This window comes from Nonomuraea sp. NPDC048882 (assembly GCF_040649755.1).
Taxonomy (GTDB): Bacteria; Actinomycetota; Actinomycetes; order Streptosporangiales; family Streptosporangiaceae; genus Nonomuraea; species Nonomuraea maheshkhaliensis.
Genome location: NZ_JBEZGB010000012.1, coordinates 1 through 56,616, shown reverse-complemented (window position 1 = coordinate 56,616; position 56,616 = coordinate 1). Strand labels below are relative to the sequence as shown.

Annotated in this window: 51 protein-coding genes and 2 pseudogenes (1 of these 53 only partly in view); 41 read left to right on the top strand and 12 right to left on the bottom strand. The window is 71.5% G+C overall.

The features are described 5' to 3' along the window. Together AB0C27_RS36135 and AB0C27_RS36130 are read right to left on the bottom strand one after the other, a co-directional pair. Positions 1 to 762, bottom strand: partial view of an MFS transporter gene (locus AB0C27_RS36135; protein ID WP_357853651.1) — the 5' portion only. The gene continues 459 nt to the left of window position 1, outside the view; 762 of the gene's 1,221 nt are visible here — the first part of the coding sequence; the start codon lies at positions 760 to 762; its stop codon lies beyond the left edge, outside the window. 302 nt (positions 763 to 1,064) lie between these two features. Then, positions 1,065 to 2,042, bottom strand: coding sequence for a VOC family protein (locus AB0C27_RS36130; RefSeq protein ID WP_357853649.1), 978 nt, complete (start codon positions 2,040 to 2,042; stop codon positions 1,065 to 1,067). 187 nt (positions 2,043 to 2,229) lie between these two features. On the opposite strand from AB0C27_RS36130, the gene AB0C27_RS36125 reads away from it, so the two are divergent. Both AB0C27_RS36125 and AB0C27_RS36120 read left to right on the top strand, forming a co-directional pair. After that, positions 2,230 to 2,709 carry a hypothetical protein gene (locus tag AB0C27_RS36125; RefSeq protein ID WP_357853646.1) on the top strand — a complete coding sequence of 160 codons (480 nt, stop codon included), beginning with the start codon at positions 2,230 to 2,232 and terminating at the stop codon, positions 2,707 to 2,709. A gap of 97 nt (positions 2,710 to 2,806) precedes the next feature. After that, the gene (locus AB0C27_RS36120) at positions 2,807 to 3,364 is read left to right on the top strand and encodes a hypothetical protein (protein ID WP_357853643.1); all 558 of its coding nucleotides are present in this window, start codon (positions 2,807 to 2,809) and stop codon (positions 3,362 to 3,364) included. 57 nt (positions 3,365 to 3,421) lie between these two features. On the opposite strand, the gene AB0C27_RS36115 is transcribed toward AB0C27_RS36120, so the two are convergent. Then, entirely contained in the window at positions 3,422 to 3,760 is a 339-nt protein-coding gene (locus tag AB0C27_RS36115; RefSeq protein WP_357853640.1) for a metalloregulator ArsR/SmtB family transcription factor, read from the bottom strand. A 177-nt stretch (positions 3,761 to 3,937) separates the two neighbouring features. Between AB0C27_RS36115 and ilvA the strand changes: the two genes are divergently transcribed. Then, positions 3,938 to 5,218, top strand: a complete 1,281-nt coding sequence (gene ilvA, locus AB0C27_RS36110) for a threonine ammonia-lyase IlvA (RefSeq protein WP_357853638.1) — start codon at positions 3,938 to 3,940, stop codon at positions 5,216 to 5,218. A 110-nt stretch (positions 5,219 to 5,328) separates the two neighbouring features. Here ilvA and AB0C27_RS36105 read toward each other — a convergent pair whose 3' ends face one another. Beyond that, the gene (locus AB0C27_RS36105; RefSeq protein WP_357853635.1) at positions 5,329 to 6,720 is read right to left on the bottom strand and encodes an APC family permease; all 1,392 of its coding nucleotides are present in this window, start codon (positions 6,718 to 6,720) and stop codon (positions 5,329 to 5,331) included. Positions 6,721 to 6,973: 253 nt separating this feature from the next. On the opposite strand from AB0C27_RS36105, the gene AB0C27_RS36100 reads away from it, so the two are divergent. The 3 genes from AB0C27_RS36100 to AB0C27_RS36090 all read left to right on the top strand — a co-directional run bounded on the left by AB0C27_RS36100 (position 6,974) and on the right by AB0C27_RS36090 (position 9,320). Continuing rightward, positions 6,974 to 7,459 carry a MerR family transcriptional regulator gene (locus tag AB0C27_RS36100; protein WP_357853632.1) on the top strand — a complete coding sequence of 162 codons (486 nt, stop codon included), beginning with the start codon at positions 6,974 to 6,976 and terminating at the stop codon, positions 7,457 to 7,459. Between the two features lie 71 nt (positions 7,460 to 7,530). After that, positions 7,531 to 8,898 carry a pyridoxal-dependent decarboxylase gene (locus AB0C27_RS36095; protein ID WP_357853629.1) on the top strand — a complete coding sequence of 456 codons (1,368 nt, stop codon included), beginning with the start codon at positions 7,531 to 7,533 and terminating at the stop codon, positions 8,896 to 8,898. 101 nt (positions 8,899 to 8,999) lie between these two features. Next, positions 9,000 to 9,320: a plasmid stabilization protein gene (locus AB0C27_RS36090; protein ID WP_357853626.1), complete on the top strand. Its 321-nt coding sequence runs from the start codon at positions 9,000 to 9,002 to the stop codon at positions 9,318 to 9,320. Between the two features lie 242 nt (positions 9,321 to 9,562). Here AB0C27_RS36090 and AB0C27_RS36085 read toward each other — a convergent pair whose 3' ends face one another. Further along, positions 9,563 to 10,432, bottom strand: a complete 870-nt coding sequence (locus tag AB0C27_RS36085; protein ID WP_357853623.1) for a hypothetical protein — start codon at positions 10,430 to 10,432, stop codon at positions 9,563 to 9,565. Between the two features lie 246 nt (positions 10,433 to 10,678). On the opposite strand from AB0C27_RS36085, the gene AB0C27_RS36080 reads away from it, so the two are divergent. From AB0C27_RS36080 to AB0C27_RS36045, 8 genes and pseudogenes are all read left to right on the top strand, one after another. Then, positions 10,679 to 11,536, top strand: coding sequence for a siderophore-interacting protein (locus AB0C27_RS36080; protein WP_357853620.1), 858 nt, complete (start codon positions 10,679 to 10,681; stop codon positions 11,534 to 11,536). A gap of 222 nt (positions 11,537 to 11,758) precedes the next feature. Beyond that, a complete protein-coding gene (locus AB0C27_RS36075) occupies positions 11,759 to 13,081 on the top strand; it encodes a Dyp-type peroxidase (RefSeq protein ID WP_357853617.1) in 1,323 nt (440 codons plus the stop codon). An 18-nt stretch (positions 13,082 to 13,099) separates the two neighbouring features. Further along, positions 13,100 to 14,725 carry an FAD-binding protein gene (locus AB0C27_RS36070; protein ID WP_357853615.1) on the top strand — a complete coding sequence of 542 codons (1,626 nt, stop codon included), beginning with the start codon at positions 13,100 to 13,102 and terminating at the stop codon, positions 14,723 to 14,725. 14 nt (positions 14,726 to 14,739) lie between these two features. Beyond that, positions 14,740 to 15,432: an EthD domain-containing protein gene (locus AB0C27_RS36065; protein WP_357853612.1), complete on the top strand. Its 693-nt coding sequence runs from the start codon at positions 14,740 to 14,742 to the stop codon at positions 15,430 to 15,432. Next, positions 15,432 to 16,949 (top strand): GMC family oxidoreductase N-terminal domain-containing protein, encoded by a 1,518-nt coding sequence (locus AB0C27_RS36060; protein ID WP_357853609.1) that lies wholly within the window; start codon positions 15,432 to 15,434, stop codon positions 16,947 to 16,949. The genes AB0C27_RS36065 and AB0C27_RS36060 overlap by 1 nt, the downstream gene beginning before the upstream one ends. A 10-nt stretch (positions 16,950 to 16,959) precedes the next feature. After that, positions 16,960 to 18,540, top strand: a complete 1,581-nt coding sequence (locus tag AB0C27_RS36055; protein ID WP_357853606.1) for an FAD-dependent oxidoreductase — start codon at positions 16,960 to 16,962, stop codon at positions 18,538 to 18,540. A 118-nt stretch (positions 18,541 to 18,658) separates the two neighbouring features. Then, positions 18,659 to 19,507, top strand: a pseudogene (locus AB0C27_RS36050) (transposase); the annotation flags it as partial. 362 nt (positions 19,508 to 19,869) lie between these two features. Next, complete coding sequence (locus AB0C27_RS36045) at positions 19,870 to 21,294, top strand: ATP-binding protein (RefSeq protein ID WP_357853603.1); 1,425 nt, start codon at positions 19,870 to 19,872, stop codon at positions 21,292 to 21,294. Here the strand turns inward: AB0C27_RS36045 and AB0C27_RS36040 are convergent. Beyond that, positions 21,279 to 22,907, bottom strand: a complete 1,629-nt coding sequence (locus AB0C27_RS36040; RefSeq protein ID WP_357853600.1) for an FAD-dependent oxidoreductase — start codon at positions 22,905 to 22,907, stop codon at positions 21,279 to 21,281. The genes AB0C27_RS36045 and AB0C27_RS36040 overlap by 16 nt on opposite strands. Positions 22,908 to 23,060: 153 nt before the next feature. Here AB0C27_RS36040 and AB0C27_RS36035 point away from each other — a divergent pair, with 153 nt between their 5' ends. From AB0C27_RS36035 to AB0C27_RS35985, 11 genes are all read left to right on the top strand, one after another. Then, the gene (locus AB0C27_RS36035; RefSeq protein WP_357853597.1) at positions 23,061 to 23,885 is read left to right on the top strand and encodes a type 1 glutamine amidotransferase domain-containing protein; all 825 of its coding nucleotides are present in this window, start codon (positions 23,061 to 23,063) and stop codon (positions 23,883 to 23,885) included. A 4-nt stretch (positions 23,886 to 23,889) separates the two neighbouring features. Further along, complete coding sequence (locus AB0C27_RS36030; RefSeq protein WP_357853594.1) at positions 23,890 to 25,479, top strand: thiamine pyrophosphate-binding protein; 1,590 nt, start codon at positions 23,890 to 23,892, stop codon at positions 25,477 to 25,479. Between the two features lie 10 nt (positions 25,480 to 25,489). Further along, positions 25,490 to 27,883: an AGE family epimerase/isomerase gene (locus AB0C27_RS36025; protein WP_357853591.1), complete on the top strand. Its 2,394-nt coding sequence runs from the start codon at positions 25,490 to 25,492 to the stop codon at positions 27,881 to 27,883. Between the two features lies 1 nt (position 27,884). Then, positions 27,885 to 28,226: an STAS domain-containing protein gene (locus AB0C27_RS36020; RefSeq protein ID WP_346113939.1), complete on the top strand. Its 342-nt coding sequence runs from the start codon at positions 27,885 to 27,887 to the stop codon at positions 28,224 to 28,226. After that, positions 28,223 to 30,238 (top strand): alpha-amylase family glycosyl hydrolase, encoded by a 2,016-nt coding sequence (locus AB0C27_RS36015; RefSeq protein WP_357853588.1) that lies wholly within the window; start codon positions 28,223 to 28,225, stop codon positions 30,236 to 30,238. The genes AB0C27_RS36020 and AB0C27_RS36015 overlap by 4 nt, the downstream gene beginning before the upstream one ends. A 20-nt stretch (positions 30,239 to 30,258) precedes the next feature. Then, positions 30,259 to 30,564, top strand: coding sequence for an anti-sigma factor antagonist (locus AB0C27_RS36010; RefSeq protein ID WP_106249939.1), 306 nt, complete (start codon positions 30,259 to 30,261; stop codon positions 30,562 to 30,564). Next, the gene (locus AB0C27_RS36005) at positions 30,564 to 31,013 is read left to right on the top strand and encodes an ATP-binding protein (RefSeq protein ID WP_357854495.1); all 450 of its coding nucleotides are present in this window, start codon (positions 30,564 to 30,566) and stop codon (positions 31,011 to 31,013) included. The genes AB0C27_RS36010 and AB0C27_RS36005 overlap by 1 nt, the downstream gene beginning before the upstream one ends. After that, the gene (locus AB0C27_RS36000; RefSeq protein ID WP_357853584.1) at positions 30,988 to 32,217 is read left to right on the top strand and encodes a SpoIIE family protein phosphatase; all 1,230 of its coding nucleotides are present in this window, start codon (positions 30,988 to 30,990) and stop codon (positions 32,215 to 32,217) included. The genes AB0C27_RS36005 and AB0C27_RS36000 overlap by 26 nt, the downstream gene beginning before the upstream one ends. Positions 32,218 to 32,592: 375 nt before the next feature. After that, positions 32,593 to 33,390, top strand: coding sequence for a helix-turn-helix transcriptional regulator (locus tag AB0C27_RS35995; RefSeq protein WP_357853581.1), 798 nt, complete (start codon positions 32,593 to 32,595; stop codon positions 33,388 to 33,390). Between the two features lie 170 nt (positions 33,391 to 33,560). After that, on the top strand, positions 33,561 to 36,737 hold the full coding sequence (locus AB0C27_RS35990; RefSeq protein WP_357853578.1) for an acyltransferase domain-containing protein: 3,177 nt from the start codon (positions 33,561 to 33,563) through the stop codon (positions 36,735 to 36,737). Positions 36,738 to 36,886: 149 nt separating this feature from the next. Continuing rightward, positions 36,887 to 37,843, top strand: coding sequence for a hypothetical protein (locus tag AB0C27_RS35985; RefSeq protein ID WP_357853575.1), 957 nt, complete (start codon positions 36,887 to 36,889; stop codon positions 37,841 to 37,843). Here AB0C27_RS35985 and AB0C27_RS35980 read toward each other — a convergent pair. Next, positions 37,768 to 39,075, bottom strand: coding sequence for an NDP-sugar synthase (locus AB0C27_RS35980; RefSeq protein WP_357853573.1), 1,308 nt, complete (start codon positions 39,073 to 39,075; stop codon positions 37,768 to 37,770). The genes AB0C27_RS35985 and AB0C27_RS35980 overlap by 76 nt on opposite strands. 226 nt (positions 39,076 to 39,301) lie before the next feature. Between AB0C27_RS35980 and AB0C27_RS35975 the strand changes: the two genes are divergently transcribed. From AB0C27_RS35975 to AB0C27_RS35930, 10 genes are all read left to right on the top strand, one after another. Then, positions 39,302 to 40,300 carry an alcohol dehydrogenase catalytic domain-containing protein gene (locus tag AB0C27_RS35975; protein ID WP_357853570.1) on the top strand — a complete coding sequence of 333 codons (999 nt, stop codon included), beginning with the start codon at positions 39,302 to 39,304 and terminating at the stop codon, positions 40,298 to 40,300. A 13-nt stretch (positions 40,301 to 40,313) separates the two neighbouring features. Then, a complete protein-coding gene (locus AB0C27_RS35970; RefSeq protein WP_357853567.1) occupies positions 40,314 to 41,603 on the top strand; it encodes a ferritin-like protein in 1,290 nt (429 codons plus the stop codon). A 91-nt stretch (positions 41,604 to 41,694) separates the two neighbouring features. Next, positions 41,695 to 42,366, top strand: coding sequence for a hypothetical protein (locus AB0C27_RS35965; protein WP_357853566.1), 672 nt, complete (start codon positions 41,695 to 41,697; stop codon positions 42,364 to 42,366). A 102-nt stretch (positions 42,367 to 42,468) separates the two neighbouring features. Continuing rightward, a complete protein-coding gene (locus AB0C27_RS35960; protein ID WP_357853563.1) occupies positions 42,469 to 43,578 on the top strand; it encodes an NAD(P)-dependent alcohol dehydrogenase in 1,110 nt (369 codons plus the stop codon). Between the two features lie 20 nt (positions 43,579 to 43,598). Then, complete coding sequence (locus AB0C27_RS35955; protein WP_357853560.1) at positions 43,599 to 44,591, top strand: alpha/beta fold hydrolase; 993 nt, start codon at positions 43,599 to 43,601, stop codon at positions 44,589 to 44,591. A gap of 8 nt (positions 44,592 to 44,599) precedes the next feature. After that, positions 44,600 to 44,902, top strand: coding sequence for a hypothetical protein (locus AB0C27_RS35950; protein ID WP_346113923.1), 303 nt, complete (start codon positions 44,600 to 44,602; stop codon positions 44,900 to 44,902). Beyond that, on the top strand, positions 44,899 to 45,219 hold the full coding sequence (locus tag AB0C27_RS35945; RefSeq protein ID WP_357853557.1) for a Nif11-like leader peptide family natural product precursor: 321 nt from the start codon (positions 44,899 to 44,901) through the stop codon (positions 45,217 to 45,219). The genes AB0C27_RS35950 and AB0C27_RS35945 overlap by 4 nt, the downstream gene beginning before the upstream one ends. Beyond that, positions 45,216 to 46,106, top strand: coding sequence for an alpha/beta hydrolase (locus tag AB0C27_RS35940; protein WP_357853554.1), 891 nt, complete (start codon positions 45,216 to 45,218; stop codon positions 46,104 to 46,106). Before AB0C27_RS35945 ends, AB0C27_RS35940 begins: the two co-directional genes overlap by 4 nt. Before the next feature lie 268 nt (positions 46,107 to 46,374). After that, the gene (locus AB0C27_RS35935; protein ID WP_357853551.1) at positions 46,375 to 46,791 is read left to right on the top strand and encodes a MerR family transcriptional regulator; all 417 of its coding nucleotides are present in this window, start codon (positions 46,375 to 46,377) and stop codon (positions 46,789 to 46,791) included. Beyond that, positions 46,788 to 47,762: an aldo/keto reductase gene (locus tag AB0C27_RS35930; protein WP_357853548.1), complete on the top strand. Its 975-nt coding sequence runs from the start codon at positions 46,788 to 46,790 to the stop codon at positions 47,760 to 47,762. Before AB0C27_RS35935 ends, AB0C27_RS35930 begins: the two co-directional genes overlap by 4 nt. A 30-nt stretch (positions 47,763 to 47,792) precedes the next feature. Here AB0C27_RS35930 and AB0C27_RS35925 read toward each other — a convergent pair whose 3' ends face one another. Further along, the gene (locus AB0C27_RS35925) at positions 47,793 to 49,055 is read right to left on the bottom strand and encodes an extracellular solute-binding protein (RefSeq protein ID WP_357853545.1); all 1,263 of its coding nucleotides are present in this window, start codon (positions 49,053 to 49,055) and stop codon (positions 47,793 to 47,795) included. A 69-nt stretch (positions 49,056 to 49,124) separates the two neighbouring features. Beyond that, positions 49,125 to 49,994, bottom strand: a complete 870-nt coding sequence (locus tag AB0C27_RS35920; protein WP_357853542.1) for an AraC family transcriptional regulator — start codon at positions 49,992 to 49,994, stop codon at positions 49,125 to 49,127. 102 nt (positions 49,995 to 50,096) lie between these two features. Here AB0C27_RS35920 and AB0C27_RS35915 point away from each other — a divergent pair, with 102 nt between their 5' ends. Beyond that, positions 50,097 to 50,873 carry a phytanoyl-CoA dioxygenase family protein gene (locus AB0C27_RS35915; protein WP_357853539.1) on the top strand — a complete coding sequence of 259 codons (777 nt, stop codon included), beginning with the start codon at positions 50,097 to 50,099 and terminating at the stop codon, positions 50,871 to 50,873. A 195-nt stretch (positions 50,874 to 51,068) separates the two neighbouring features. Continuing rightward, positions 51,069 to 51,461, top strand: coding sequence for a hypothetical protein (locus tag AB0C27_RS35910; RefSeq protein ID WP_357853537.1), 393 nt, complete (start codon positions 51,069 to 51,071; stop codon positions 51,459 to 51,461). A gap of 58 nt (positions 51,462 to 51,519) precedes the next feature. Here AB0C27_RS35910 and AB0C27_RS35905 read toward each other — a convergent pair whose 3' ends face one another. Further along, positions 51,520 to 52,284, bottom strand: coding sequence for an NAD(P)H-dependent oxidoreductase (locus AB0C27_RS35905; RefSeq protein ID WP_357853534.1), 765 nt, complete (start codon positions 52,282 to 52,284; stop codon positions 51,520 to 51,522). 72 nt (positions 52,285 to 52,356) lie between these two features. Between AB0C27_RS35905 and AB0C27_RS35900 the strand changes: the two genes are divergently transcribed. From AB0C27_RS35900 to AB0C27_RS35890, 3 genes are all read left to right on the top strand, one after another. Beyond that, a complete protein-coding gene (locus tag AB0C27_RS35900; protein WP_357853531.1) occupies positions 52,357 to 53,337 on the top strand; it encodes a helix-turn-helix domain-containing protein in 981 nt (326 codons plus the stop codon). Positions 53,338 to 53,515: 178 nt separating this feature from the next. Next, positions 53,516 to 53,710 carry a hypothetical protein gene (locus tag AB0C27_RS35895; RefSeq protein ID WP_357853528.1) on the top strand — a complete coding sequence of 65 codons (195 nt, stop codon included), beginning with the start codon at positions 53,516 to 53,518 and terminating at the stop codon, positions 53,708 to 53,710. Between the two features lie 638 nt (positions 53,711 to 54,348). Then, positions 54,349 to 55,149: an NAD(P)/FAD-dependent oxidoreductase gene (locus tag AB0C27_RS35890; RefSeq protein ID WP_357853525.1), complete on the top strand. Its 801-nt coding sequence runs from the start codon at positions 54,349 to 54,351 to the stop codon at positions 55,147 to 55,149. A gap of 93 nt (positions 55,150 to 55,242) precedes the next feature. Here AB0C27_RS35890 and AB0C27_RS35885 read toward each other — a convergent pair. Together AB0C27_RS35885 and AB0C27_RS35880 are read right to left on the bottom strand one after the other, a co-directional pair. After that, a pseudogene (locus tag AB0C27_RS35885) lies at positions 55,243 to 55,401 on the bottom strand (cadmium transporter); the annotation flags it as partial. A gap of 81 nt (positions 55,402 to 55,482) precedes the next feature. Next, positions 55,483 to 56,121 (bottom strand): hypothetical protein, encoded by a 639-nt coding sequence (locus tag AB0C27_RS35880; RefSeq protein WP_357853522.1) that lies wholly within the window; start codon positions 56,119 to 56,121, stop codon positions 55,483 to 55,485. Positions 56,122 to 56,391: 270 nt separating this feature from the next. Between AB0C27_RS35880 and AB0C27_RS35875 the strand changes: the two genes are divergently transcribed. Next, a partial coding sequence (locus tag AB0C27_RS35875; RefSeq protein ID WP_357853519.1) for a discoidin domain-containing protein occupies positions 56,392 to 56,616 on the top strand: 225 nt, incomplete at its 3' end.

Sequence of the window (56,616 nt, the reverse complement as noted above, 5' to 3'; positions counted from 1 at the left end):
GGCGGCGGCGGGGAAGCCGTGCTCGACCGCGAAGGCCGCCACCGAGACCTGCATGGCGCCGAAGAACACGCCGATGGCCAGGTTGACTCCGGCCAGCACGGCGAAACCGGGCCGCAGCAGGGAACGTCCTGCCTGGCGGCGTTCCGTGGCCTCGGAGGCGGGTGGCGGCGCGGTACGGCGCTGGGCGGCGAGCGCCAGCCCGCCGCCCACCACCAGAGCCGCCGCCAGCGCCGAGCCGAAGGCCGGATGCCCGCTCGCCCCCGCCACGCTGACCAGCACGGGACCGGCCAGGTAGGCGAATCCGTTGCCGAGCGACTCCAGCGCGAAGGCGGTGGGCAGCTCGGCGGATCGGCCGCCACCGAGCAGGGCCGCCCAGCGAGCCCCGGACAGCGCGCCGAGCTGCGGGACGCTCGCACCGGCCGCGACCCCGGCCGCCGTCAGCAGCCAGGCGGGGCTGCCGGACGCGACCAGGGTGAGCAGGACGGCCACCGCCGTGGCGTGGGCGAGCAGGGCCGGCGGCAGCACCCGGGCCTGGCCGAAGCGGTCGATGAGTCGGCCGAGCTGCGGCCCGGCCAGCGCCTCCGCGACGGCGAAGCCGCCGGTCACCAGGCCGGCCACGGCGTAGGAGCCGGTCCGGGAGTGGATCAGCCAGACCAGGCCGAGGCTGGTCATCGCGATGCCGACCCGGCCGGCGACGGCGGTCAGGAAGAAGGCGGCGGCACCAGGGGTGCGCAGAAGATGGCGATAGGTGGCCGGAAGCACGGCGCGTCCCTTTCGCCGCACAGCGGGACGGACCACCTGGGGTCGTCGGCGTCCTGATGTGCCGACCCGTGGTCAACGCCGGGAACCGTCCAGTATCGGTGTGGAACGGGGACGCGCGCCCCACACCGGCTCCGTCACCGAGCGGAATTCTCACGTCGATTGCTTGCGCCCCGAGCGTAGAGGCCGCCACCGCGCCACGTCCACGGCTTTCTCCGGTACGGCTGCCCGCGCGGGCTCGCGTACCCCGGTGTGGTCGCCCGCCCCGGCTCGCCTGAGGCGAATCCAGTCGGTGATGTGACGGACTACGGGTGGTGCCGGGACGGCGGGTGGTCAAAGGGACCTTCCTGGCGGAAGATGATCGCCACGCCCAGTGCGGCGCCGGCCGGGACGAACACCTCCCCGCCGGCGGTCTTGGCGACCGGGACGCCGTTGTCGAGCAGCAGCCGCTCGGCCGCGGCCACGTCGCGCACGGTGACCGCATACGCGACGAACGCCGGCAGCGCGACCGGACGCTCGCCGGGCAACACCTCATCCAACGCCGACGCGGCGACGACCGTGACCCCCGCCGGCTCGACGTCGGCCCGTCCGGGGGCCGCCCGGCGCCCGAAGTACGTGGCGTAGCGTCGTTCCACCTCGGACAACGCGGCGTCGTCCACGCACAGCACGCACTCGGCCAGCCCGGTCGCCCCGTTGGGATGCTCCACGTGTGCCAGGGACGAGCCCTCAGGCAGGTTCTCGGCGAACCCGATCCGGCCCTCCGGCACCCGTCCCGGCCCCAGATCCGGATCGGAGATCTCCAGGTAGCGCGCCGCCTCCATCGTGACCCCGGCCCCCGTCTCCACAGGCCGCTGGACGGCGTGCACGCCGCCATGGACCACACCACCGGCCGCCAACCGGGAAGCCACGCCGTCGAGGTCGGCAGTGTCGGCGATCATGATGTGCACCCCCTCGAACCGCTCGGCGAAGGCGGCGATGTTCGCCACGGCGACGCGGATCGCGGCCGCCAGCCCCGCCCGCCTTTCCTCCGGCACCTCCAGCGGGATCGCACGGGCGCCCGCAGGCAGGTGCGAGCCGTCCCCGATGACGGTCACCAGCTCGATGAAGTCGCCGGGAAAGTGCACGTGCGCGTTGGCCACCCCGAACGCCTCGGCGGCGCCGGGCAGCACGGGATGGACGGGCGCCGACACGGAGAATCCCAGCCGGCGATACAGCTCCATGGCCTCGTTGATGCTCCGCACGATGTGCCCGACATGGTGCAGGCCGTTGACGTCACCGCTCATGCCCGTTCTCCTTTCATGGGAGTTGACTTTCTTATGAGAGTACACTCCTATTTTCTGAACGGATGACGAGCTGTTGTAACGGATGTCCCGTGCAAGAGGGCTGAAAGTGGACGCCGATCCCTGGTAAGCGCCATGAAATCGATCCGGCGCACAGTGTGGTCACACCTCCCGAAAGGACCTCCCGGCCATGTCGATCTCCCGCACCCTCGCCGGCCTGACCGCCGCCGCGACCGCCGCCATCGCCACGCTCGCCGCCGTCGCCCCCGCCGCCCAGGCCGCCCAGGCCGACGCGGGCTCCGCGTGGGGCCCGTACCACGCCCCCAGGCACACCGCGAAGACCTGGGGCACCCTGTCCGCCGTCGGCGAGGACCACGCCACCCTGCCGACCGCCCGCCAGATCAAGATCACCGGCAAGGTGTACGACAACACCCGCGGCAGCGCCTGCGGCTGGGCGGTCTTCCGCATCACCTACCGCAAGGGGAACAACCTGCCGTTCCGGCACCACAGTGTCATCGACTGCTCCTACCGCACGCCGAAGCACTTCTCCTTCAAGTACCGCAACGTGTACCAGGTCGAGCTCAAGGTCTGCTCCGAGTTCAAGACCGCCAAGCCGTCGCTGAACTGCCTGTACGCGGGCACCTGGAAGACCCTCTACCTGTCGAAGTGAGCCGCCGCCCGCCGGTGGTGGGGGAGCCGGCCGGGCGATGACCTGGCCGGCGTCCGTTCGATCCCCGCGGCCGAGCTCCGACCATAGACTGTCCGGTATGCGGCGATTGACCAGTACCGTAGTCGTGGTGGCGGGGGACGGAGCCGGGGACGTGGTCGCGGGCCTCGACGGACTGCACAACGTGCGGGCGATCCCGCGCGGCGAGCGCGGACCGGCCGAGGTGACGGAGCTCGCGGGACGGTCGGCGGCGACGTACGTGGTGCACGACGCCGACCCGCTGGCCGGAGTGGCCACGGCGTGGACGGGCTTCTTCGACGGCACCGAACCCGTCGGCGGGCTGGAAGTGGCCATCGAGGCCGCGCTGGCCGAACTGCGCGCCGACCGGCTGGTGCTGCCCGACTACTACCTCGTGCTCGATCCCGACGGCATGCCGGAGACGTGGCGGCACTGGTGGCTCGGGGTACTGGCGGGGGCCGCGCCCGTACGGGTGGTGCCGGTGCCCGCGTCGTCGTCGGCGGTGGCGCAGGAACTGGGCCGGCTGGTGGCCGGGCGGTGGTGGCCGGCGGACCTGGAGACGTGGCTACGCGGCCTGCCCCGGGTGCTGCCCGACCGCGCCGGCCTGCCGAGCGGAAGCGTCGGCACGGTGGTCGCGTAGACGTCCCGGTGCCGGGGCAGAGCGGGCGCGTAAAAAGACAGTCGCCGGTGCAGCGGATTACAGCGATTCACCCAGGACGGCGACGATCCTGGCGATGTTCTCCTCGTCGCGCCGGTAGTGCGTCCACTTGCCCACCCGGGTCGAGCGGACCAGGCCGGCCCGCTCCAGCACGGCCAGATAGGCGGACACGGTCGACTGCGCGAGCCCTAGCTTGCCCTGGATATGGCTGACGCAGACACCGACCTCGTACGGATCCGCGATACCCTGCTCAACCGGGAAGTGCTTCTCCGGATCGCGCAACCACCGCAGCACCTGGAGCCGCACGGGGTTGGCCAGCGCCTTGAACACCTCAAGCAGCTGAGCGGAGTCCGGCGGAAGTGCGGTGTCAGTGGTCATGCCCTTCCAGACGAGTTCGGTGACGATTAAGGACGATTAAGACGGTTCGAGGATCGTCGATATGATATCGCCTGGACGGGGGAGCGTTGGGGCTCGGCGGTGACGCGACGGTGGCGCGACGGGCACGAAGGCCGCACCGCGCGACGAGCGAGCGAAACGCTTGAAGAGGACGACGACATGGCTGATCGAGGTAGAAGTGACGACGCCGCGCGGGTGGACGCCGCGGCCGTCGATGCCGCGGCCCGGCGGCTGGCGGGCATCGTGGCGACGACCCCGCTGGAGCGCAGCGCCCGGCTCTCCGAGCTGATCGGCGCCGACATCTGGCTCAAGCGCGAAGACCTGCAGACCGTCCGCTCGTACAAGGTGCGCGGCGCCTTCAACCTGATCGCCCAGCTGGACGACGCCGCGAGGCGGGCCGGCGTGGTGGCCGCGAGCGCCGGCAACCACGCCCAGGGCGTGGCCTACGCCTGCTCGGCGCTGGGCGTACGCGGCCGGGTCTACCTGCCCAGGACGACGCCACGGCAGAAGCGCGACCGCATCCGCGCGCTCGGCGGCGACATGATCGAGATCGTGCTGGGCGGCGAGACGTACGACGAGGCTTCGGCGGCGGCGGTCGCCGACGCAGAGGCCACCGGGGCGACGCTGGTGCCCGCGTTCGACGACCCGAGGACGATCGCCGGACAGGGCACGGTGATCCGCGAGGCCGTCAGCCAGCTCGGATCCGCGCCCGACGTGGTCGTGCTCCCGGTCGGCGGGGGCGGGCTGCTGGCCGGCTCCGTGGCCTGGCTGGGCGAGTGGCACCCGGAGACGAGGGTGGTCGGGGTCGAGCCCGCCGGAGCCGCCTGCGTCGCCGCGGGCATCGCGGCCGGCGAGCCGGTCACCCTCGACTCCATCGACACCTTCGTCGACGGCGCCGCCGTCAGCCGCGCCGGCGCCCTCACCCTTCCGCTCATCGCTGCCTCGAAGGCCGAGCTCGTCGCCGTGCCGGAAGGCCGCGTCTGCAGCGAGATGCTGGCGCTGTACCAGGTCGACGGGATCATCGCCGAGCCGGCCGGCGCACTCGCGCCCGCCTCGCTCAGCGCCCCGTCCACGGCCGCCATCCCCGAGGGCGCCACCGTCATCTGCGTGCTGTCCGGCGGCAACAACGACGTCAGCCGGTACGCCGAGGTCGTCGAACGCGCCCTGGTCCACGAGGAGCGCAAGCACTACTTCCTGGTCGAGTTCCCGCAGGAGCCTGGCGCGCTGCGCCGCTTCCTCGACGAGGTGCTCGGCCCCAACGACGACATCACCCTGTTCGAGTACGTCAAGCGCAACAACCGCGAGACCGGCCCCGCGCTGGTCGGCATCGAGCTGTCGAGCCCCGCCGACCTGCCGGCCCTGCTGAAGCGGATGGAGGCCGCCCCTCCGCGCATCGAGCAGATCGACCCGTCGAGCCCGCTCTTCCGCTTTGTGATGTGACGGGCGCTTGGTGATGTGACAGGAACGAACCCCGCCCGCAGCGGCTGACGGGCGGGGCGCGTTCCGGCGCGGCTGATGACCCGGGGCCCGGCTCGCGGGCCCCGGACCGGTCAGACCTTGTTCCTGCGTGACAGCCAGGTGAGCAGCCAGAGCACCACGCCGATCGCCAGCAGCACGCCCGCGATCTGGTACTGCCCGACGGGACGCCCCGACGACCAGGGCAGCACCAGGTAGAGGCAGGTGATCGTGCCCAGCACGGGCAGGACGCGGCCGGCCTTGAAGTGTTCGGCCCCGGTGTCCTCCCTGCGCAGGACGAGCACCGACACGTTGACGAACGCGAACACCGCGAGCAGCAGCAGCGACGTCGTGCCGCCCAGCAGCGACACCACCGGGCTCTCCGGGTCGAGCGACAGGAACGTGATGAGGCCCATGGCGAGGAGCGTGGTGAACACGATCGCCGCGTGCGGCGTGCGGCGCACGGCGTTCACCTTCGCCAGGAACGGCGGCAGCACGCCCCGCTTGCCCATCCCGTACAGGAGCCGGCTGGCCATCAGCATGTTGATCAGCGCGGAGTTGGCGACGGCGAACATCGAGATGAACGGCAGCAGGTCGGCGATCGGCACGCCGGGGGTGGCCGTCTGCACCACCGTCACCAGCGGCGTCTCGCTCTCGGCGAGCACACCGACGGGGACGACCGCGACGGCGCAGATGGACACCAGCACGTAGATCACGCCGGTGATGCCGAGCCCGGTGAACATCATCCGCGGGAAGATCCGGGACGGCTCCTTGGTCTCCTCGGCCATGTTGACGGAGTCCTCGAACCCGACCATGGCGAAGAACGCCAGCGACGTCGCCGCACTGACGGCCAGGAACACGCTCTTGTCCGAGGGGGTCTCGAAGGCGACCACACGGGAGAAGTCGGCCTGCCCGCCGAGGATGAAGAACATGCTGAGCACGATGACCAGCAGCAGACCCGACAGCTCGATCGCGGTGAGCACCACGTTGACCTTGACGCTCTCGCCGACGCCGCGCAGGTTGACCGCCAGCACCAGCAGCATGAACGCCAGGGCGATCAGCAGGATGACCGTGTTGCCTACCTCCAGGCCGAAGCCGGTGACGAGGTTGGCGGCGAAGGCCCGCGAAGCGGCGGAGGCGGAGGTGATGCCCGAGCACATCACCGCGAAGCACACCAGGAACGTCAGCACGTGTTTGCCGAACGCCTTATGCACATACAGGGCCGCGCCGGCCGCCTCCGGATATTTCGTCACCAGTTCGAGGTAGGAGCACGCGGTGATCAGGGCGACGACGAAGGCGATGGCGAAGGGCAGCCAGGCGGCGCCGCCCACTTCGCCGGCCACCTGGCCGGTCAGGGCGTAGATGCCGGTGCCGAGAATGTCGCCGACGATGAACAGCAGCAGCAGGCCGGGGCCCATCACCCGCTTCAGCGCGGGCTGGCCGTCGTTTCCCGCCTCGGCGGGAGTGGGTGGACTGGTCTGAGCCATGGGGGGTTGTTCCTTGTCTGCGTCAGCCCGCAGGCTGAAGGGATAGGGGCCACGTCCCGCGCATCGGGCGCCGGTCAGGTGCGCAGCGGGCGCCAGACCGGCCGGATGATCTCGACCTTCACTCTGACACCTTACGATCCTGCGCAGTCATCTGTGAACAGGGCGTCACGCACCGCTGCGTGTCTCCAGGGACGAGTGGACGGGCGGCCCCCGAGGGGTTGACGCGAGGGCGGCTTCGCAAGTTAATGTCAACATGAAGTCAAGCGACTCGATGCGCATCGGAGAGCTCGCGGAACGGTTCGGCCTGGCGCCGCACGTGCTGCGCCACTGGGAGTCGATGGGTCTGCTGACCCCGGCCACCAGAGTGAACGGCCGCCGCCGCTACACCCGCGACCACGTCATCCGCGTCATGACGATCATCCGGGCCAAGGCGGGCGGCCTGAGCCTGGAGCAGATCCGCGGCGTGCTCGACGCCGCCGGCCGCGCCGAGCGCCGGGCGCTGCTGCGGCGCCAGCACGAGGAGCTGGGCCGGCGCCTGGAGGAGATCGCCGCGTCCAAGCGGCTGATCGAGCACCTCATGGAGTGCGGCGCCGACGACTTCACCCAGTGCCCCGACTACCGGCGCATGGTGGAGAGCGCGGCCTGGCCGCGGAATCTGCAGGACGAGGCGTGCGTGATCGACCCCGGTCAGGCCGGCGACCGTACGCCCGGGGCGCAGGAGGTGGCCGGGCAGCGCTGAGGTCCGTCCGCCGCAGGGGAGGCGGCCGGCCGGGTCTCGCTGCGGCTCATGTCCGGAGATATGGTGCGTCGATGGAGGAGTTGGAGCGTCTTTTCCGCACGGCCGCCGATCACGCGGCCGGATACCGGCGGTCGCTGGCGGAGCGGCCGGTCGGGGTGCCGGTCGACCAGGAGGCGCTGGCCAAGGCGTTCGCCGGTCCGCTGCCGTCCGGCCCCACGCCGCCGGAGCGGGTGCTGGCCGACCTGATCGCCGCCGCCGAGCCCGGCCTGGTCGCCGGCGCGGGGCCGCGGTACTTCGGGTTCGTGGTCGGCGGCGCGCTGCCGGCGGCGACCGGGGCCGACATCCTCGCCGCCGGCTGGGATCAGATCGCGACCAACGCCGTCACCTCCCCGGCGGCCATCGCCGCCGAGACCGCCGCGGGCGGCTGGCTGAAGGAGCTGCTGGGCATCCCGCGGGAGGCGTCGGCGGGATTCGTCACCGGCTGCCAGGCGGCCAACACGGTCGGGCTCGCCGCCGCCCGCCACCAGGTGCTGGCCGACGCGGGCTGGGACGTGGAACGGCGCGGGCTGGCCGGCGCGCCGCCCGTCCGGGTGATCGCCGGAGCGGAGCGGCACGCCACCATCGACAGGTCGCTGCGGCTGCTCGGCTTCGGCACGGACGTCGTGGAGCCGGTGCCGGCCGGGCCGGACGGCGCCATCGACGTCGGGGCGCTGCGCGAGGTGCTGCGCGCCGGAGCCGCAGGGCCGACCGTCGTCTGCCTCCAGGCGGGCAACGTCAACACCGGCGCCTGCGACCGGCTCCGCGAGGCGTGCGAGCTCGTGCACCGGCACGGCGGCTGGGCGCACGTGGACGGCGCGTTCGGCCTGTGGGCCGCGGCCAGCCCCGCGACCAGGCACCTGGTGGACGGGCTGGAACTGGCCGACTCCTGGGCCTGCGACGGGCACAAGTGGCTGAACCTGCCCTACGACTCGGCGTTCGCGTTCTGCGCCAGGCCCGGCGCGCACGCGGCGGCGATGTCCCTCACCGCCGCGTACCTGGTCGGCTCGGGTGGCGTCCCGGCGGGAGCGGATCTGACCGCCGAGTCCTCGCGCCGCGCCCGCGGGTTCGCGGTGTGGGCGGGGCTGCGGGAGCTGGGCCGCGACGGGGTCGCCGCGCTGGTCGACCGCTGCTGCGCGCTGGCTCGCAGGTTCGCCGGCGGGCTGTCCGCCGCGGGGTTCGAGGTGGCGAACGAGGTGGTGCTCAACCAGGTGCTGGTCCGCTTCGGCGATGACGCGCGCACCGACCGTACGGTGGCCGCCGTGCAGGCGGACGGCACCTGCTGGGCGGGCGGCACGACCTGGCGGGGGCGGCGGTACATGCGCGTCTCGGTCTCGAACGCGACCACGACCGAGGCGGACGTCGACCGCTCGATCGCCGCGATCACCCGCCTGGCCTCCTGACGCTGCCAGAGTTCCGGCTGTTTGATACGGGCCGTCCGTTTCGTGTTGCTCCGGTGGGTAGATGCCGTCCAAACGCGTCATCTCACGAAATGGGGGACACCATGGCTCGCGGTTCTAGCAAGAAGCGGGAACGCCAGTACGAGCACGTCAAGGACAGTGCCAAGAAACGCGGCGAGAGCGGCAAACGGGCCAAGGAGATCGCCGCCCGTACGGTGAACAAGGAACGAGCCAGGGCGGGCGAGTCGCGTACCGCCAGCAAGACCTCCACCGCGGACATGTCGTCGAGCCGCAGGGGCGGGCTGCGCTCGCACACCGGGGCGGCCGGCCGGACCAGGGACCAGCTCTACGCCGAGGCCAAGCGGCGCGACATCAAGGGCCGCTCGAAGATGAGCAAGTCGCAGCTGGAGAAAGCCCTCGGATGATCCGGGGCGCCCAACCCCCCACAACGCGGCCGGCGCCGCGACACCGGGTGTCACGGCGGCGGGCGTGCCGGACGACGTCGCGGCGCTCCTCGATGCTCCCCAATGCTCCCCGGTGCCGTGAGTCACCGGCGCACGTCCCTCCGTGACGGCTTTCGCGCGTGGCTCACCGCGGGACGAGACCGCGAAAACGGCGGAGGGGTGCTGTCCGGGCTCACGTCACCGGGAAGTCACCGGAAGAACATCTAGCCCTTGGTCCAGATCGACGCGATGACGCCGTCCTCGGCGCTCAGGATCTGCGGACTGTAGCCGAGCAGCTTCATCTGGGCCGACTTGATGGTGTAAGTCGTCTTCGACAGGTTCAGGTACTCCTTGATGCCGCTCACGCTGCCCTTGCCCCACACGGTGGTGTAGAGGTTGCCGGGCTCGACGGCCATGAGGACGGGGCGCAGACCCTGCCTCGTCTTGGTCAGCAGTTCCTTGCCGCGCTCCGTGACGGTCTGGCCGAGGGTCACCTGGAGGGTGCCCGTGGCGGCGCCGGCGATCCAGACGGCCGCGTAGAGGGGCCGCTCCACCGTGCCGTACACGTCCAGCGACGCCAGGCTGTAGCCGGCGGTGGCGAGCTCCTGGTTGACCTTGGTGAAGGTCTCCTTGGTCAGGCTCACCTGGGACTTGACAAGCTGCGTGGTCTTCTCGAAGACCCCGGCGAAGACCGCGCCGGCGCCGGTGCCCGTGCCGCTGATCAGCTTGGGCTGGTAGCCGGCCGCCAGTTGCTCCTGGATGCGCTTGGTCAGCTCGGTGCCCTTGATGCCCTGCAGCACGTTGACCTTGCGACCGGGGTCCTTGGTCCAGAGGGTCGTGTACAGCGGGTTGGCCGCGTTGGTCACGTTCAAGGACGTCGGGACGTAGCCCTTGCCCAGCAGGTCCTTGACCCGCTGCACCAGCTTGGAGCCGGTGAGCGCGTCGAGGGAGAGCCATTCCAGCGGCTGGGCCTGGACGGTCGTGGCGGTCGCGGCGGGCTGAGCGGCCATCGCCGGGGTGGCGAAGGCCAGCAAAGGCGCAGTGGCGGTCGCCACGGCCGCAGTGAGGACGGTTACCTTCTTCGCGTTCCGCATGTTCCTCCTAGGGAAGTAAAGGTTGCCCCAAATGGGGACAAGGAGGGACCATAACAGAGCATGAGGACATGGCAACCAATCGTTACCGCGATCGTGACATGTCTGTGTCAAAACTCCTGACATTTCGGGAAGTTTCGGAGATATGTGAGGGTATGTCGCGAGGGGTGCTCATGTTCCGGCGTCGGCCAAGTGGTTAAGTTAGGCTTACCTAATTACTGCGACATCACCGCGAGACGGGGAGTCCCCATGGCGAAGGAATCGGCACGGCGCACGCCCACCTGCACCACCTGCGTGGTCCGGCGGACCGAGCGGCTCAGCCCGCACCTGATCAGGGTGGTGCTCGGCGGCGACGGGCTCGCCGGGTTCACCGCGGGAGAGTTCACCGACCACTACGTCAAGCTGCTGTTCCCCGTGCCGGGGGTGACCTATCCGGAGCCGTTCGACCTGGGCGCGATCCGGGAGGAGCTGCCCCGCGAGCACTGGCCCGTCATGCGGACCTACACCGTGCGCGGCTGGGACCCCCTGACACGGGAGCTGACCATCGACTTCGTCTGCCACGGGGACAAGGGCCTGGCCGGACCCTGGGCGATGCGGGCGGCGCCCGGCGACGTGCTGCGCTTCCTCGGCCCCGGCGGGGCCTACGCGCCGAGCGCCGAGGCGGACTGGCACCTGCTCGCCGGCGACGAGAGCGCGTTGCCCGCCATCGGGGTCGCGCTGGAACGGCTGCCGGCCGGCGCGCCCGCCAAGGTCTTCATCGAGGTGGAGAACGCGGCCGAGGAGCAGGAGCTGCCGTCCGCCGGTGACACCGAGATCGTCTGGTTGCACCGTTCCGGCGGGCAGGTGGGCCGGGCCCTGGTGGACGCGGTACGCGCGGCGGAGTTCCCCGTTGGCACGGTGCACGCGTTCGTCCACGGCGAGGCGACCTTCGTCAAGGAGCTGCGCCGGTACCTGCGGGTGGAGCGGGGCGTGCCGCTGGAGCAGCTGTCGATCTCCGGCTACTGGCGGCTCGGCCGCGACGAGGACGGGTGGCAGTCCTCGAAGGGGGAGTGGAACCGGCAGGTCGAGGACGAGGAGGCACAGGCGATGAGCGGCTCGGCCGCCTGACGCGCCCGCACGACGCGCCCGCACGACGCGCGCCACGATCGGGCCGTGGCCGCCCGGCGATCTCTCATCGGCCGGACGGAAAGGCAACGCCGAGCGCGGTACTTCGTGAGGTCACCCGCCTGACCGGGCCGGAGATAACGGACTCCAACCCATTTCGGCGCTCTCCGCCGTGGCCCAGGACACCATGAGGGGGTTCTGACCACCACGTGGAGTCGATGCGACATGGCTGAGGAGAACGGAGAGCGGAGCCGGCCGTCGCGGCGCGCGTTCCTGGGCGCCGCCGCGACCGGCGGGGCGGGGCTGGCGGCCGGCGCGGCGGGCGCGACCCTGCTGACGGGCCCATGGACGGGCCCGCCGGCAGGCCCGGCGGCGGGCGGTCAGGCCGCCGCCGGTGCCTGGGGCGGGCGAGCACCCGCCGGGGGAGCGGGCAACGGGCGGGTCCCGAGAGGATCGTTCCGAGGGGAGCACCAGCCCGGCGTCCTCACCGGACCGGCGCTCGCCTGCCTGGTGGCCGCGTTCCACTGCCGCGACCGCGACCGGCAGGTGCTGGCGGGAACGTTACGAAGGCTGTCGGACGAGATGGACGCCCTCATGGCCGGGCGCGCCCCGGCCCCCAACGCCGCCACGCTGCCCCCGTCCGACAGTTCGCTCCTGCTCGGCCAGGGCGACCAGCCGGCGCTGGTGACGCTCAGCGTCGGCGCCTCGCTCTTCGACGGCAGGTACGGCCTGGCCGACCGCCGCCCCGCCGAGCTGCGACCGATGGGCGTGCTGGCCAACGACCGGCTCGACCCGGCGCGCACCCACGGCGACCTGCTGGTGCTGGTGCAGGGCGATCACCCCGACGTGTGCCTGCACGCATTGCGCCGCCTGACGATGGCGGCCGGCGACAGCCTCAGGCTCGCCTGGTCCCAGGACGGCTTCGCCCGCCCCGACCCGGTCGCCACGGCGGGCGCGACGGACAACCGCAACCTGCTCGGCTTCAAGGACGGCACCGGCAACCCCGACGCCGGGAACGCGGCGCTGATGGACCGGGCGGTCTGGGTCGGGGCCGGCGACGGCGAGCCCGCCTGGGCCCTCGGCGGCACGTACGTGGCCGTCCGCCTGATCAGGATGTTCGTCGAACGCTGGGACCGCACCTCGCTGGCCGCGCAGGAACGCGTGATGGGCCGCCGCAAGGACTCGGGCGCGCCCCTGGACGGTTCCAAGGAGACGGACCTGCCGCGCTACGCCGACGACCCCCGGGGCGAGCGCATTCCGCTGAACGCGCACATCAGGCTGGCCAACCCGCGCACGGCGGGCCCGGAGAAGGCGATGCTGCGCAGGGGCTTCAACTACTCGCGCGGGCTCGACGCCGACGGCCTGCTCGACCAGGGCCTGGTCTTCGTCAGCTACCAGCGCAGGCTGGTCAACTTCCTTCAGGCCCAGGAACGGCTGCGGGGCGAGCCGATGGAGGCGTTCACCCGGCCGGAGGGCGGGGGCTTCTTCTACGCGCTGCCCGGCGCCCGTGACGGCTACCTGGGCCAAGGGCTCGTGGACGACCAATAGGGCGAGGAGGAACGATCCATGAAAGGCCTGTCGAGGCGTGGATTATTGGGCGGCGCCGCGGCCGCCGCAGGCGCGGCGGCGGTGGACAAAGCCGCAGAAACCAGAGCTTCCGTACGGGACAGAGGCCCGGTGGCCGCCCCCGCGACGGTGTACCCGAACGACCCTCGCTACCAGGAACTGACCGTCGGCTACAACCAGCGCTGGGTCGGCCGGCCCGACTACGTCCGCGTGGTCAGCTCCACCGAGCAGGTGGTGGCGGCGGTCCAGGAGGCGGTGGACACGGGCCGGCGCGTCTCGGTGGTCTCCGGCGGCCACTGCCTGGCTCCGTTCGTCTTCAACGACGAGGTCAAGGTGGTCATCGACCTCGCCGGGCTGAACGACGTCTACTTCGACACCCGGCGCGGCGCGTTCGCCGTCGAGGGCGGCGCCCGGCTGTCGAACGTCTACGAGACCCTCTACAAGAAGTGGGGCGTGACCATACCCGGCGGCATGTGCCCGACGGTTGGCATCGGCGGGCACGCCACCGGCGGCGGCTACGGCTTCCTGTCCCGGCAGTTCGGGGCCGTGATCGACCATCTGGCGGCGGTCGAGGTGGTGGTCGTGGACCGCTCGCGCACCGCCCGCGCGATCGTGGCCACCAGGGACCCGGACGACCCGCACCACGCCCTGTGGTGGGCGTGCGCGGGCGGTGGCGGCGGCAACTTCGGCGTCGTCACGAAGTTCTGGTTCCGCACGCCGGGCCGCACCGGCGCCGACCCTGGCGGGCTGCTCGTCAACCCGCCGAAGGACGTGCTGCTCAGTGCCGTCGGCATCCCGTGGAGCATGCTGGACCGGACCAAGTTCACCGCCCTGGTCACGAACTGGGGCGCCTGGTACGAATCCGCCGCCGCCCCGAATTCGCCGGCCAAGGCACTGTCCGGGGTGGCGTCCCTGGCACACCGCTCGGCCCAGAACGTCTTCCTGCTCACCCAGGTCGACGCGGCGGCCCCCGGCGCCGAGGCGCTGCTCAGCGGCTACCTCGCGGCGCTGACCAGCGGGCTCGGCGTGGACGCGGTGGTGGCGGCGCAGCCGGCGCAGAAGCTGCCCTGGCTGCACGCGGTCAGGCTGATCGCGGCCAGCATCCCGTCGTTCATCAACCCGACGCTGCGCGGGTCGTCGAAGTCGGCGTACCTGCGCAAGTCGTACATGCCGGTCCAGGCGGGCGCGATGTACGACGCGCTCACCCGCACCGACTTCGCCAACCCGGCGGGGGCGGTGACGCTGGCCGGGTTCAGCGGCGGCGCGATCAACGCCGTGCCGTCCACGCGGACGGCGCTCGCCCACCGCGACGCCGCGTTCTGGACCCTGTTCGAGACGCAGTGGCAGGACCCGGCCGCCGACGCGGCCAACATCGGCTGGCTGCGCGACCTGTACGGCGCGGTCTGGTCGGCCACCGGCGGCTATCCGGTGCCCGGCGAGCAGGCCGACGGCTGCTACATCAACAACCCCGACCCGGACATCACCGACCCGGCGTTCAACCGCTCGGGGGTGCCCTGGCAGACCCTCTACTACAAGGACAACTACCCCCGGCTGCAGCGGGTCAAGGCGGCCTACGACCCGCGCGGCGTCTTCAGGCACGCGCAGTCGATCACCGCGGCCGAGTGACGGAGGAAGACATCGTGATCCACCAACTCATCTTCGCTGCCCCCAAGCCGGGAATGACGGAACACGAGTTCCAGCAGTACTGGCTGAACGTGCACGCCGTCGAGTACGCCTCCAAGATCCCCCAGATCAGGAAATACCTCATCGACACCCGGATCCCGTTCTGGCCGGGCGAGGGCGAGCCGCTGTGGAGCGGCGTCGCGGAGATCTGGCTGCGTGACGAGCGCGAGCAGCTCGAATCGCTGCAGACGCCCGAGTTCCTGCAGGGCGCGCGCATGGACGAGCCGCGCTGGGCGGCCTTCTGGCGCACGGTCGTGCTCGACACCGACGCCCACGAGGTGGTCGCAGGACCCGAGCTCGCGAGCGCGACAGACGTGAAGCTGATCGTGCTGGTCAAGCGGAAGGAAGGCGTGCCGCTGGCGGAGTTCAGGAGCCGCAGCCTGGGCGCGCACGCCGACCTGGTCAAGCGGATGCCCGGCCTGCGCCGCTACCTGCAGTGCCACGTCAGGGACGGCGCGTACGGCATCGGCGAGGCCGTGCTGGACGCCGCCTACCTGCTCTCCTTCGACAGCCGCGACGACCTGGCCGCGGCGCTCGCCTCGGCCGAGTTCGCCAAGGCCGAGGCCGACATGGAGTCGTTCGTCGAACCGCGTTACGTGCATCGGCTCGTCACCACCGAGCACTGGATCATCGGGCCGGAGAGCCGCTGATGTCCGGCCCAGAAAACAGCCCGGACAACGGCTACGACTACGTCGTGGCGGGCGCCGGCGCGGCGGGCGCGATCGTCGCGGCCCGGCTCGTCGAGCGCACGCAGGCCCGCGTGCTCCTGCTGGAGGCGGGGGGCGGCGCGGACGTCCCCGCGATGCGCCAGACCGGCATTCCGGGCATGACCTCCCTGTGGGGCGACCCGGACGTCACCTGGCCGTACCTCACGGTTCCGCAGCAGGGGCTGGACGGGCGCTCGGTGCCGCTGCCGCAGGGCAAGGCCCTCGGCGGCGGCACCAGCGTCAATGCCATGCTGTACGTACGGGGCAACCGCCGCGACTACGACCACTGGGCCGCGCTCGGCAACGACGGCTGGTCGTACGAGCAGGTGCTGCCCTGCTTCAAACGGGCCGAGGACCACGAGCACGGCCAGGACGCCTACCACGGCACCGGCGGCCCGATGAAGGTCGCCCGCCTGTCGCGGATGTCGGAGGTGTCGCGCGCCTTCATCAGGGGCGCCCGCGAGCTCGGCTACCCCGGCGGCGAGGACTGGGACTACAACGGCGCGGCCCAGGAGGGCGCGTTCGCCTACCAGTCCACCAGGACGAAGGACGAGGAACGGTCGAGCACCGCCTACGGCTACCTCGACCCGCTCAGGGGCCATCCGCGGCTGACCGTCGAGACCGGCGCCGTGGCCACCCGCGTGCTGCTGGACGGCACGAGGGCCACGGGCGTGGAGTACGTGCGCGACGGCGTGACGCACCGGGCCGAGGCGGCTGCCGAGGTGATCGTCTCCTGCGGCGCGCTGGCCACGCCCAAGCTGCTCATGCTGTCCGGCATCGGCGCCGCCGCCGACCTCGGCCGCCACGGGCTCGCCACCGCCGTGGACCTGCCGGGCGTCGGCGCGAATCTGCACGACCACCTCATCCTCGGCGTCGCCTACACCTGCCGCACCGAGCTGCCGCCGCCCGAGCTGCTGGCGGAGGCCGGCCTGTTCCCGCCGGACGACGCGGCCCTGCAACTGCTGTTCGGCCCCGTGCAGTTCGTCGAGGACTCCTACCGCGTGGACGGGCCCGTCTTCACCTTCGCGCCCGTGCTCGCCCAGCCGCGCAGCAGGGGCACGCTCACCCTGCGCTCGGCCGACCCCGGCGACCCGCCCCTCGTCGATCCCGGCTACCTGCGCGACCAGGAGGACCTCAGGGCGCTGGTCCGCGGGATCGAGCTGTCCAGGGAGCTGGCGCACACCGAGGCGATGTCCGCCTTCCGCGAGCGCGAGAGCGCGCCGGGACACGGCGCGGACCTGCGCGCCTACGTCCGCGCGACGGCGAGCACGGTGTGGCACCCGGTGGGCACCTGCCGCATGGGCCGCGACCCGATGGCCGTGGTCGACCCCGAGCTGCGCGTGCACGGCGCCGACCGGCTGCGGATCGCCGACGCCTCCGTCATGCCGACCATCCCCGCAGGCAACACCGCCGCAGCCACGATGATGATCGGCGAGCGCGCGGCCGACCTGCTCACCTAAGGAGCCGACCGTGGCAGACAGCTACAGGTACATCGTCATCGGCGCGGGCGCGGCCGGCTCCGTGCTCGCCGCCCGGCTCAGCGAGGACCCCGGCGCCTCGGTGCTGCTGCTGGAGGCCGGCGACGCGCAGGTCACCGACGCGGTCAGGACCCCGCACCGGTGGAACGAGGTGCTGCTGACCGACCTCGACTGGGCGTACATGAGCGAGCCTCAGCCGGGCCTCGGCGGATCCCGCGTCTACAGCGCGGCCGGGCGCGGCCTGGGCGGCGGCTCGAACGTCTACCACATGATGCACACCAGGGGCCGGCCGCAGGACTACGACTCCTGGGCCTACCAGGGCTGCCCAGGATGGTCGTTCGAGGACGTCCTGCCGACCCTCCAGCACCTGGAGGCGCAGCGGGACGGGCACAACCCCACGGCGGGCAAGGACGGCCCCATGACCGTGGCCGACGCGGCCGAGACCGGCAATCCGGTCTCGCGCACGTTCATCGACGCCTGCGTGGAGCTCGGCCACCCCCGCCTGGACGACTTCAACGCCGGCCTGTTCGGCGCCGGCTGGCACCATGTCAACATCAAGGACGGCCTGCGCCACGGCGCCCGCGAGGCCTACCTGGACCCCGCGCTCGGCCGCCCCAACCTCACCGTCATGACCGCCGCCCCGGCCACCAGGCTGCTGTTCGACGGCGGGCGCTGCACGGGCGTCGAGTACACCCGCGACGGCGCCACCCACACCGCGCGGGCCGAGGCCGAGGTCGTGCTCTGCGCGGGCGCCATCCAGTCGCCCAAGCTGCTCATGCTGTCCGGCCTCGGACCGGCCGCGCACCTGGCCGAGCACGGCATCCCCGTGCTGGCCGACCTGCCGGGAGTCGGCGCGAACTTCCAGGACCACCCCCTGGTCATCGGGCCGATCGGCTACATGGCCAAGCCGGGCGACGACCCGCGCGGGCAGGTGACCGAGGTCGCCGTGTTCTGCGGGTCCGAGGAGGGCCTGCCGGTGCCCGATCTGGAGGTGGCGCTGGTGCACCGCGCGCCGTTCGGCGAGAAGTTCTTCGCCAACGTGGTGCGCCGCGTGCAGACGGGCAAACCCATCGCGCCGGTACGGGAGCTGGTGGACCCGCACGTCATCCTCAGCCTCACCGCGCTGGTGCGGCCCGTCTCACGCGGCTGGGTCCGCCTGGCCGGCCCCGACCCCGCCGCCCACCCCCTGATCAACGCCGACTACCTCGGCGACCCGTACGACCTGGAACGCACGGTCACCGTCGTGGAGATCGCCAGGGGCCTCTACCGGACCAAGGCGTTCACCGAGGAATGGGGGCTGACCGAGGTCGCGCCGGGCCCTGACGTGACCACCCGCGCCGAGCTGCGCACGTGGGTGAAGGCCAACACCGGCTCCTACTACCACTTCGCCGGCTCGTGCCGGATGGGCTCGGACGCGGGCGCGGTGGTCGACCCGCGGCTGCGGGTGCGCGGCGTCGAGGGCCTGCGGGTGGCCGACGCCTCCGTGATGCCGACGCTGGTGAGCGCCCACCCGCACACCACGGTCGTGATGATCGCCGAGCGTGCCGCTAGCTTCATCACCGGCGGCGACTGAACACACCGGCACCCACACGTCGAGCCTCATGGTCCGGACCGGTCCATGAGGCTCGACGTCGTGCCCGTGAGACGTTTGCCGGACAGGCGTTTTCGCCGGTGAGACGTCTTGCCGCCGGATGTCCGTCCGGCCGGACGTCTTGTTGGCGGGACGACATCTGACCGTCATATATAGAAGTGGCAGTGCCAGCATAAGCTCGTCCTGTCACCCCGCCCCGGAGATTCCGATAATTAATGATGAAAAGGGGGAAAGCTCGAAATATTTAGGGGTTGGTCGTATGACCATCTATACGGAATTGGACTCGCAGGAGATATGGCTCTCACCATTCTGTGAGGATCTCTTCTCCTCCTTCCTCCGTTCCGACCAGCGCCGCTGGGGCGAGGTGTACGTTCAAGGACTGCTCTCGGTGCCCGGCCGCAAATCGATCCGGCGCATCTCCGAGCAGGTGACGGGACGGCCCGTCGACCAGTGCCTGCAGCAGTTCGTCAACCAGAGCCCCTGGGACTGGCGGCTCGTCCGGCAGCGCCTGGCGCAGATCCTCGTCCAGGCCGTCCGCCCCAAGGCGTGGGTGCTCGAAGAGGTCGTCTTCCCCAAGAACGGCTCCAAGTCGGTCGGCGTGGCCAGGCAGTTCGTGCACTCCGCCGGCCGGCTGGTCAACTGCCAGCTCGGCCTGGCGGTCGTACTTGTGGGCGATGAGGGCGGCTGCCCGGTCAACTGGCGGCTGCTGCTGCCGCGCTCGTGGGACGACGACGAGGAGCTGCGCAGCGGCGCTCGCCTCCCCGAGCGGGAGCGCAGCCGGCCGGCCTGGCGGCACCTGCTTCAGGCGATCGACGAGATGGTGATCGACTGGGGCCTGCCGCCCGCGCCCATCGTGGCCGACGCCAGGGCGATGCCGGGCGTGGAGTCGCTGCTCGGCGGGCTGGCCGAGCGCGGGCTGCCCTACCTGGTCCGGGTCTCGCGGCACACCATGCCCTCGATCGGCCCCGGCGCCGTGGTCCGCCCGGTGCTGGAGCCCGCCAGGCCCCGGCTGCAGGTGGTGTCGGGGCGGGCGCTGCCGCGTCCGTACGAGCCGGTGCACAGCTGGCGCAGCGTCGGCAACCGCTCCATGTGGCTGACCGACCTGGGCCGCCACCGCGTGCCCGACCTGGCGGGGCTGATCAAGCTGCGCAACCGGGCGGTGTCCGAGCTGTCCGCGGTGTCCAGGGAGTCGGGCCTGCACCACTTCGAAGGCCGTTCCTTCCAGGGCTGGCACCACCACGTCACGCTGGTGTCCGCCGCCCACGCCTACCGGCTGCTGCGCGGCCGCGACGGAAGGAAGGCGGAGGACCTGTGCCTGTCCCCGCATGGGTGACCGAGCGGCTGTGCGGCGTCGAGCTGTTCCGCGGCCTGAACGCCGAGCAGCTCGACTGGGTGGCGCGCACGGGCCGGTTCATGGAGCTGTCCGACGGGGACGCGCTGTTCTCCGAGGGCGAGCCGGCCGACGCCTTCTACGTGCTGCTCGGCGGCCAGATCGTGGTGACCAAGCTGGTCGGCGGCAGGGAGCAGGTGCTGGCCAGGCACACCGGCGACAGCATCGAGCACCAGTTCATCGGCGAGCTGCCGCTGCTCACCAGCGGCGAGTACCTGGCCAGCGCGCTCGCCGTGGGCCCCGCCCGGGTCGTCGCCTACGACAGGGACGGCTTCTTCGAGATGCTGGAGCGCTGCCCGCCGGTGTCCAGGGTGCTGCTCCCGGTGCTGGCCGGGCGGATCAACGCCATGGAACGGCAGGCCGGGCGCAGCCGCATGCTGGAAGGGCTCGGCATGCTCGCCGCCGGGCTGGCGCACGAGCTGAACAACCCGGCCGCGGCCGCCATGCGGGCCACCCGCGACCTGCGCGACCTGACGCCGCGGCTCGCCGAGGCCGCGGTCGCGTGGGGCCGGGCCTGCGACGACACCGAGTGGCGGCTGGTCGCCCGCACCCAGGGCGAGCTCACGCCCAGGGTGCCGCTGGACCCGCTGGCCGAGGCGGAGGCGGCGGACGAGGTGGCCGACTGGCTGGAGGCGCGCGGGCTCGCCCAGGCCGCCGACCTGAGCGACGTCCTGGCCGAGCACGGCGCGTGCCCCGCCCGGCTCGACGAGCTGGCCGCGGGGCTGCGGGCGGAGGCGCTCGGCCCGGCGCTGACGTACCTGACCAGGGTGTTGCGGGCGGCCTCGCTCACGCGCGACGCGGCCGAGGCGGGCCGGCGGGTGGTGGAGCTGGTCGGGCGCACCTCCGCCTACGCCAACCTCGACCGGGCGCCGGAACGCGACGTGGACCTGCGCGAGGGGCTGGAGGCCACGCTTGCGCTCATGGCGCCGAAGCTGCGCGGCGTACGGGTGCGCCGCGACTACGCCGACCTGCCCGACATGAAGGCGTTCCCCAGCGAGCTCAACCAGGTCTGGACGAACCTCATCGACAACGCCGTGGACGCCATGAACGGCGAGGGCGAGCTGGCGATCAGCACCCGCCGCGAGGGCGGCCACGCCGTGGTGGAGTTCCGCGACGACGGGCCCGGCATCCCCGGCGACGTGCTGCCCACGGTGTTCCAGCCGTTCACCACCACCAAGGAGCTGGGCAAGGGCACCGGGCTCGGCCTGCACGTCAGTATGGACATCGTGGCGCAGCGGCACGGCGGCACGATGGAGGTCACCACCCGCCCGGGGGAGACCCGCTTCGTGGTCAGGCTCCCCCTGAGCCGCCTTCCCGATGGGAAGGACGATCAGCTCTCCGCGTGATAGCGGTGGATCATGGAGACCGCCATCGCGCCCTCGCCCACGCTGGAGGCCAGCCGCTTGACCGAGCCCGCCCGCGCGTCTCCCGCCGCGAACACGCCGGGCACGCTGGTCTCCAGCAGCAGCGGCTGACGCGGCAGGTCCCACGCGGGCAGCTCGGCGACCGGCCCCAGGTCGGGCCCGGTCAGCACGAAGCCGCGCTCGTCCCTGCGCACCATGTCGTCCAGCCACTCGGTCCTGGGCCTCGCGCCGATGAAGACGAACAGGTGCTCGGCCTCGTGCGTGCTGAGCGCGCCGGTCACGCCGTCGCGCAGCACGATGCGCTCCAGCCGGTCGGAGCCCTCGGCGCCGGCCAGCCGCGTGTTCGTCATGATCGTGATGGCCGGATCCGCCTCGATCTCGTCCACCAGGTAGGCCGACATCCCTTGGGACAGGCTCGCGGCGCGGACGACCATGGTGACGTGGCCGGCGTGCTTGGCGAAGTGCAGCGCGGCCTGACCGGCGGAGTTGGCGCCGCCGACGATCCACACGGGCTTGCCGACGCACGACTCGGTCTCCGTCAGCGTGGCGCCGTAGTAGATGCCCGCGCCCTCGAAGCGGCCGGCGCCGGCGGCGTCGAGGCTGCGGTAGGACAGGCCGGTCGACAGCAGTACGGTGGCCGCCGTGATCTCCTTGCCGTCGGACAGGTGCAGCACGCACGCCCGCCCCGCCCGGCTCAGCCGCTCGGCCTCGACCGGGGCGAGCACGTCCACGCCGAACCTGCGGGCCTGCGTGACCGCCCGGCTGGTCAGGTCTACTCCGGAGATGCCGGACGGGAAGCCCAGGTAGTTCTCGATCCTGCTGGAGGTGCCCGCCTGGCCGCCCGGCACGTACGCCTCGATCAGCAGTGTGGCCAGGCCCTCGGAGGCGGCGTAGACCGAGGCGGCCAGCCCGGAGGGGCCGCCGCCGACGATGGCCACGTCGTAGTGGGGATGGCTCAGCTCCGTGGCCAGGCCCAGCGCCTCGACCACCTCGGCGTGCCCGGGCCGGACCAGCGAGCGCCCGTCGGGCAGCGCCACCACGGGCAGCTCGGCCGCGCCGCGCGGCCCCTCCTCGAACCTGAACGGCAGGCGATGACGGGTGAGCAGGTCGCGCAGCCGGTGGGTGGCCGGCGCGAACCGGTGACCGACCAGGCGAATGCCCTGGTAGGGCGGCTCGTAGCCGGACTCCCAGTCGGCCAGCAGCTCGTCGAGCACCGGATAGAGCCGCTCCTCAGGTGGCTCCCACGGCTTGACGAGGTAGTGGTCGAGCCGCACCTCGTTGATCGCGGAGATCGCGACGCTGGTGTCGGCGTAGGCGGTCAGGAGCACGCGGCGGGCGGTGGGGAAGCGCTCGGCCGCGGCGGCCAGGAACTCGATCCCCGTCATCCCGGGCATGCGCTGGTCGGACAGGATCAGCGCCACCTCCGCGCGGCGGTCGAGCAGCGTGTCGAGCAGGCGCACGGCCTCGGCCGGCGATCTCGACGCGAGGACGCGGTAGCGCTCCTGGTAGGCGTGGGACAGATCGCGCCGGACCGCGCGGAGCACGTGGTCGTCGTCGTCCACGGCCAGCAGGACCGGCCGGTGCTGCTCGGGCATCACGACCCTCCAGAATCGGCTGACGACCATTCTGCCGTTTTTTCGGGAAGCGCACCCGGGACACCTGACGAAGTATCAGGTCATTTGCCGGACTTGACGGAATAGGCGGGCCGGCCTTGTCCGTGAATCCCGGCGATTGTTTCAATTCGCTGTATGACGCGCACCATTCTTATTATTCTCTCCGAGTTCGGATATTGGGGAGAAGAGCTCGTCGGGCCGCTGACCGCCTTCGACAGGCAGGGTTACCGGAGCGTGTTCGCCACTCCCACCGGCAAGCGGCCCCAGGCCCTGCCGCCCAGCCTCGACCCCGGCTACGTGGACCCGCCGCTCGGCCGCTCGGTGACCACCCCCGAGGTGGCCGTCGCCGCCCGGCAGGTGGACGAGTCCGACCGGCTCGACGACCCGCTCAGCCTGGCCGAATGGATCCCGGAACGGCCGTACGACAGCGAGGACGGCCACCTGCGCAAGGTCGAGGCGTACTACCGCGAGCTCGGCCGGCTGGACCGCGACATCGGCCGCTACGACGCCCTCGTCCTCGTGGGCGGCAGCGGGCCGATCGTCGACCTGGCCAACAACGGCCGCGTGCACGACCTCATCCTCGCCTTCGTCCGGGCCGGCAAGCCGATCCTGGCCGAGTGCTACGGCATCGCCTGCCTCGCCTTCGCCCGCGACTGGGAGGACCGCATGAGCATCCTGCGGGGCAAGCACGTCACCGGCCACTGCAAGGAGTACGACTACAAGGACGGCACGGGGTTCCTCGGCGTGGACTTCAACATGGGGCCGCCGCCGTACCCCCTGGAGTACATCCTGCGCGACGCCACCGCGCCGGACGGCCGCTACCACGGCAACGTGGGCAAGGAGACCTCGGTCATCGTCGACTACCCGTTCGTCACGGGGCGCTCCACGCCGGACTCGTACCTGTCCGGCGAGAAGCTGGTCGAGGTGCTCGAAACCGGCCTGCGCCGCTACGGCTGGTGAATCCGTGAGCAGCCGCCCGGCCAAGAGGGCCGTCTTCGAGCAGTTCGCCGCCGACGGCATCGGCGTGATGTTCGGCAACCCCGGGACCGTGGAGCAGGGCTTCCTCGACGTCCTGGAAGAGGTGCCGGGCTTCAGGTACGTGCTGGCTCTGCAGGAGGCCGCCGCGCTCGGCATCGCCGACGGCTACGCCCGGGCGACGGCCGGCCCCGCGCTGGTCCAGCTGCACACCGGCGTCGGCCTCGGCAACGCCGTCGGTATGCTCTACCAGGCCAAACGCGGCCACTCGCCGCTCGTCGTGATCGCCGGCGAGGCCGGCGTGCGCTACGAGGCGATGGACGGCCAGATGGCCGTGGACCTGGTGGCGATGGCCGCGCCCGTGACCAAGTACGCCACCAGGGTCACCCATCCCGGCTCGGTGCTGCGGGTGCTGCGCCGCGCGGTCAAGACGGCGATGACGCCGCCGCGCGGCCCGGTCTTCGTGGCGCTGCCCATGGACGTGCTGGACGCGGAGACCGACGAGCCCGCGCTGCCCAGCACCATCCCCAGCCGGGCGACGGTGCCCGTGCCGCAGGAGCTGGACCGGGCCGCCGCCGTGCTGCGCGCGGCCCGGCGCCCGGTCGTGCTGGCCGGCGACGGCGTCGCGGTGTCCGGCGCGCAGCCGGAGCTGGCCGCCGTGGCCGAGGCGCTGGGCGCCCCGGTGTGGACGGTGAACTGCTCCGAGCTGGTCATCGACACCACGCACCCGCTGCACCGGGGCGACCTCGGCCACATGTTCGGCGAGCACAGCGCCGCCGCGGTGGCGGAGGCCGACGCCGTGCTGGTCGTCGGCACCTACCTCTTCCCCGAGGTGTTCCCGCTGCTGCGCAGCCCCTTCGCGGACGGGTGCCGGATCGTGCACATCGACCTCGACGACTACGAGATCGCCAAGAACTTCCCCGCCGAGATCGCCCTGGCCGCCGACCCGAAGCCCACCCTGGCGGCCCTGGCCGCCCGGCTCGGCCCGGCGCGCCCCCTGCCCGAGCGGGCGGCGGCGGAGCCGTACGGGGCGGGCATGATGGACCTGTTCGCCGCCGAGCTGGCCCGGCGGGCCCCGGCGGACCTGGTGCTCTTCGACGAGGCGCTGACCGCCTCGCCCGCCCTGCTGCGGCACCTCCCCCCGCGCCGGCCCGGCTCCTACTTCCAGACCAGGGGCGGCTCGCTCGGGGTCGGCCTGCCCGGCGCGATCGGGATCAAGCTGGCCCGCCCCGGCAGCGAGGTGGTGGGCTTCACCGGCGACGGCGGCAGCATGTACACGATCCAGGCCCTGTGGAGCGCCGCCAGGTACGGCGTCGCCGCCCGGTTCGTGATCTGCGACAACCGCCGCTACCAGCTTCTCGACGACAACTTGGAGCAGTACTGGCGCGAGCGCGGCATCGCCTCGCATCCCCACCCCGAAGGCTTCGACCTGGCCCACCCGGAGATCGACTTCGTCCGGCTGGCCAGGAGCCTCGGGGTCCCCGGCATCAAGGTGAGCAAACCCGCCCAGGTGGAGTCCGCCGTCGGGCGCATGCTGACCGAGCCGGGGCCGTTTCTGGTGCATTTGATGACGACGTGAGAGGGACACCGTGAGTGAGAAGCGACTGGCGGGCCGCACCGTCGCGATCCTGATGGAGAGCGACTTCGTCGAGCAGGAGTTGCACTACTACGAGCGGCGCTTCACCGAGGAGGGCGCGCGGGTGGAGTTCCTCACCCGGTTGTGGGGCCAGGACGCCCTCACCTTCCACGGGCACGAGTTCCAGGAGCCGTTCACCGTGACGGGAGACCTGGAACGTGCCGACCTGTCCGGCATCGACGTGCTGATCGTGCCGTCGGGCATGGTGTCGGACCGGTTGCGCTACACCGAGGACGTGCACGAGCTCGCCCCCGCGGTACGCCTGCTCAAGGCGGCCTTCGCGGACCGCCGCATCGTCAAGGGCATCATCTGCCACGGCCTGTGGCTGGCGGCCCCCATCGCCGAGGTGGTCAAGGGCCGCCGCGTCACCTGCCACAACAACCTGGTCGGCGACGCCCGCAACATGGGGGCGCTCTACACCGACCAGGACGTGGTGGTGGACCGTGACCTGGTCACCGGCCGCACCGCCGGCCACTGCGCCGAGTTCGCCCGCATGATCATCGACCTGGTCGCCGCCGACACCACCGCCGAGCGCGCCTACCGGCCCGACTTCACCTTCTCCGACCTGGTGGCCGGATACGTGACCAGCTTCGCGGACGGCGTGATCGGCCTGCGCACCAACGACGGCCGCGCGGTCAAGGTCCGGCTCACCGGCACCACCTCCGCCCAGTTCCTGCGCAACCTGTCCGAGCCCTATCTCGACGCCTCCGGCCACCTCGACCAGCTGCTCACCCCGGGCGGCTACGTGTTCGCGCACGGCATCTTCTATCCCGAGGGCGGCGCGTACACCGTCGAGGCCAAGGCGCTGACCTTCCTCGGCAAGCAGCCGGGACAGTACACCTTCGAGCAGCCCGACTGGTGGGTGCGCCAGATCCGCGAGCTGGGCCGGTTCTACCGCAAGGCCCAGTTCGGCGACGGCCCGATCGACTACGCCGCCTACCGGACGCAGCTGCGGCTCGGCGGCGACAAGGGCGAGCAGGTCGTGCAGGAGACCGACACGATCTCCCGCATGGTCTACGGCATGTCGTCGGCGTACATGCTGACCGGCGAGGAGGACTTCCTGGACGTCGCCGAGCAGGGTGCCGCCTACCTGCGCGACCACATGCGCTTCGTGGACCGCGACGAGGACGTCGTCTACTGGTACCACGGCGTCGAGGTGCGCGACGGGGCCGAGCGCAAGCTGTTCACCTCCGAGTTCGGCGACGACTACGACGCCATCCCGATGTACGAGCAGATCTACGCCCTGGCCGGCCCCACCCAGCTCTACCGGCTGACCGGCGACCCGCGCATCGCGTCCGACATCGACGGCACCCTGCGCCTGTTCCGGCGCTTCTTCCACGATCCCGAGCTGGGCGGCTACTACTCCCACATCGACCCGATCCTGCTCAGCCCGCACCACGAGTCCCTGGGCCCCAACCGGTCCAGGAAGAACTGGAACTCCGTCGGCGACCACGCGCCCGCGTACCTGATCAACCTGCTGCTGGCCACCGGCGACGAGCGGCACGCCGACATGCTGGAGGAGACGTTCGACCTGATCGCCGAGCACATGCCGCGCAAGGACAGCCCGTACGTGCAGGAACGCTTCCACGCCGACTGGACGCCGGACACCGCCTGGCACTGGCAGCAGGACCGCGCGGTCGTCGGCCACAACCTCAAGATCGCCTGGAACCTGATGCGGATGATGTCCATCAGGCCCAAGGAGCGCTACCGCGAGCTGGCCGTCGAGATCGGCGAGAAGATGCCGCCCTTCGGCAGCGACCCGCAGCGCGGCGGCTGGTACGACGTGGTCGAACGCAAACTCGGCCCCGGCGAGCACATCCACCGCTTCGTCTGGCACGACAGGAAGGCCTGGTGGCAGCAGGAGCAGGCCATCCTCGCCTACCAGATCCTGGCCGGGACGGCCGGCGGGGAGGAGTTCCGGCGCCGGGCGCGCGAGTCGGCCGCCTTCTACAACGCCTTCTTCCTCGACCACGACGAGGGCGGCGTCTACTTCAACGTGCTCGCCGACGGCCACCCGTACCTGCTCGGCACCGAGCGGTTCAAGGGCAGTCACTCGATGAGCATGTGCCACGCCGCCGAGCTGTGCTTCCTGGCCACCGTCTACCAGCGGCTGCTGCTGGACAGGAAGCCGCTGACGCTGCACTTCCGCCCGCGGCCCGACGGGTTCACCGACCGGGTCCTGCGGGTGGCGCCCGACGCGCTGCCGCCCGGCCGGGTCCGGCTGGACTGGGTGGAGGTGGACGGCACGCCGTACCAGCTGTTCGACGCGGCGGCGATGACCGTCAAACTGCCCGACTCCGCGGCACCGGTGACGGTGCGCGCGCATCTCGCGCCGGTGGAGGACTGACATGAGCATGCAACTGCGGCACCAGATCAGGAACGGGGTCACGGTCGTCACCCTGGACGGCCGCCTCGACAGCGAGACCGCGCCGCGCGTCCAGCAGGACCTGCGGGCGCTGCTGCCCGGCGAGGGCCAGGTCGTGCTCGACCTGAGCGGCACGGTCTACATGTCCAGCGCGGGCCTGCGGGTGCTGCTGCTGATCTACCGGCACGCGCAGAGCGGCTCGCTGCGCCTCGCGCTCACCGGGCTCACCCCCGACGTGCGCGCGATCATGGACGCGACGGGCTTCCTCGGCTTCTTCACCGTGGTGGAGTCCGTCGACGAGGGTGTGGAGGCGTTGACGGTATGACGACCCTGGAGCCGATCGACGCCTACCCCACGCAGCGGATCTCCGGGTTTCCCGTCCGCGCGGGGCGGTCGCTGCCGTTCGGCGCCACGCGGGTGCCCGGAGGCGTCAACTTCTCCGTCTTCTCCAACCACGCCACCTCCGTGACGCTCGTGCTGTACCGCTCGGGCGAGGCCGAGCCCATGGCCGAGCTGCCCTTCCCCGAGACGTTCCGGGTGGGGAGCGTCTACGCGATGACCGTCTTCGACCTCGACGTGGAGAACCTCGAGTACGGCTACCGCGTGGACGGCCCGCACCAGCCCTGGCTCGGCCACAGGTTCGACGCCACGAAGGTGCTCAGCGACCCGTACGCGCGGATGCTGACCGGCGCGGGCCCTTACCGGCACCGCTCCCGCGTCGCCCTCGACGACTTCGACTGGGAGGACGACCGCCCGCCGCGCCTGCCGCACGAGGACCTGGTGATCTACGAGCTGCACGTGCGCGGCTTCACCCGGCACCCCTCCTCGGGGGTGTCGGCGCCGGGCACCTACGCCGGGCTCGTGGAGAAGATCCCCTATCTGCGGGAGCTGGGGGTCAACTGCGTGGAGCTGATGCCGGTCTTCGAGTTCGACGAGAGCGACAACATCTTCACCGGTGTGAACTACTGGGGCTACAGCCCGATCGGGTTCTTCGCCCCGAAGGCGTCGTACGCGATGACCGGGCGCGAGCACATGCAGGTGGACGAGTTCAAACACCTGGTGAAGGAGCTGCACAGGGCCGGCATCGAGGTGCTGCTGGACGTGGTGTTCAACCACACCGCCGAGGGCGACGAACGCGGTCCTTCGATCAGCTTCAAGGGCCTGGACAACGTCACGTACTACATGCTCACACCCGACCGGCACTACTACAACTTCAGCGGCACCGGAAACACGCTCAACTGCAACCATCCGGTCGTGCGCGGGTTCGTGCTCGACTGCCTGCGTTACTGGGCCAGTGAGTTCCACGTGGACGGGTTCAGATTTGACCTGGCCGCGATCCTCGGCCGCGGCCCCGACGGCGAGCTGCTGCACAACCCGCCGCTGCTGGAGTCGCTGGCCTACGACCCGATCCTGCGCGACTGCAAGCTGATCGCCGAGGCGTGGGACGCCGCCGGGCTCTATCAGGTGGGCAGCTTCCCCGACTACAGCAGGTGGTCGGAGTGGAACGGCCGCTACCGCGACACCATCCGCAAGTACATCAAGGGCGACCTCGGCGTCACCGGCGAGCTGGCCACCCGGATGGTCGGCTCGCCCGACCTCTACAGCCGCAGGGGGACCGCGGCCACGGTCAACTTCGTCACCTCGCACGACGGCTTCACCCTGCGTGACCTGGTCTCCTATGACCACAAGCACAACGACGCCAACGGCGAGGGCAACAGGGACGGCGACGACGCCAACCACTCGTGGAACTGCGGGCACGAGGGCGAGACCGACGACCCGGCCGTGCTGGCCACCCGCGCCCGCCTGACCAGGAACGCGCTGCTGATCCTGCTGGCCAGCAGGGGCGTGCCGATGCTGCTGGCCGGCGACGAGATCGGCCGCACGCAGCTCGGCAACAACAACGCCTACTGCCACGACGGGCCGCTGACCTGGCTCGACTGGGGGCTGCGCGAGCAGAACGCCGACCTGTTCCGCTTCACCCGGCGCGCCATCGCCTTCCGGCGCGCCCATCCGGTGCTGCGGGGCGGCTCGCCCGGCTCGGTGCACTGGCACGGGGTGCGCGCGTGGTCGCCTGACTGGTCGGCGCACTGCCGGGTGCTGATCGCCATGTTCGACGGAGGCGGCGACGACTGCGTGTACGTGGCCGCCAACTCCCACTGGGAGGCGCACGCCCTCGAACTGCCGGCACCGCCGCGCGGCCTGACCTGGCACCTGTTCGCCGACACCGCCGCCGCGCCGCCCGACGACGCCCACGAGCCGGGGCACGAGCCGCCCCTGGCCGACCAGACGCGGTTCGTGATCGGCCCCAGAAGCGTCGCGATCCTGGTCACGCACTAGTTGGAGGAAGAGGAACCGTCATGAGTTTCAAGATCAACATGAACGTGGAAGGCGACACCGCCACGATCCGGCTGGCCGGCGAACTGGACGGCCGCTCGGCGCCCGAGCTCAACGACCTGGTCAGCCAGGCCGTGGGCCGCCAGGTGGCCAAGCTGGTCCTGCTCCTCGACGAGCTGACGTACATGTCGTCCGCGGGCGTGCGCTGCCTGGTGTTCGCGCACCAGAAGTTGCCGCGCGGCTCGGAGATCACCCTGGTGGGCACGCAGCCGGAGGTCGCCGAGACCATCCGGCTCACCGGCTTCGACCGCAGCATCATGATGCGGTGATGCTCGCCTGCCGGCTCAGGATTGACGGCCAGCACGCGTCCATGGCGGGTGTGGTGGCCGACTTCGTGGAGGTGCTGGCGGGGGAGGCGGGGCTCGATCCCCGCCAGACCTACTGGCTGCGGCTGGCCACCGACGAGATCACCACGAACATCGTCCAGCACGGCTACCGGGGAGCGGCGGGCGTGGTGGACGTCGCGGGCGAGGTCGACCAGGACGAGGTGCGGGTCCGCATCGAGGACGACGCGCCGCCGTTCGACCCCGGAGGCTACGACCCGGAGCCGCGCCTGTCGGTGCCGCCGCACCAGCGCGACGAAGGCGGCTACGGCCTGCTCCTGGCCATGGGCAAGGTCGATGAGTTCCACTACGAGTTCGCCGGCGGCCGCAACCGCAACACGTTGATCATGCGACTGCGAGGAGGAACCGATGCCGACGGCCCTGGTCGTCGCTGAGCCGGGCAACACCGGCTCCACGGCCGTGCTGGAGCTCGACGGGGCGCTGCGTCTGGAGGGCTTCGAGGTCGAGCACGCCGTGCCCGACGACCTGATGCGGAACCGGCCCAATCCCGACCTGCTGCTCGTCTCGGCCGCGCTCGGGCTGCAGCGGGTGGCGCTGCTGTGCCAGCGCTTCGTGGTCGACGGGCGCACGCCCACCGTGGTGGCCTTCCCCGACGACGACATCGGGGCGCTGGAGGAGTGCGTGCGCGGCGGGTTCGACTACGTCACCCGGCCGTTCCTGCCCAGCCTGCTGCGCAGCCGGGTCAACTCCTGCTTCGAGCGCTGGCAGCTCAGCAGCACCGTGGAGGAGATGGCCGCGCTGGCCAGCCTGCGCGAGTACGAGCGCGAGCTGAGCATCGCGCGTGAGATCCAGGCCGGGTTCCTGCCCGAGTCGATGCCGGAGCTGGACGGCTGGGAGATCGCGGCCAGCTTCCGGCCCGCCAGGCAGGTGGCCGGGGACTTCTACGACGTGTTCACCCTGGTCAACGGGCGCCGGCTGGCGTTCGTGGTGGCCGACGTGTGCGACAAGGGCGTGGGCGCGGCGCTGTTCATGGCGCTGATCAGGACCCTGCTGCGGCACACCGCCGAGCACACGGGGCTGGTGCAGCTCTCCGGCGACGACCTCGGTGCCGTCGTCGGCGGCGCCTCGTACGAGACGCCGCTGCCGCTGCTGTCGCTGGGGGCGGGGCCGCTGGTGCAGGCGGTGGTCGGGACCAACCGGTACATGGCCCGCAACCATCTGAAACAGGGCTACTTCGCCACGATGTTCTTCGGCGTGCTCGACCCGTGGACGGGGGACCTGGTCTACATCAACGGCGGGCACAATCCGCCCGTCATGGTCCGCGCCGACGGGCGGCAGAGCCTGCTCCCGCCGACGGGGCCGGCCGTGGGGATCCTGCCGGACAGCTCGTACACGCTGGGGCACGTGCGGCTCGCGCCCGGCGACGCGCTCTTCACCTACACCGACGGCGTGGTCGAGGCCAGGAACGCCGACCACGGCCTGTACGGCACCGCCCGGCTGCAGGAGGTGCTGGCCAGGCCGGGCGCGGGCGCGGGGGATCTGCTGGAGGCGGTGGACAGCGCCGTACGCCACTTCGTGGGGACGGCCGAGCAGTCCGACGACATCACCACGCTGGCGCTGCGCAGGACGCCCCTGTGATCGGGCCGCTGTGATCGGGCCGCTGTGACCGGGCCCCTGTGACCGGGCCCCTGTGACTGGGCCGCTGTGATTGGGCCGCCCGATTCGACCGGACATTCGCGGAACGTCCGGTGAACGTCCGGTCATGGGGCCTTGACTGGCCGGCCCGGAATCGCGACCGAATCATCGCCTCCTCGAACCGGTGGCGGGCGAAATGCCGTCGTCACGCGGAGATGATGTCAATATGCGGTTAAGGCACGCCGAATTCACGTTTTCCGAATCAAGTCAGATCGTGCCCGAATAACAAATGCGGCGACGGTGACAAATCGCCCGTGCGGCTCCTAGACTCTGGGGCGGACTCGATCAGTGATGCCCAGGGGGTCGTACGGGGGTTACGTGTCAGGGGACGTCTGGAGCCGGCAGGAGCTCGCCCGATTCCTGAAGAGCCGGCGCGCCCGGGTCATGCCGGAGCAGGTGGGACTGCCGGCGGGCACGTCGCGCCGGACGAAGGGGCTGCGCAGGGAGGAGGTGGCCGTGCTGGCCGGCCTCAGCCCGACCTGGTACACCTACCTCGAACAGGGCAGGGACATCAAACCCTCGGTCCAGGTGCTCGACAGTCTGGCGCGGGTGCTCGACCTCACCGAGGACGAGCGCCGCTACATGCACACCCTGGTCCACGGCCAGGTCACCAACCCGCAGCCGCTCGCGGGGCAGGGCTGGACCGGCGGGGTGATGGACCTGGTCGTCGAGCTGATGGGCCACAGCGAATATCCGGTCTACGCCACCGACATCTACTGCGACCTGCTCGCCTGGAACGAGGCCGCGGCCGAGTGGTACGACGACTGGTCCCGCCTGCCACCCGGCCACCGCAACATGCTGCACTGGATGTTGTGCTCCCCGCTGGCCAAGGAACGGCTGCCCGACTGGGAGAGCGACACCCGCGACATCATCGCCCGATGGCGCTCCGAGCTGGCCAAATGGCCGCACGACGAGCGGGTCACCCAGAAGATCGCCGAATTCGCCCGGCTCAGCCCCCTGTTCGCCGGCCTGTGGCGCAAGCACGACGTGCAGGAGCACCGCAGCCTCACCCGGCGCTTCCGCCACCCCCGCCTGGGCGAGCAGACCCTGCGCATGGCCCTGATGATCACCCCTGACGACCCGCTCGTGGGGCTCGTCGTCCATTGCCCGCTGTGAACGGCACGTGAATAACCGGGTCCAGGACCCGGCATTGCGTTATTTCATAATTGACAAAAAGGGTGCTCGCTCCGACCTTAGGTGATGTCGTGAACACCCGACCAACAGGGGTGCGCGGGGGCGTCGCCGGTAATTCTCCGATGGTCTCGCGCGCAGATGGGAATGGGCGCATGAACGTCAAACATGGGCGAGATCCCATCGCCATCGTCGGCGCCGGATGCCGGTTACCCGGTGCGCGAACTCCCGGTGAGCTCTGGCGGATCGTCAGCGAGGGCAGGGACGTGCTCGGCACGATCCCCCAGGACCGGTTCGACGTCGAGCACGACGCCGCCAGGCGGCGCCGCGACGTGCTCAGCGGCGCGGGCGGCTACCTGGACGACGTCGCCGGGTTCGACGCGCGCTTCTTCGGCGTCACGCCGTTCGAGGCGCTCCGGCTCGACCCGCAGCAGCGCGTCCTGCTCGAAGTCATCTGGGAGGCCCTGGACGACGCCGGGATCCCGGCCGAGAGCCTGGCGGGCAGCGACACCGGGGTCTACGCCAGCCTGCAGCCGTCCGGCTACTGGGACCTGCTGCGCCGCTCCGGCATGTACGACATGCACGCGGCGCTCGGCGCGGCCGTCGCCGGGATCTTCCCCGGCCGCGTGTCCACCCTGCTAGACCTGCGCGGGCCCAGCATGGGGCTGGACGCCGCGTGCGCGACCTCCCTGCTCGCGGTGCACGTGGCCTGCAGGGCGCTGTGGTCCGGCGAGGTCGGGCTGGCCATCGTGGGCGGCTCCAACCTGCAGCTCGTGCCCGACCTGTACTTCTCGCTCGGCGACGCCGGGGTGATCTCCGGCTCGGGCAAGTGCAGGTTCGGCGACGTGTCCGGCGACGGGTACGTACGCAGCGAAGGCGTCGTGTCCATGATCCTCAAGCCGCTGTCCCGCGCACTGGCCGACGGCGACCGGCCGTACGCGGTGATCCTGGGCGGCGCCGCCACGCACGACGGCCGCACCGGGCCCTCGCTCGTCGCGCCCGGGTTCGAAGGGCACAAGCAGATGCTGCGTGCCGCCTACCGCGACGCGGGGGTCGCGCCGGCCGACGTCGACTACGTCGAGGCGCACGGGCCGGGCACCCACACCGGCGACAGCACCGAGCTGGCCGCGCTCGACGCGATCATGGGCGAAGGGCGCGAGGACGGCACGCGCTGCCTGGTGGGCTCGGTCAAGTCCAACATCGGGCACACCGAGTTCGCGGCCGGGCTGGCCGGGCTGCTCAAGACGGCCCTGGCGGTGCGGCACCGGACCGTGCCGGCGACGCTGCACGTCGAGGAGCCGCACGCGGTCCTGCTCGACCCCGGCACGGCCGTCGAGCTGGCCCTGTGCACGCAGGACTGGCCGGACCGGGCGGCGCCGGCGGTGGCCGGGGTCAGCTCGTTCGGGATGTCGGGCACCAACATCCACCTCGTGCTGTCGGAAGCGCCCCAGACCGCCCCGGCCGAAGCGGCCCGGCCCCGCCCCAGCCGCGTGCTCCCGCTCTCGGCCCGCGACCCGCACGCACTCCGCGACCTGGCCACCGCCTACGCCGACTTCCTCGACCCACCCGCCGACCCGGTCGCCCCCGGCCCGGTCGCCGCTGATCCGCCTGATGTCGCCCAGCCCGGCGAGCCGTCGCGCCGCCGCCGGCCAGATGCGGCCCCGCCCGTCCCCGATCTCGGTGACGTGTGCTTCAGCGCGGGGGCGCGGCGTTCGCATCACGATCACCGGATCGCCGTGACGGGGGAGGACGGGCGGTCGCTGGCGGCGGCCCTGCGCGGGTTCGTGCGCGACGGCGAGAACGTGCGCCGCGTCACCGGAGCGCCCAAGGTGGTCTTCGTCTTCCCCGGACAGGGCGGGCAGTGGGCGGGGATGGGGCGGCGGCTGCTGGCCACCGAGCCCGCCTTCGCCGCGCACCTACACGCATGCTCGCGGGCCGTCGAGGCCGAGCTGGGCTGGTCACCCGCGGACGCGCTGCTCGACGGCGAGCCGCTGACCCGCGTGGACCGGATCCAGCCCGCCCTGTGGGCCGTGCAGGTGGCCCTGGCCGCCGTGTGGCGGGAGTGGGGCGTCGAGCCCGACCTGCTCATCGGCCACAGCATGGGCGAGATCGCGGCCGCGGTCACCGCGGGCGCGCTGAGCGTGGCCGACGGCGCGGCCGTCGTCGCCAGGAGGAGCCGGGTGCTGAGCGGGCTGGACGTCCCCGGCGCCATGTGGGTGGTCGGCCTCGGCGAGGAACGGGCCCGCGCGGCCATCGGCGAGCACGCCGGGCAGGCGTCCGTGGGAGTGGTCAACAGCAGGCACTCCACGGTGCTGTCCGGCGACCCCGCCGCGCTGGAGCGGATCGTCGAGCCGCTGCGGGCCCGCGGCGTGTTCTGCCGCCAGGTGGAGGTGGACTACGCCTCGCACGCCCCCCAGGTGGAGTCCGTACGGGAACGGCTGCTCGGCGAGCTGTCCGGCATCCGTCCAGGGCCGTGCGCGGTCCCCGTGCACTCCAGCGCCTGGGACCGGGTCGTCGGGGGAGAGGAGCTCGACGCCTCCTACTGGTTCCAGAACCTGCGGCTGCCCGTCCGCTTCGCCGACGCCGTCGGGGCCGCGCTCGCCGACGACCGCCCCACGCTGTTCGTCGAGCTGAGCCCGCATCCCGTGCTGGGCTCCGCGCTGGAGGAGGAGATCGAGGCCACGGGCGCCAGGGCCGACGTGGTGACGTCGCTGCACCGGGACGAACCCGAGTGCGCCGCCCTGACCGCGGCGCTCGCCCGCGCGTACGAGCTGGGCTGCCGGCCGCGCTGGGACCGCGTCCAGCCCGGCGCCACCGTGCCGCTGCCCGCCTACCCGTGGCAGCACCGGCGCTTCTGGCCCGACGGTCCCAAAGCGACGGCACGCACCGCCACCGCTACCGGCACCGCTACCGGCACCGGCGCAGGTGTCGGCATCGGCCTCGGGACCAGCGCCGACCTCGGGACCAGCGCCGGCACCGGTACTGGCGCCGGCATCGGCGCGGAGGCCGGTGGTGTCCCGGGGAGTTCCGCCGGTGCCGAGGACGGCGGCGGCAGGCCCGGTGCCGGGGCGAAGCCCGACCTGTCCGTGCTGTCGGAGAGCGAGGTGGCCGGGCGGGTGGCCGAGCTGGCGGCTCAGGTGTTGTCGCTGCCCGGGCACGAGATCGGCGTCGACGTGCCGCTCACCCTGCTCGGCCTCGACTCCGTGCTCGCCACCAGGTTCAAGGAGCGGATGAGGCGCGACCTGGGCGTGGACGTCCCCCTGCGCGACCTGCTGGGCCCGGACACCCTGCTCGACCTCGCCACCCGGCTGCGCGCTTCGGCGAACGCCTGACAGTTAAAACCGCCCGAAAACCATATATCGCGAAAAATGCTGCCCAATATCGAAATACCGCGCTAAGTAGTATTCCGACTACCAGCATTAACTGATTCTTGGGTGGGTTTGTCAGGGGCTGGAGGATACATCACATGGTGACAGCCGTCTTGACAGCCTCAGCCGGCGTCGCGCTCGTGGCAGCCGTCTGGCTGAGCGTGGTGCTGACCGTGTTCACGCCCCGGGGCAGACCCACCCGGCTCGTCCGCGTCACCCTGCGCGGTGTCGCCTCGCCCCTCCTCGCGATCTCCGGACGCTTCCCGCCGGCCACCCGGGAGCCGCTGCTCGACCTGTGCGGGCCACTGGCCGTCTTCGCCGTGGCCGCCATCTGGCTCGGCGTCGCGCACGCCGGCTTCGCCCTGCTGGCCGGCACGCCGCTGCGCGAGGCCGAATGGACCTCCAGGCTGCTGATGCTCGCGGCCATCACCGCCTACCTCGTCCGCTTCATGCACGCCTACGGCCGGCGCGAGCGGCTGGTCGCCAGGCTCGGCGGCAGCGTCTGCAACCCCAGGGACGCCGACAACCTGCTCGCCGTCTACCTCAGGACGGGCTCACGCGACCACCTCGACTCCCTGTTCGCCGAATGGACGGGCTGGATGACCGAGGTGGAGAGCTCGCACCTGGCCCATCCCGCGCTCACCTTCCGCCGGCCCGCCGGCGACCTCGACTGGCTCAAGGCCGCCGTCATCGTGCTCGACGTGGCCGCGCTCACCGAGGCCATCGCGCCGAACTGGGCGCCCGCGCACACCCGCGCCCTGCTGGCCACGGGCACCCGCTGCGTGCGCCGGCTGGCCGACGGGCTGTGCATCAGGCTGCCGCCCATCGTGGTCAGCCTCCAGGGACGCGAGGAACGCAACTTCTCCGACACGCTGCGGGTGGCGATGGAGGCGGGCCTGCCCACCGAGCGCGACCCGCAGGAGGCGTGGACGGTCTTCCAGGGCCTGCGCACCGCGTACGCGCCGCACGCGTACGCGATCGAGACCCGCCTGCGCTACGACCGGCTGGACGAGCCCGACGAGGTCGAGGAGCCCGACGAGGCCGACGAGCCGGGTGCGGTGGGCGGCTGAAGCAGCGCCGCCGCCACGATCTCGCCCGGGAGCGCGATGACCCCGCTCAACCGGGCCCCCTCCATGACCCGCGCCTCGTGACCGAGCGCGCTGAAGCCGTCGATGACGGTGGGCCGCCGCAGCGACGACTCCACCCGCCCCATCAGGCCCACGTGGGTGTCGCTCAGCCTGGCGCCGGGGCCGATGATCGCGCCGTCCAGGCAGGCCACCCGCTCCAGGCGGCACCAGGAGTGCAGATCGGCCTCGTCGCCGACGTACGAGTCGCGCAGCACGACCCCAGGACCGATCTCCACGTCCCTGCCGATCCACGCGCCGGGACCGATGTGCACGAGCCCGCCGGCCAGCTTCTCCGCCAGCGTCAGCCCGCTGACCTCGTCGCGCCGCGCCAGCGAGGAGGGGTGGATGACCGGCGCGCGGGGCAGGTCGAGGCTGGGATGGCCCCCGGCCATCGCCTCGGCCATGGTGAGCAGGTAGTCGCGCGGGTTGCCCAGATCGCCCGCCTTCGCGATCGGCACGCACCGGACGAGCTCGCCGTGCGCGACCAGCCACGGCAGCAGGTCGCCGCCCCAGTCGAGGCCGTGACGGGCCAGCGCCGCCAGCTCAGCCGTCGCGCCCAGGCCGCGCAGCCGCGCGCAGTCGATCACGTACAGGCCGGAGTTGATCGGCACCCGGGACAGGTCGGCGAACATCGACGCCACGGTCTCGATCCCCGGCTTCTCCACGAACCGCTCGATCCGGCCCGACTCGTCGGCGATCAGCGTGCCGTAGGTGCCGGCCACCTGCTCCGCCGTTCGGTACACCGTGCCGACCGTGACGACGGCGCCGCTCGCCACGTGCTCGCGCGCCAGCGCCGCTAGGTCCAGCTCGAACAGCGAGTCGGTGGGGAACACCACGGCGTGGCCGCGCAGGTCGTGCTCGTCCAGGATGGCCAGGGTGGCCTGTCCCGAGCCGGTGTTGAGCCGGTCGGAGCGGGGGCGCGAATAGCGTACGGACACGCCGAAACGCTCGCCGTAACCCACCGCCTCCTTGACCTGATAACGATTCTCCCGGCCATTGGCGGCCAGGTGGAAGCTCGTTATCCCCTGGGCCCGAAATGCCATCACGAGCCATTCGATGAGCGGCCGTCCGAGAAAGGAGACGGCCGCCTTGCTCCGAATGTGCCCGGGTCCCTCAAGAGTGAGCGGCCGGGCGCGCACGCCTCGGCCGCCGGCCAGCGCGATACCGACAAGCATGAAATCCCCGCAGAAACGACCGACGCGACCAGTGGCCCCATTCGTACCATTCTCGGTCCGCTCGCGAACCATTTCGGACGGGATTTCGTCAGGTCCGCACGCCCCCGGAACCACCCTGACCGGCGGGCGCCGAATTCACGCACCGGCTGCGTTAAGTCGGGGTGCCGGGAACGCGGGCGAGCTCTTTATCGTGGCCTCCTGATCTGTCCGCGCGAAGGAGGAGAACGTGCGCGCAGCGGTGATCACCCGACTCAACGCACCGTGGGAGTTCCAGGACCTCCCCGATCCGGCCCCTGGCCCCGCCCAGGTCGTCGTACGCATCCACGCGTGCGGGATGTGCTTCAGCGACGTCCTGGTCCACCGCGGCCACTGGCCCGTCCAACTGCCGATCGTGCCGGGGCACGAACCGGTCGGCGAGGTCGTCGCGCTCGGCCCCGGCGTCACCACGCTCAAGGTGGGCGACCGGGTCGGCGTCGCGTGGATGCAGCGCGGCGAAGGACGCTGCGTGCACTGCCAGAGCTGGCATCCCGTCGCCTGCGCGCACACGCAGACCTGGATGGACCTCGGCGGCGGCTACAGCGACCTGATGCTGGCCTGGGAATCCGGGTGCACGCTGCTGCCCGACGGCCTCGACTACGCCGACGCCGCCGTGGCCTTCTGCGCCGGCTTCACCTCCATGAGCGGCCTGCGCAACGCCGACCCCAAGCCGGGCGAGCGCGTCTGCGTGCTCGGCGTCGGCGGGCTCGGGCACATGGCGGTGCAGCTCGCCGCCGCGAACGGCCTGGAGACGGTGGTGCTCACCACCTCGCCCGACAAGGCCGAGTACGCCAAGGAGCTCGGCGCGGCCGAGGGCATCGTGGTGACCGACGACCCCGGCCAGGCGCTCACCGACGCCGGCGGCGCCGACGTCATCCTGGCCACCACCACCTCCGCCGACCTCGTCGCCCGCGTGCTGTCCGGCCTGCGTTACGGCGGACGCCTGGTCACCATGGGCGTCACCGGCCCGCTGCGCATCGACGACATGATGACGCTGCTGTTCAAGCAGTGCTCGATCAAGGGCAGCACGCACAACAACAGGGCCGACCTGGTCGAGGTGCTCAACCTGATGGCGGCGGGCAAGGTCACGCCGCGGGTCGAGCGGTACCCGTTCGGCGAGATCAACGAGGTGCTGAAGCGCGTCGAGGCCGGCCAGGTGCGCTACCGCGCCGTGCTCCAGCACGACTGAGGAGGATCCGCCTATGTCCCAGCCACCGATCGAGCCCCCGATCGTGGTCGCGAACCGGGAACACCTGTGGTGGCTGCTCAACGAGGCCTCCCAGCTGGAACACATGATCCTGTGCCAGTATCTCTTCGCCGAGGCCAGCCTGAAGAGCGGGACGGAGGAGGGGCTCACCGACGAGCAGGCCGAGGCCGTCGCCGGATGGGGCCGGGTGCTGCGCTCCATCGCGGTGGAGGAGATGCTGCACCTGGCGCTGGTCACCAACCTGCTGGCCGCCATCGGCGCCGCCCCCACGCTCGGCCGGCCGAACTTCCCGCAGCGCTCCGGCTACTTCCCCGCCGGCATCCAGCTCGACCTGCTGCCCTTCGGCGAGCAGGCGCTGCGCCACTTCCTCTACCTGGAGCGGCCCGAGGGCATGGAGCTGCAGGACGCCGAGTCGTTCCGGCCGATCCCGCCCACCCGCACCGGCCTCGACCCTGCCGAGCTCATGCCGCGCGGCCAGGAGTACCAGACCATCGGGCACCTGTACCGGGGCCTGGAGCAGGGGCTGCGCGCCCTGTGCGACCGGCTGGGGGAGCGCGCGGTGTTCGTCGGCTCCCCGCACGCCCAGGCCACGCCCGAGCTGTTCCGCTGGCCGCAGCTCGTCGCGGTCACGGACCTGAAGTCCGCGCAGGCCGCGATCGATCTGATCATCGAGCAGGGCGAGGGCGCGCGCGGCGACTGGCGGCAGGCCCACTACGGCCGATTCCTGGCCATCTGGGAGCAGTACGCCGACCTGCGCGCCCGCGACCCGGGCTTCGAGCCCGCCAGGCCCGCGCTGGCCGGCTACCTGCGGCAGCCGTTCGACATCGCCGCGCCCCAGCCGCTGATCACCGACCCCGCGGCCCGGCGGCTCGCCGAGCCGGCGGCGGTGGCCTACGAGCTGGTCCTGCACGCGCTCACCCGCTTCTTCACCCACACCGACGAGAGCGAGGAGCAGCTCGGCCTGCTCATCCGGCTGTCCATCGGCATGATGGCGGACGTCCTGCGGCCCCTGGCCCACGCCATGACCGCGCTGCCCGCCGGGCCCGAGCATCCGGGGCGCACGGCCGGGTTCGCGTACGAGATGTACTACGCGATGAGCAACTTCGTGCCCTGGCGCGAGCCCGCGTGGGCGCTGCTGCACGAGCGCATGCTCATCCTCGTGGAACGCTGCGGCGAGGCCGGGCGCGCGGGCGGCGGCCCGGTGGTCGCCGCGGCGGGCGCGCGGGTGGCCGAACTCGCCGCCGAGGTACGCGCCCACGTACCGCCGGAACTGCTGCCCTCATGAATCGCCGCACCCCGGCCGACTTGCCATTGTACGAGCCATTGTCTTGACGTCGGCCGGGGTCGCGGGAAAAGAATCAAATATGCGAGGTCCGATGAACATCAGCGCTGACTTCACGGTCGACGAACTGTCCGGCCGGTGGCGCAGCCCGGAGGCCGCCGAAGTGTTCCCCGGAATATTCGGCATCGACGACTTCTGGCTGCACAGTCCTTTCTGGGCTATTCACTTCAACGCCTACCAGGATCCCGGCTGCGCCGGCCGGCTCTTCGAACTCATCATCATGGGAATGTTCGAGCTGCGCCCGCCCAGCCTGGTCACCCCCGGCGCCCGCGACGCCGATTTCTCCCGCGTCAAAGTCTGCCTGCGCCTTTTCGACCCGGGACTCGTGGCCGCCGCCGACGAGGCGAAATCCGGGGACGGCGACTGGCGCGCCGGCGAGTGGCAGGACGTCTCGCACGGCGGCTGCCCGCCGCTCGACCTGCCGGGCGTGGACGAGTGCCCGCTCGAATACGACCTGCTGGGCCTGGCCCGCTCGCGCGACCGCAGCGCCGACCGGCTCTACTTCGGCCAGCGGCACCACGACGAGCTCGGCTCGATCTGGACCCGCCGCGCCCCCGGCCTGCTCGACTACTACGTCACCCGCGTCGTGGGCACGCCCCCGCCGATCGGGCACGGCGCGGAGTGGGGCCCCGGCGAGTGGTTCCGCGTCACGAGCGCCTACACCCTCAGCCCTCAAGGCACCCCCGCCGGCCGGGGCGCGCCGTGACCACCGGCCGTCCAACCGCCCCCGCCCCCGCCCCCGCATCCGCCCGTCGACGCACGCCGTGACCACCGCCCACCCCCTGGCCTTCGCCGATCGGAGGACCCCGTGACCACCACCCAAGCCGCCGTCGTCGAATCGCCCGGTGCGCCCTTCACCCTTCAGGACGTCGAGCTGGACGCCCCCCGCCCGGGAGAGGTCCTGGTCCGCATGGAGGCGGCCGGCATCTGCCACACCGACCTGACCATAGCCGCGGGCCACATCCCCTTCCCCCTGCCCGGCGTGCTCGGCCACGAGGGCGCCGGCGTCGTCGAGGAGGTCGGGCCCGGCGTGACGAAGGTCGCCCCCGGCGACCACGTCGTGCTCACGTTCACCTCGTGCGGCGCCTGCGCCTCCTGCCGCCTCGGCCACCCGGCCTACTGCACCACCTGGATCCCGCAGAACCTCATCGGCGGTAAACGCGCGGACGGCACCTCCCCGATCAGCAGGAACGGCGTCGCGCTCGGCGGCCGCTTCTTCGGCCAGTCGTCCTTCGCCCGCCACTCCATCGCCGACGAACGCAGCGTCGTCAAGATCGCCGACGACGTGCCGTTCGAGCTGCTCGCCCCGCTGGCCTGCAGCGTCCAGACCGGCACCGGCGCGGTCTGGAACACGCTGCGGCCCGAGCCAGGCACCTCGATCGCCGTGATCGGCGTAGGCGCCGTCGGCCTGGCCGCCGTCATGGGCGCCGCGCTCACCCCCGTCAACGAGATCATCGCCGTCGGCCGCCGAGCCTCCCAGCTGGAGCTGGCCGCCAAGATCGGCGCCACCCGCACGATCGACTCCACCGGCGTGGACCTGGCCGCCGCCCTGCGCGAGGCCACCGGCGGAGCCGGCGTCGACTACGTCGTCGAGGCCGTCGGCAACCCCGACGTGCTGAAGGCCGGCATCGACGCGCTCGCGCCGCGCGGCGCCGTCGCCGTCGTGGGCGCGCCCCCGTACGGGGTGGAGGTCTCCGTGGACGTGCACCGGTTGCTGCCCGGCCGCCGCGTGCTCGGCGTCTGCGAGGGCGACAGCGACCCCGACCGCCTGATCCCGCTCCTCGCCCGCCTGATCCGCGGCGGCCGGCTCCCCGTCCAGCCGCTGATCAAGGAGTACGCCTTCACCGACATCCAGCGGGCGGCCGAGGACTTCAGAGCAGGCAGGAACATCAAGACCATCCTTCGATTCGACACGTGAAGACGTTTGGAGCCCCCCGCATGAACACCTTCGAGCTCGGCGACTTCCAGCTCACCTCGGGCGCCACCCTTCCCGGCGCCAAACTGGCCTACCAGACCTTCGGCGAGCTCAACGCGGCCAAGGACAACGTGGTCGTCTTCCCGACCTTCCTCGGCGCGCCCCCCGAGGTGCTCAACGGGTGGATCGGCGAGAACCGCGCGCTCGACCCCCGTACCTGCTTCATCGTGCTGCCGGGACACTTCGGCCTGCCGCCGTCGTCGGCGCCGAGCAACACCCCCGGCCCCTTCCCCGAGGTCTCCATCGCCGACGACGTCATCGCCCAGCAGCGCCTCCTGGCGGAGGAGTTCGGGGTGCACGAGGTCAAGCTGGTGCTCGGCTGGTCGATCGGCGGCATCCAGGTGTACGAGTGGGCGCTGCGCTTCGGCGACCGCGTCCGCGCCATCGCCCCCATCGCCGGCGCCCCCACCCCGCCCGCCTGGACCAAGCTCTGGCTCAAGACCGTGGTGGAGGAGCCCATCACCTCCGACCCGAACTTCGCCGGCGGCACCTATGCCGACGCGGCCAGCGTGCGCGGCGGCCTGGCCCGAGTCGGGCACGCGTCCGCGCTCACCGCCCCGCCGCGCACGTTCTACTACGACAGCGCCGAGGTCTGGCGCAACCTCGGCTTCGACAGCGTGGACGCGTTCGTGGCCGGCTTCTGGGAGAACTTCTGGCTCCCGCAGGACCCGAACGACGTGGTCGCCCAGGCCCGCAAGGCACGCGCGGCCTGGCCGGGAAAGCCGGGCGAGTCGCTGGAGGACATGCTCGGGCGGGTGCGGCCCGCCACCGCGATCGCCGCCTTCACCGGCGACGCCCTCTTCCCGCCCGGCGAGCTCAGCCGGTACGCCGAGGCGATCCCCGGCGCCACGTTCCGCGAGATCGACAGCATCTTCGGCCACCTGGCCACCTTCGGCCTGTCCGAGCAGGACGTGAAGGCCGTCGACGACGTGATCAGGCACGCGCTGGACAGCTAGGAGATCCCGTGTCCGAGGTGGAGTTCGTCCGCTTTCTCAAGACCGCGGGGTCGAGCCCCGAGTTCCTGGCCCGCTACTCGCCCATGGACCTGTCCCGGATGTTGTTCCACGCCCGCAACGAGGGCTTCGACTTCACCGAGGCGGACGCGGACCGGGTCGTGGGCCGGCTGGAGGCGGGCGTGATCATCGAGAAGGACAGGGAGGCGTTCGACGGGGACGCCACCCTGTGGCGGCACATGTGGGGCACCCGGTACCTCGACTACCTGGTCCACCACGTGGCCGCCCGATACACCGGCGAGGAGCTGTCGTGAGCGAGACGAACGTCGTCGACTTCCTGCGCGCCCTGGCGCAGCGGCCGGAACTGTGCGAACGGCTCAAGGACAAGCCCAAGGACGAGGTCATCGCCGCCGCGGCCGGAGCCGGCTACCCGTTCACCGCCCAGGAGTTCAACACGCTCATCTGGGACCTGGAGGAGCGGCTGGCGCGCGAGCGCGGTGAGGAGTTCAACGAGCGCTTCCCGCTCTGGGACCTGCTGTGGGGCCGCCACTACCTCGAATTCCTCGTCTTCGACCTCGTCCCCAGCCTCGACGAGACCGGCCTCCTGGTCGGATTGGAGCCCACGACATGATGCGAGACGCGTTGTACATCGGGCGCGAATGGAACGTCGAGCACGACCGCCGGGCCAAGGTCACCGGCGGCGAGCTCAGGTACGCGGTGCTCGGCGAGGGCGAGCCCGTGCTGTGCATCCACGGCACCAGCATCGCCGACAGCCTCATCACGCCCATGCGGTTCTACCCGCCGCTGCTGAACGACTACCAGCTCATCAGCTACTACCGGGCCGGCTACAACGGCAGCACCCTGGACGGCGACGCCCTCAGCATCGAGGGCGGCGCCGAGCACGTCCGCGAACTGCTCGACCACCTCGGCATCGACAAGGCCCACATCATGGCCTTCTCCTTCGGCGGGGTGATCGCCTTCCAGTTCCTGCTGTCCCACCCCGAGCGGGCGCACAGCGCGATCCTGCTGGAGCCGTACCTGCCGCGCGAGGAGCCCGACGCGATCACCGCCAACGTCGACGCCTTCATGAACGCCATGAAGGTGTACGAGACGGGCGACAAGCTCGGCGCGGCGCAGCTCTACATGGAGGCGGTGTGCGGGCCCAGCTTCCTGCCCGCCGTCGAGATGACCGGCCCGCTCGACGTGTGGGACCGGGTCGAGGAGTGCGTCGACACGACGTTCACCGTGGACTTCCCGGCGATCTCCCAGTGGGGCTTCAAGCCCTCCGAGGCCGACCGGCTGGTCGAGCGGAAGCCGGCCATGCCCGTACTCGCCGTGATGGGCCTGGACAGCGAGTCCGCGATGCCCGGCTTCCGCGCGACGCAGCGCTTCCTCATGGACTGGCTCCCGCAGGCCGAGCGCTGCGGCATCCCGAACGCCACGCACGGGCTGCAGAGCATGAACCCGCTGGCCGTGGGGGAGGCGGCGCACACGTTCCTCAAGCGTCATCCCATGTGACGGCGCTCCGGCACCCGCTCACCGGCCGGACGGACTGGCGGCCGGGCGGGTGGCCACCACCGAGGTGCGGGAGGCACCTGCGGTCACAGGCGCGGTCGCGATCGGAAGGTCGCGGCCGCGCCTCCGCGTGCGCGGGGCCGGGAACGCCGAGGCCCGGGGCGGGAACGCCGAGGCTCGGGGCCGGGAACGTCGAGGCTGTCGCCTGCGGGTGCGGACCGGCGGCGGGGCGATTTGACCTGTAGCGCGCTACAGGTCGCACGATGGGGACATGAGCGAGTTGCTGCTTTCCCAGCTCGACGTCGAGATCCCGCCAGAGGGGCTCTCGATCGGCGAGGTCGCGCGGGTGACCGGCGTCGGCATCGAGGCGTTGCGCTACTACGAGCGCGAGGGCCTCCTGCTCGATCCAGCTCCGCGCGACCCCGGCGGCCGGCGCCGCTACCGCGCGGGCGACCTCGCCTGGATCGCCGGCCTGGTCATGCTGCGCGAGACGGGGATGTCCATCGCCGACATGCGCGTGATCGCCGAGCTGAGCCGGCGCGAGGGGACCGAGGCGGAACGGCTGGCGTTCCTGTCCCGGCACCGGGAGCGCGTGATCGAACGGCTGGAACGTACCAAACGCCATCTCGCCGCCATCGACGCCAAGATCGCCGCCTACCGGGCGGTCACCGAACAGGAGAACCCATGAGAACCACCCCACTCGGCGACGGGCTGACCGTGTCCGCGCTCGGCTTCGGCGCGATGGGCATGAGCGCCTTCTACGGCGGCGCCGACGAGCGGGAGTCCATCGCGACCCTGCGGCACGCCGTCGACTCCGGCGTCACCTTCATCGACACGGCGGAGGCGTACGGGCCGTTCGAGAACGAGAAGCTGATCGCCCGCGCCCTCGGCGACCGCCGCGACGAGATCGTCCTGGCCACCAAGGCGTCCGCGGAGACCGACGACGACGGCACCGTGCACGGCCGCAACGGCACCCCCGCCTACATCAGGCGCGCCGCCGACCGGTCGCTGCGCCACCTCGGCACCGACGTCATCGACCTGTACTACCTGCACCGGGTGGACCCGGACGTGCCGATCGAGGAGTCGGTCGGTGCGATGTCCGAGCTGGTGCAGGCCGGCAAGGTCCGCCACATCGGGCTGTCGGAGGCCTCGGCGGCGACCATCAGGCGGGCGCACGCGGTGCACCCCCTCGCCGCCGTGCAGTCGGAGTTCTCCCTCTTCTCGCCGGACGTGCTGCACAACGGCGAGAAGGCGGTCATGGACGAGCTCGGCATCGGCTTCGTCGCCTTCTCCCCGCTCGGGCGCGGCGTGCTCACCGGCGGCCTGCGCAGCCTGGACGAGCTGGCCCCCGACGACGCCCGCAGGGGTTTGCCCCGCTTCCAGCCCGAAGCGTTCGCCGCCAACCGCGCCCTGGTGGACCGGATCGAGGCCCTCGCCGCCGCCAAGGGGATCACCGTCGCCCAGCTCGCCCTGGCCTGGCTGCTGGCTCAGGGGGTCGTGCCGATCCCCGGCACCCGCCGGCGCGAGCGGCTCGACGAGAACGTGGCCGCCCTCGGCGTCGAGCTGACCCCAGGCGACCTCGACCACCTCGCCTCCGCCGCCGCCGACGTGGTGGGCCACCGCGACTTCACCCCGGTCCCCGCGGGCGCCGACCGCTAGACCGCCCGGCGCCGGGAGCCGATCACCAGGTCAGTCGCCCGGTTTGTGGGTGCTCCAGTACTCGTCGGCGGCGGCCTGGATGCCGGTCAGGACCTCCGGGTAGCCGGCCGGGTCGACGACGAAGGCGCTGAAGCCGTCGAGCGCGGCCGTCAGCACCGGGGGCGGCGCGGCCTCGAAGTAGCGGTTGACCAGCCGGTGCTCGCCTCTGCCCGCCGCCCGGCCGATCTCGGCGATGGCCTGGTCGGCGATGGCGACCTTCGGGTTGGCCGAGACGTCGCCCCTGGCCGTGGCCCACTTCTCCTGCGCGGAGGCGCCCACCCACCACTTGAGGTACTTCATGCTGGCCGCCGGGTCGGGCGCCTTGGCCAGCGAGCAGAGCGGGCCGCTCTCGAAGATCATCGAGGTCTTGGGCAGCGCCGGGTTGACGTTCGGGATCACGAAGAAGCCGTAGTCGGTGCCCGCCTTCATGTTGCGCTGGGTCATGCTCGTGTTGAACCAGGTGCCGGACGACACCATCGCCGCCTTGCCGGACTTGAGCAGGTCGGCCGGATCGGTCTTGTCGCCGGGGTTGGTGAACCAGCCGGCGTCGATCATCGACTTCCACCGCCGCATCACCTGGACCACGCCGGGGTCGGTGTACTTGGCCTGGCCGGTTGACAGGCGATCGTACAGGTCGGGGTCGGTGCCGGCGAGGAGCTGCTCGAACCAGACGAAGGAGAACAGCACGCTGGTGTGGTAGAACGCCTTGACGCCGTTCTTCTTCAGCGTCTCGGCGGTGGCGACCAGGTCGTCCCAGGTCTGCGGGGGCTTGAGCCCGTACTTGTCGAAGACCTTCTTGTTGTAGAACATCCCCCAGTACGCCGCGTTCAGCGGCACGCAGTACTGCTTGCCGCCGACGGTGTAGTAATCGGCGAGGCCGGCCGGCAGGTCCCCGCTCCTGATCGCCTCCTGCCACAACGACGTGGTCTCCGCCACCTGCTTCTGCGCGACGATCTCCGCCAGCCGCCCTCCGGTGGTCCAGGTGAACAGGTCGGGCTTGACGTCGGTGCGGAAGGAGGCCTTGATGAACGCCTGGTACGTGGGCTCGTCGGTGTAGCCGACCGGCTTCATGGACAGGCCGATCTGCTGCTTGGACAGCGCGCCCATCTCGTCGAAGTATTTGCTCCACGCGCCCTTGTCGTTGTAGAGGCTCAGCTCCGTCCTGGCGGCCTGCGGTGTGCCGCCGCCGGAGGAGCAGCCGGCAAGGAGGAGGGAGACGAGGGCGGCGGCAAGCAAGGGACGCGACCGGCTCATGCCCGGCCTCCTGTTCGCTCACAACGTGCTCACGGTGGGGGTGAAACGGGCCCGTGGCGAGTCATCTAATCACTTGATATCTTGGCTGTCCATAGCCGCGGGGACCACCGCCCGCCGCGCCGCCTCCCGGTAGTCGCGCGGCGCCATCCCGTATCTCCGCTGGAAGAGCCGCCCGAAATACGACTGGCCGGAGAAGCCGCAGCGCTGGGCGATCCGCCCGATGCCCTCCGTCGTCGTGGTCAGCAGCAGGGCCGCGTGCTCCAGCCTGCGCCCGGCCACGAACGCGACCGGAGTGCAGCCGTAGTGGCGGCGCATCGAGCGGGCCAGATGGCCCGCGCTGACCGCGGTCAGCGCCAGCAGCCGGGGCAGCCCCTCGCGCAGGTTCTCCTCGCGGCTCATCGCCACGCAGGCCGATACCAGCCAGCCGGGCCGCCGGTCCACGGCCGTGCCGTCCGCCCGCTCCAGCACCGGGACCACCGCCGTCCAGAGTGTGACCAGGTCGAGCACGCGCGGCGTGCCGGTGTAGGCGCCCAGCATCCGGGCGAACTCCGCGGCGACCGGCCCGTCCAGGTCCGTCCGCGCGACCAGCGGCAGGCCGCGCCGGTCCCACTCCGCCGTGCCCGCCAGCCCGGCCAGGTCGGCGAAGGCGCGCCAGCGCTCGCTGGGGAAGGCGATGTTGACGAAGCGCATGCCCGCGGCCGTGGCGGTGAACTCGTGCCGGTCTTGGGGGCGTACCAGGGCGAGATCGCCCGCGCGCAGCGGCATCTCCGTCTCGCCCACCCGCTGCGCGCCCGCCCCCGCCGTGACGAGCACCAGCTCGTGGAAGTCGGCGTGCGTGTGCGGCTCGGGCCGGTCGCGGCGGCCTCCGGTCACCGGTACGAGGGCCGCGTGGTACGGCAGTCCCGCGGCGAACTCGGCCCAGCGCAGGATCGTCGACATGCCAGGAAATTAATAGTTATGGAGCGCCGAGTACTAGTAACGCGGGCCGCGGAGACCGAAGAATCCGGATGGACGCCCTGCCCACGGCCTCCAGAGGAGCACATGGTGATCACGGAAGTCGACCGGACCCTCCAGGACTACGACCGCGACGGCTACACGATCTTCCGCGACGTACTCGACCGGGATCTCGTCGCCGAGGCGAGCGAGCACGTCTCCTGGCTGCAGGCCAGGCACCCCGACAGGCACGGCGAGGACCTGGGCACCGAACTCGTCGCCGGCGACCCCTTCTGGGTGCGCCTCGTCAGCGACCCGCGGCTGCTCGACCTGGCCGAGCTCTTCGTCGGCCCCGACATCGCGCTGTTCGCCTCGCACTACATCAGCAAACCGCCGCTGTCCGGCAAACCCGTCCTGTGGCACCAGGACGGCGCGTACTGGCCGCTGGAGCCGATGCGCGTGGTCACGCTCTGGCTGGCGGTGGACGAGGCGACGACCGAGAACGGCTGCCTGCGCGTGATCCCCGGCTCGCACCGGCAGGACCTGCACGAGCTGCGCCCGCGCGACGACGTCGACAACGTGCTCGGCTCGGAGAGCGCGGTGACGGTGGACGAGTCGAAGGCGGTGGACCTGGTGCTGGCGCCCGGCGACGTGGAGGTGCACCACCCCAACATCCTGCACGCCTCCAACGCCAACACCTCGCCCAGGCGCCGCTGCGGCCTGACCATCCGCTACATCCCGACCTCGACCAGGATCACCAGCGAGGAGCAGCCGTTCGTCTCCGCCCTGCTGCTGCGCGGCGACCCGGGCGTGAACGTCTACCAGCCCTTCCCCGCGTACGTGCCGGGCGTCCACATGCCCTTCGCCGGAGCCGGAGCCCGCTGACGTGCGCGGTTGAAATGTCCGGAGTTCGTCCAGAGTTCGCTGGATGTACTCCGGACAAAGATCCCTTGCCGTCTCGCGGAGCCGGCGGTCAGCGTGGTGAACGAGCCCCGTAGCCGAGGTCGCCGCCCGACGGGAGCGGCAGGCGAAGCCGGTCCGGGGCCCGGATCGCCACGTCACCGAGACAGGAAGATGATCATGAGGTACTCGAAGCTCGTTCCCGCGCTGGCCGGAGCCGGCGCCGCCCTCGCGATGCTGACCGTGTCCACCCCGGCGAACGCCGCCGCCCCGTCCTCGTCCGCCGCGACGGCCGAGGCGGGGACGCTCAGTGTGCACCGCAAGTCCGCCTCGTGCACCTCGCCCAAGGGAAACAAGATCAACGTCTCCTGGGGCGACGGCAACGTCTCCACCACCGTGTACTTCAACAACCACTGCAACCAGAAGCGGTGGATCGAGCTGAAGTTCGTCAAGGAGAACCACAACTTCTTCTGGAAGTGCGTCGGGGTCAACGCGAAGACCAGCGGCAAGAAGAAGGTCGGCTACTCCATGCCGGACAAGGTCGTCCTGACCAAGAAGAAGACCAACTGCTGACCCCCGGGACCGCGGGCGCCCGCCCAGGGGACGGGCGCCCGCACACCCCTGCCGGACGTCAGGCCACATGCGCTCCCAGCCCGGTCAGGCCCGGTGCCACGTCCGGTCGCAGCACGAAGTCGTCGTCGTAGTCCCCGCCGTTCTGCCTCCGGTACGCGATCGGCCGGGTCGCCGGAATCGCCAGCAGGCGCTCGCCCAGCTCCTTGGCCGCCGCCTCGCCCTCCTCGGGCGTGAACCTGTCGGCGCCCGTGATCAGCATCGGGGGCAGCACCTCCGCGCCCGCGTAGAACAGGGTGCCGTGCTGCAACGGGAAGAGCAGCTCGCCGACGGCTCCGTGGATGCCCCGCTCGCCGTAGAACCACGCCGGCCCGCCCATGGTCACCACCGCCAGCGCACGCTTGCCCGCGAGGAACCCGTCCCCGTAGCCGATCCACTCGCCGTTCGGGCCGCGCGACCCGTACGCGTAGCCCTGGTGCCAGACCCGGTCGAACCAGCCCTTGAGGATGGCGGGCATGCCGAACCACCACATCGGGAACTGGATGACGATGGTGTCCGCCCGGTCGATCTTCTCCTGCTCGGCCCGGATGTCGACGCCCAGCGCGCCGCTCTCGTACGCCTGCTTCGCGGCGGCGGCGACCTGGAACCGCTCCGCCGGGTGGTGGGCGTAGCCGGCGGGGTCGACGACGGGGTTCCAGCCCATCGCGTACAGGTCCGACACCTCGACCCGGTGACCTTCGGCACGGAGCGTGCGCTGCCCCTCCGTGGCCAGAAAGCCGTTGAGCGAGCGCGGTTCGGGGTGGGCGAGAATCCAGAGAACGTTCATGACGTCAAGGCTGCTCCGTGCGGCACCGCCCCGACGACTGGCCTGATGGACAACATGTGCGAAGATCGGGCCATGGCTGTTTTCACCGGTGACGCGCGTCACCGAGTGGCGGTCCTGGCCCGTGAGCGGGTTCTGTCCTTCGAGCTCAGCATCGTGCACCGGATCTTCGGCCAGGCGCGCTCGGCCGCCGGCGCCGCGCTCTACGAGGTCGTGACCTGCGCACCCGAGCCAGGGGACGTCCGCACCGACGCCGACTTCACCCTCGCCGTCGCGCACGGCCCCGAGGCGCTGGCCGAGGCTGAAACCGTCATCGTCCCGGCTTCGGCGGACGACTTCGAGCCCCGGAACGAGCCGCTCGACCCCTCGCTCGCCGCCGCGCTGGCGCGGATCCGGCCCGGCACGCGGATCGCCTCGATCTGCTCGGGATCGTTCGTGCTGGCCGCGGCCGGCCTGCTCGCCGGGCGGCGGGCGACCGCGCACTGGCGCTCGTCCGCCCGGTTCCGCGAGCGATTCCCGGACGTCGCCTTCGACCTGGACGTCCTCTACACCGACGACGACGGCGTCCTCACCTCCGCCGGCGGGGCCTCGGGCATCGACCTGTGCCTGCACATGGTCCGCAGCGACCACGGCGCGGCGGTCGCCAACGACGTGGCGCGCGGCTCCGTCGTCCCGCCACACCGCGAGGGCGGCCAGGCCCAATACGTGAAGCGGCCGATGCCGGACCCGAGGACCTCCTCGACCGGCAAGGCCCGCCGGTGGGCGCTGGAGAACCTGCACCGGCCCGTCACGCTCCAGGAACTGGCGGCCCAGGAATCGACCAGCACGCGGACGTTCACCCGGCGCTTCCGTGACGAGATCGGCACCTCGCCGGGGCGGTGGCTCACCCAGCAGCGCATCGAGCGGGCCCGCACCCTCCTGGAACGCACCGACCTGCCCATCGACGAGATCGCCGTCACCGCGGGCTTCGGCACCGCCGGCTCGATGCGCCTGCATCTGAAAGACGAACTTGGGGTCTCACCCAGCGCCTACCGCGCCACGTTCCGCGGCCCCTGACCCGGCGAACCGGCGCGGAGTCCGAGCTGGGCGGCACCGCGTCCGCGGGAAGATCTGCTAACGGTGAATCCGTCCCGCTGCCGGACGGGCACCGGGGCGGTGGTGCAGGCTGTACCTTACGGCTCCGGTGGCCGGTATCGAGCACCGCACAGGTGATCGGCGAGCTGGGAGTAGGGACATGAAGGCACGGATCATCGTCGCGATCGGGTTACTCCTCGCCGCGACCGGCGTCCTGTGGACGCTCCAAGGGCTGGGCATCGTCGGCGGCAGCGCGATGAGCGGCGTCACCACCTGGGCCGTCGTCGGCCCGGTGGTGCTCGTCGTCGCGCTGGTCATCACCTACATCGGTTTCCGGCGCCTCCGGGGGAGATAGGCCCCCGAAGGCCGGGAGCCGCCGGGAATGCCTGAGATCCGCCCAGCCGCCCGCACCTCGAAGTACATCCCCGGCGCAGGCGCCCGCGGATTGCTGGGCGGTGCGGGGTGTCGGGAAATCACCTGATTCCGACACCCCGGAGAGCGCACCTCACATGTCCCCGGCAGAGAATCTGTCAGCGAATCGGCGCGGTCTCGGTGCGTCCGTGACGGGCCCGGTGCTTTTTGCGCACCTCGGCCGAGGATGGCGGCTGGTGGAGCCACCCTTACCGACATGCCGACACGGCTCCGATGATCGAGCTACCTCTGGACGGTGCCGTATGGTCCCGAGGCAGGGTCAATTGCAGTCACGGCTGTCTTAGCATCCAGCTCCCAGCCTTTCGCGTAGGCTGCGGCGAACTCTTCCCTACCCAGCGCGGCCTGACCCCGGCGGGTGAGCTCGCGGACCTGCGGATCGGTGTGGTCGTGCGCGCCCCGCAGCCGGGCGGCGGCCCCGAGCAGCACGGCAGACTAGTGCTGTCGCCCGCGCGTCTGGGCGAGCGCGGCCGCGTACGCCTCCCGCAGCGCCTTTTCCGTGCCGGGCACGTCGCCCTGGGCTAGGCAGAGCGCGGCCCGTGCGTTGCCGACCAGCGTCCGGGCGTGATCGGCGGGGAAGGCCTCCCGGCTGGAACCCCCCGCTGGGGACACAAGGTCAGCGGCGTACGCACGCTCAGCGGCGGCCGTCACGAGGTGACCTTCGCCGACGGCTCCACGGTCGAGACGAGCCTGCTGGTCGGTGCGGACGGTACCTGGTCCCGGGTCCGTCGGCTGCTGTCCGACACCACCCCCGAGTACACCGGTGAGTCGTACGTCGAGACGTACCTGTACGACGCGGAGACCCGCCACCCATTGGCCGCGAGGGCGGTCGGCGACGGCTCGATGTTCGCGCCCGCGCCCGGCAACGCCATCGTCGCTCACCGCGAGAGCGGCAACACCCTGCATGCGTACGTGTCTCTCACCAGGCCGCTGGAGTGGTTCGACGCCATCGACTTCTCCGATCACGCCGCAGCCGCGGCCCGGGTCGTGCAGGAGTTCGACGGCTGGGCGCCGGAGCTCACCGCGCTGATCACGGACGCCGACAGCGGGCCGATCCTGCGCCCGCTCTATACGCTGCCGGTCGGGCACCGGTGGGACCATGTGCCGGGTGTGACCCTGGTCGGCGACGCCGCGCACCTGGTGCCTCCGAACGGCGAGGGCGCTAACCTGGCCATGTTCGACGGCTCGGAGCTGGGCAAGGCCATCGCCGCGCACCCCGAGGACATCGACGCCGCACTCGCCGAGTACGAGCAAGCCATGTTCCCGCGCACGAGCGAAACTCCCCAGGGCGACGAACTCGTTGAGAGCCTCTTCGGTGACAACCGGCAGAAAGTCTGCTCGCTCTGCTCGCCGAAGAGGGACTGACCACCTAGCTGACCCGGAGCGCAGGTTCTCCAGGCATGCAGGGCCCGCTCTTCAGGCCCTGCAGCTGGCGCCTTCGGGCCGCCGGCGCGGCGCGAGGATGGCCAGGAACCCCAGGTACTGGCCGGCGACCACCCGCGCCGCCGCGCCCCGGCGGCCGGCGCCCTGGGCGAAGAACAGGGCCAGGATGAGCAGATCGTCCACGTTGGTGACCGCGAACAGGCCCGCCGCCTGCCCGACGACTCCCAGGTTCACTCCTGACCTCGCTCGCCCGCCGCCGGTCCGGGATTTCGCCGCATCGGGACACCGTGCCACACCCCGATGCGACAGGCGCCGTCAGGGCTCCGGCGGCCAGTACGGGGCCGAACGTTCGGCGGCGGCCCCGATGGCCGAGCCGTCCAGAGAGGTGAAGCCCAGCTCGACCCCGCCGGCCGGCCACTCCACGGCGAGCTCGAAGTGCTCCTTGGGCGGCAGCGGCCACAACCACAGCCCGACCGGGGTGACGGAGGCGGCGTTCTCGTCGCCGCTGCGCATCGACATGCCGCCGGGCAGCCAGAACAGGCAGGGCCCCGGCGGCGCCTCCTGCGTGAACCGGCTCCGCTCGAAACGTTGCCCGACGGTGGTGGCCTTGGTGCCGTCGGCGAAGCGCACGCCGAAGCGCAGCAGAGCCTCCGGGAGCGGCCGTCCGGACGTCAACCCGGGCACCATGATCGGGAGGAGGGACATCTGGAGGGCCTGATAGTCGTCGGCCGACAGCGTGTGCCGCCGCGTGGCGATCTCCACGTTCAGCAGGCAACCGGTGGAGAACGCCGTGATCCCCGACAGGGTGATGACGGCGTTGGGGGAGCGGGCCAGCACCACGCCGAGCAGCATCACACTGCCGGCCTGGTCGGCGGGCGGGGCGTACCAGACGGGTAAGCCGGGCCTCGACGCGGGGGAGTCGTCTTCCCGCGCGGGTGGCGGTTCGAAGAACATGCCTCCACCGTACGGAGCGGGACACGAGAACGCGCGCAAGATCGGACCATGGCCGAACGCAAGTCTTGCGGCCGTTTGCGCTCATCCGACGTCATCCCTTGCGCCCAGTCAGGACCGGCCGAAAGGACGGCCACCTGCGCCTACCTGGAACAAGACGTCGATCACTTGCTCGGGGCCAGTTATTTCCTTGCGCAATCTCGTCGAAATATTGCGGCTATCTGCTCGACATCTTATGGTTCGGCCATCCGCCTGACCCGAAGGGCCACCCCCATGAGAGCACTGCTTGCCGCCCTTGCGTTACTCGCCGGAGTCCTCATCTCCCCACCACCCGCCGCACTAGCGGCGGCCGACACCAACCTGGCCGCCGGCAAGAACGCCACCGCCAGCACCTTCCACGACGTCTACCGCGCCGCCAACGTCACCGACGGCAACCAGGCCACCTACTGGGAATCCACCGGCAACGCCTTCCCCCAATGGATCCAGATCGACCTCGGC

Excerpts from the sequence above, each read along its gene's own strand:
- AB0C27_RS35920 (WP_357853542.1), bottom strand. The coding sequence starts at position 49,994 with ATGTCGACGATCCTGCGCTGGGCCGAGTTCGCCGCGGGACTGCCGTAC.
- AB0C27_RS36120 (WP_357853643.1), top strand. The coding sequence starts at position 2,807 with ATGCGGCGATTGACCAGTACCGTAGTCGTGGTGGCGGGGGACGGAGCC.
- AB0C27_RS36080 (WP_357853620.1), top strand. The coding sequence starts at position 10,679 with ATGGCGAAGGAATCGGCACGGCGCACGCCCACCTGCACCACCTGCGTG.
- AB0C27_RS36090 (WP_357853626.1), top strand. The coding sequence starts at position 9,000 with ATGGCTCGCGGTTCTAGCAAGAAGCGGGAACGCCAGTACGAGCACGTC.
- AB0C27_RS36085 (WP_357853623.1), bottom strand. The coding sequence starts at position 10,432 with ATGCGGAACGCGAAGAAGGTAACCGTCCTCACTGCGGCCGTGGCGACC.
- AB0C27_RS36100 (WP_357853632.1), top strand. The coding sequence starts at position 6,974 with ATGAAGTCAAGCGACTCGATGCGCATCGGAGAGCTCGCGGAACGGTTC.
- AB0C27_RS35925 (WP_357853545.1), bottom strand. The coding sequence starts at position 49,055 with ATGAGCCGGTCGCGTCCCTTGCTTGCCGCCGCCCTCGTCTCCCTCCTC.
- AB0C27_RS36005 (WP_357854495.1), top strand. The coding sequence starts at position 30,564 with ATGCTCGCCTGCCGGCTCAGGATTGACGGCCAGCACGCGTCCATGGCG.
- AB0C27_RS35880 (WP_357853522.1), bottom strand. The coding sequence starts at position 56,121 with ATGTTCTTCGAACCGCCACCCGCGCGGGAAGACGACTCCCCCGCGTCG.
- AB0C27_RS35915 (WP_357853539.1), top strand. The coding sequence starts at position 50,097 with ATGGTGATCACGGAAGTCGACCGGACCCTCCAGGACTACGACCGCGAC.
- AB0C27_RS36070 (WP_357853615.1), top strand. The coding sequence starts at position 13,100 with ATGAAAGGCCTGTCGAGGCGTGGATTATTGGGCGGCGCCGCGGCCGCC.
- AB0C27_RS36020 (WP_346113939.1), top strand. The coding sequence starts at position 27,885 with ATGAGCATGCAACTGCGGCACCAGATCAGGAACGGGGTCACGGTCGTC.
- AB0C27_RS35905 (WP_357853534.1), bottom strand. The coding sequence starts at position 52,284 with ATGAACGTTCTCTGGATTCTCGCCCACCCCGAACCGCGCTCGCTCAAC.
- AB0C27_RS35965 (WP_357853566.1), top strand. The coding sequence starts at position 41,695 with ATGAACATCAGCGCTGACTTCACGGTCGACGAACTGTCCGGCCGGTGG.
- ilvA (WP_357853638.1), top strand. The coding sequence starts at position 3,938 with ATGGCTGATCGAGGTAGAAGTGACGACGCCGCGCGGGTGGACGCCGCG.
- AB0C27_RS36015 (WP_357853588.1), top strand. The coding sequence starts at position 28,223 with ATGACGACCCTGGAGCCGATCGACGCCTACCCCACGCAGCGGATCTCC.
- AB0C27_RS36040 (WP_357853600.1), bottom strand. The coding sequence starts at position 22,907 with ATGCCCGAGCAGCACCGGCCGGTCCTGCTGGCCGTGGACGACGACGAC.
- AB0C27_RS35930 (WP_357853548.1), top strand. The coding sequence starts at position 46,788 with ATGAGAACCACCCCACTCGGCGACGGGCTGACCGTGTCCGCGCTCGGC.
- AB0C27_RS36075 (WP_357853617.1), top strand. The coding sequence starts at position 11,759 with ATGGCTGAGGAGAACGGAGAGCGGAGCCGGCCGTCGCGGCGCGCGTTC.
- AB0C27_RS35895 (WP_357853528.1), top strand. The coding sequence starts at position 53,516 with ATGAAGGCACGGATCATCGTCGCGATCGGGTTACTCCTCGCCGCGACC.
- AB0C27_RS35935 (WP_357853551.1), top strand. The coding sequence starts at position 46,375 with ATGAGCGAGTTGCTGCTTTCCCAGCTCGACGTCGAGATCCCGCCAGAG.
- AB0C27_RS36010 (WP_106249939.1), top strand. The coding sequence starts at position 30,259 with ATGAGTTTCAAGATCAACATGAACGTGGAAGGCGACACCGCCACGATC.
- AB0C27_RS35910 (WP_357853537.1), top strand. The coding sequence starts at position 51,069 with ATGAGGTACTCGAAGCTCGTTCCCGCGCTGGCCGGAGCCGGCGCCGCC.
- AB0C27_RS36000 (WP_357853584.1), top strand. The coding sequence starts at position 30,988 with ATGCCGACGGCCCTGGTCGTCGCTGAGCCGGGCAACACCGGCTCCACG.
- AB0C27_RS36130 (WP_357853649.1), bottom strand. The coding sequence starts at position 2,042 with ATGAGCGGTGACGTCAACGGCCTGCACCATGTCGGGCACATCGTGCGG.
- AB0C27_RS35900 (WP_357853531.1), top strand. The coding sequence starts at position 52,357 with ATGGCTGTTTTCACCGGTGACGCGCGTCACCGAGTGGCGGTCCTGGCC.
- AB0C27_RS36115 (WP_357853640.1), bottom strand. The coding sequence starts at position 3,760 with ATGACCACTGACACCGCACTTCCGCCGGACTCCGCTCAGCTGCTTGAG.
- AB0C27_RS36125 (WP_357853646.1), top strand. The coding sequence starts at position 2,230 with ATGTCGATCTCCCGCACCCTCGCCGGCCTGACCGCCGCCGCGACCGCC.
- AB0C27_RS36060 (WP_357853609.1), top strand. The coding sequence starts at position 15,432 with ATGTCCGGCCCAGAAAACAGCCCGGACAACGGCTACGACTACGTCGTG.
- AB0C27_RS35940 (WP_357853554.1), top strand. The coding sequence starts at position 45,216 with ATGATGCGAGACGCGTTGTACATCGGGCGCGAATGGAACGTCGAGCAC.
- AB0C27_RS35990 (WP_357853578.1), top strand. The coding sequence starts at position 33,561 with ATGAACGTCAAACATGGGCGAGATCCCATCGCCATCGTCGGCGCCGGA.
- AB0C27_RS35980 (WP_357853573.1), bottom strand. The coding sequence starts at position 39,075 with ATGCTTGTCGGTATCGCGCTGGCCGGCGGCCGAGGCGTGCGCGCCCGG.
- AB0C27_RS36105 (WP_357853635.1), bottom strand. The coding sequence starts at position 6,720 with ATGGCTCAGACCAGTCCACCCACTCCCGCCGAGGCGGGAAACGACGGC.
- AB0C27_RS35970 (WP_357853567.1), top strand. The coding sequence starts at position 40,314 with ATGTCCCAGCCACCGATCGAGCCCCCGATCGTGGTCGCGAACCGGGAA.
- AB0C27_RS36035 (WP_357853597.1), top strand. The coding sequence starts at position 23,061 with ATGACGCGCACCATTCTTATTATTCTCTCCGAGTTCGGATATTGGGGA.
- AB0C27_RS35955 (WP_357853560.1), top strand. The coding sequence starts at position 43,599 with ATGAACACCTTCGAGCTCGGCGACTTCCAGCTCACCTCGGGCGCCACC.
- AB0C27_RS36095 (WP_357853629.1), top strand. The coding sequence starts at position 7,531 with ATGGAGGAGTTGGAGCGTCTTTTCCGCACGGCCGCCGATCACGCGGCC.